The sequence below is a fragment of the Mariniflexile fucanivorans genome, assembly GCF_004341235.1.
In the GTDB taxonomy this organism is placed as follows: Bacteria; Bacteroidota; Bacteroidia; order Flavobacteriales; family Flavobacteriaceae; genus Mariniflexile; species Mariniflexile fucanivorans.
Genome location: NZ_SLUP01000007.1, coordinates 1 through 57044 on the forward strand (window position 1 = coordinate 1; position 57044 = coordinate 57044).

Annotated in this window: 64 protein-coding genes and 1 pseudogene; 52 read left to right on the plus strand and 13 right to left on the minus strand. The window is 34.5% G+C overall.

The window, feature by feature from the left end:
• A partial coding sequence (locus EV196_RS13890; RefSeq protein ID WP_132218384.1) for a hypothetical protein occupies window positions 1-1829 on the minus strand: 1829 nt, incomplete at its 3' end.
• A 409-nt stretch (window positions 1830-2238) separates the two neighbouring features.
• On the opposite strand from EV196_RS13890, the gene mce reads away from it, so the two are divergent.
• From mce to scpA, 8 genes are all read left to right on the plus strand, one after another.
• Complete coding sequence (gene mce / locus EV196_RS13895) at window positions 2239-2643, plus strand: methylmalonyl-CoA epimerase (RefSeq protein ID WP_132218385.1); 405 nt, start codon at window positions 2239-2241, stop codon at window positions 2641-2643.
• 33 nt (window positions 2644-2676) lie between these two features.
• Window positions 2677-4236 (plus strand): acyl-CoA carboxylase subunit beta, encoded by a 1560-nt coding sequence (locus EV196_RS13900; protein WP_132218386.1) that lies wholly within the window; start codon window positions 2677-2679, stop codon window positions 4234-4236.
• Entirely contained in the window at window positions 4236-4598 is a 363-nt protein-coding gene (locus EV196_RS13905) for an OadG family transporter subunit (RefSeq protein WP_132218387.1), read from the plus strand. Before EV196_RS13900 ends, EV196_RS13905 begins: the two co-directional genes overlap by 1 nt.
• Window positions 4599-4634: 36 nt before the next feature.
• Window positions 4635-5054, plus strand: a complete 420-nt coding sequence (locus tag EV196_RS13910) for a biotin/lipoyl-containing protein (protein WP_132218388.1) — start codon at window positions 4635-4637, stop codon at window positions 5052-5054.
• Between the two features lie 89 nt (window positions 5055-5143).
• Window positions 5144-6463, plus strand: a complete 1320-nt coding sequence (locus tag EV196_RS13915; protein ID WP_132218389.1) for a sodium ion-translocating decarboxylase subunit beta — start codon at window positions 5144-5146, stop codon at window positions 6461-6463.
• Window positions 6464-6510: 47 nt separating this feature from the next.
• Complete coding sequence (locus EV196_RS13920) at window positions 6511-7797, plus strand: acetyl-CoA hydrolase/transferase family protein (RefSeq protein WP_132218390.1); 1287 nt, start codon at window positions 6511-6513, stop codon at window positions 7795-7797.
• Between the two features lie 29 nt (window positions 7798-7826).
• Window positions 7827-9614, plus strand: coding sequence for a methylmalonyl-CoA mutase family protein (locus EV196_RS13925; RefSeq protein ID WP_132218391.1), 1788 nt, complete (start codon window positions 7827-7829; stop codon window positions 9612-9614).
• Between the two features lie 4 nt (window positions 9615-9618).
• The gene (scpA, locus tag EV196_RS13930; protein ID WP_132218392.1) at window positions 9619-11751 is read left to right on the plus strand and encodes a methylmalonyl-CoA mutase; all 2133 of its coding nucleotides are present in this window, start codon (window positions 9619-9621) and stop codon (window positions 11749-11751) included.
• A 443-nt stretch (window positions 11752-12194) separates the two neighbouring features.
• Here scpA and EV196_RS13935 read toward each other — a convergent pair whose 3' ends face one another.
• Complete coding sequence (locus EV196_RS13935) at window positions 12195-12947, minus strand: acyl-[acyl-carrier-protein] thioesterase (protein ID WP_132218393.1); 753 nt, start codon at window positions 12945-12947, stop codon at window positions 12195-12197.
• A 36-nt stretch (window positions 12948-12983) separates the two neighbouring features.
• Complete coding sequence (meaB, locus tag EV196_RS13940; protein ID WP_132218394.1) at window positions 12984-13988, minus strand: methylmalonyl Co-A mutase-associated GTPase MeaB; 1005 nt, start codon at window positions 13986-13988, stop codon at window positions 12984-12986.
• A 443-nt stretch (window positions 13989-14431) separates the two neighbouring features.
• Between meaB and EV196_RS13945 the strand changes: the two genes are divergently transcribed.
• Entirely contained in the window at window positions 14432-14731 is a 300-nt protein-coding gene (locus tag EV196_RS13945) for a GIY-YIG nuclease family protein (protein WP_132218395.1), read from the plus strand.
• Window positions 14732-14903: 172 nt separating this feature from the next.
• Window positions 14904-15775 (plus strand): annotated as a pseudogene (locus tag EV196_RS13950) (IS982 family transposase); the annotation flags it as partial.
• 425 nt (window positions 15776-16200) lie between these two features.
• Here EV196_RS13950 and EV196_RS13955 read toward each other — a convergent pair.
• Genes EV196_RS13955 through EV196_RS13965 form a run of 3 tightly spaced genes read right to left on the minus strand, consistent with a single transcriptional unit; the run spans window position 16201 to window position 18591 of the window.
• Complete coding sequence (locus EV196_RS13955; protein ID WP_132218396.1) at window positions 16201-17088, minus strand: dienelactone hydrolase family protein; 888 nt, start codon at window positions 17086-17088, stop codon at window positions 16201-16203.
• A 24-nt stretch (window positions 17089-17112) separates the two neighbouring features.
• A complete protein-coding gene (locus EV196_RS13960; protein ID WP_132218397.1) occupies window positions 17113-17976 on the minus strand; it encodes an alpha/beta hydrolase in 864 nt (287 codons plus the stop codon).
• A 21-nt stretch (window positions 17977-17997) separates the two neighbouring features.
• Window positions 17998-18591 carry an FMN-binding negative transcriptional regulator gene (locus tag EV196_RS13965; RefSeq protein ID WP_132218398.1) on the minus strand — a complete coding sequence of 198 codons (594 nt, stop codon included), beginning with the start codon at window positions 18589-18591 and terminating at the stop codon, window positions 17998-18000.
• 64 nt (window positions 18592-18655) lie between these two features.
• On the opposite strand from EV196_RS13965, the gene radC reads away from it, so the two are divergent.
• The 6 genes from radC (at window position 18656) to EV196_RS13995 (ending at window position 24388) form a co-directional block, all read left to right on the plus strand.
• Entirely contained in the window at window positions 18656-19354 is a 699-nt protein-coding gene (gene radC / locus EV196_RS13970) for a RadC family protein (protein WP_132218399.1), read from the plus strand.
• A gap of 101 nt (window positions 19355-19455) precedes the next feature.
• The gene (locus tag EV196_RS13975; RefSeq protein WP_132218400.1) at window positions 19456-20763 is read left to right on the plus strand and encodes a polysaccharide deacetylase family protein; all 1308 of its coding nucleotides are present in this window, start codon (window positions 19456-19458) and stop codon (window positions 20761-20763) included.
• A gap of 69 nt (window positions 20764-20832) precedes the next feature.
• The gene (locus EV196_RS13980; protein ID WP_132218401.1) at window positions 20833-21522 is read left to right on the plus strand and encodes a YjjG family noncanonical pyrimidine nucleotidase; all 690 of its coding nucleotides are present in this window, start codon (window positions 20833-20835) and stop codon (window positions 21520-21522) included.
• A gap of 37 nt (window positions 21523-21559) precedes the next feature.
• On the plus strand, window positions 21560-22123 hold the full coding sequence (locus EV196_RS13985) for a hypothetical protein (RefSeq protein ID WP_132218402.1): 564 nt from the start codon (window positions 21560-21562) through the stop codon (window positions 22121-22123).
• Complete coding sequence (locus tag EV196_RS13990; RefSeq protein ID WP_132218403.1) at window positions 22120-23523, plus strand: DUF5723 family protein; 1404 nt, start codon at window positions 22120-22122, stop codon at window positions 23521-23523. The genes EV196_RS13985 and EV196_RS13990 overlap by 4 nt, the downstream gene beginning before the upstream one ends.
• On the plus strand, window positions 23513-24388 hold the full coding sequence (locus EV196_RS13995) for a hypothetical protein (RefSeq protein WP_132218404.1): 876 nt from the start codon (window positions 23513-23515) through the stop codon (window positions 24386-24388). The genes EV196_RS13990 and EV196_RS13995 overlap by 11 nt, the downstream gene beginning before the upstream one ends.
• Before the next feature lie 58 nt (window positions 24389-24446).
• On the opposite strand, the gene EV196_RS14000 is transcribed toward EV196_RS13995, so the two are convergent.
• Window positions 24447-25724, minus strand: a complete 1278-nt coding sequence (locus tag EV196_RS14000; protein WP_132218405.1) for a replication-associated recombination protein A — start codon at window positions 25722-25724, stop codon at window positions 24447-24449.
• Window positions 25725-25943: 219 nt separating this feature from the next.
• Here EV196_RS14000 and EV196_RS14005 point away from each other — a divergent pair, with 219 nt between their 5' ends.
• Window positions 25944-26669 carry a rhomboid family intramembrane serine protease gene (locus tag EV196_RS14005; protein WP_132218406.1) on the plus strand — a complete coding sequence of 242 codons (726 nt, stop codon included), beginning with the start codon at window positions 25944-25946 and terminating at the stop codon, window positions 26667-26669.
• A 31-nt stretch (window positions 26670-26700) separates the two neighbouring features.
• Here EV196_RS14005 and rlmB read toward each other — a convergent pair whose 3' ends face one another.
• From rlmB to EV196_RS14035, 6 genes are all read right to left on the minus strand, one after another.
• A complete protein-coding gene (rlmB, locus tag EV196_RS14010) occupies window positions 26701-27441 on the minus strand; it encodes a 23S rRNA (guanosine(2251)-2'-O)-methyltransferase RlmB (RefSeq protein ID WP_132218407.1) in 741 nt (246 codons plus the stop codon).
• Window positions 27442-27510: 69 nt separating this feature from the next.
• Entirely contained in the window at window positions 27511-27924 is a 414-nt protein-coding gene (locus EV196_RS14015) for a lipid-binding protein (protein WP_165876173.1), read from the minus strand.
• Window positions 27925-28016: 92 nt separating this feature from the next.
• On the minus strand, window positions 28017-28670 hold the full coding sequence (locus EV196_RS14020) for a DUF5011 domain-containing protein (RefSeq protein ID WP_132218409.1): 654 nt from the start codon (window positions 28668-28670) through the stop codon (window positions 28017-28019).
• Between the two features lie 29 nt (window positions 28671-28699).
• Window positions 28700-30172 (minus strand): SusD/RagB family nutrient-binding outer membrane lipoprotein, encoded by a 1473-nt coding sequence (locus EV196_RS14025; RefSeq protein WP_132218410.1) that lies wholly within the window; start codon window positions 30170-30172, stop codon window positions 28700-28702.
• 20 nt (window positions 30173-30192) lie between these two features.
• The gene (locus EV196_RS14030) at window positions 30193-33339 is read right to left on the minus strand and encodes a SusC/RagA family TonB-linked outer membrane protein (RefSeq protein WP_243652246.1); all 3147 of its coding nucleotides are present in this window, start codon (window positions 33337-33339) and stop codon (window positions 30193-30195) included.
• 117 nt (window positions 33340-33456) lie between these two features.
• Window positions 33457-35082, minus strand: coding sequence for a POTRA domain-containing protein (locus EV196_RS14035; protein WP_243652247.1), 1626 nt, complete (start codon window positions 35080-35082; stop codon window positions 33457-33459).
• 247 nt (window positions 35083-35329) lie between these two features.
• Here EV196_RS14035 and rpsL point away from each other — a divergent pair, with 247 nt between their 5' ends.
• The 35 genes from rpsL (at window position 35330) to EV196_RS14210 (ending at window position 57039) form a co-directional block, all read left to right on the plus strand.
• Complete coding sequence (rpsL, locus tag EV196_RS14040) at window positions 35330-35743, plus strand: 30S ribosomal protein S12 (protein ID WP_106659416.1); 414 nt, start codon at window positions 35330-35332, stop codon at window positions 35741-35743.
• 22 nt (window positions 35744-35765) lie between these two features.
• A complete protein-coding gene (rpsG, locus tag EV196_RS14045; RefSeq protein ID WP_117172458.1) occupies window positions 35766-36242 on the plus strand; it encodes a 30S ribosomal protein S7 in 477 nt (158 codons plus the stop codon).
• A 6-nt stretch (window positions 36243-36248) separates the two neighbouring features.
• Window positions 36249-38375 (plus strand): elongation factor G, encoded by a 2127-nt coding sequence (fusA, locus tag EV196_RS14050; RefSeq protein WP_132218412.1) that lies wholly within the window; start codon window positions 36249-36251, stop codon window positions 38373-38375.
• A gap of 11 nt (window positions 38376-38386) precedes the next feature.
• Window positions 38387-38692 carry a 30S ribosomal protein S10 gene (gene rpsJ / locus EV196_RS14055; RefSeq protein WP_111309258.1) on the plus strand — a complete coding sequence of 102 codons (306 nt, stop codon included), beginning with the start codon at window positions 38387-38389 and terminating at the stop codon, window positions 38690-38692.
• A gap of 124 nt (window positions 38693-38816) precedes the next feature.
• Window positions 38817-39434: a 50S ribosomal protein L3 gene (gene rplC, locus EV196_RS14060; protein ID WP_132218413.1), complete on the plus strand. Its 618-nt coding sequence runs from the start codon at window positions 38817-38819 to the stop codon at window positions 39432-39434.
• The gene (rplD, locus tag EV196_RS14065) at window positions 39434-40063 is read left to right on the plus strand and encodes a 50S ribosomal protein L4 (protein WP_132218414.1); all 630 of its coding nucleotides are present in this window, start codon (window positions 39434-39436) and stop codon (window positions 40061-40063) included. The genes rplC and rplD overlap by 1 nt, the downstream gene beginning before the upstream one ends.
• A gap of 5 nt (window positions 40064-40068) precedes the next feature.
• Window positions 40069-40359: a 50S ribosomal protein L23 gene (rplW, locus tag EV196_RS14070; protein WP_132218415.1), complete on the plus strand. Its 291-nt coding sequence runs from the start codon at window positions 40069-40071 to the stop codon at window positions 40357-40359.
• 10 nt (window positions 40360-40369) lie between these two features.
• On the plus strand, window positions 40370-41197 hold the full coding sequence (gene rplB / locus EV196_RS14075; RefSeq protein ID WP_132218416.1) for a 50S ribosomal protein L2: 828 nt from the start codon (window positions 40370-40372) through the stop codon (window positions 41195-41197).
• A 3-nt stretch (window positions 41198-41200) separates the two neighbouring features.
• Window positions 41201-41479 (plus strand): 30S ribosomal protein S19, encoded by a 279-nt coding sequence (gene rpsS / locus EV196_RS14080; protein WP_117172452.1) that lies wholly within the window; start codon window positions 41201-41203, stop codon window positions 41477-41479.
• A 6-nt stretch (window positions 41480-41485) separates the two neighbouring features.
• Complete coding sequence (gene rplV / locus EV196_RS14085; RefSeq protein WP_132218417.1) at window positions 41486-41893, plus strand: 50S ribosomal protein L22; 408 nt, start codon at window positions 41486-41488, stop codon at window positions 41891-41893.
• Between the two features lie 8 nt (window positions 41894-41901).
• A complete protein-coding gene (gene rpsC / locus EV196_RS14090) occupies window positions 41902-42630 on the plus strand; it encodes a 30S ribosomal protein S3 (protein ID WP_132218418.1) in 729 nt (242 codons plus the stop codon).
• A 21-nt stretch (window positions 42631-42651) separates the two neighbouring features.
• Entirely contained in the window at window positions 42652-43071 is a 420-nt protein-coding gene (gene rplP / locus EV196_RS14095; protein WP_132218419.1) for a 50S ribosomal protein L16, read from the plus strand.
• A gap of 13 nt (window positions 43072-43084) precedes the next feature.
• On the plus strand, window positions 43085-43276 hold the full coding sequence (gene rpmC, locus EV196_RS14100; RefSeq protein ID WP_132218420.1) for a 50S ribosomal protein L29: 192 nt from the start codon (window positions 43085-43087) through the stop codon (window positions 43274-43276).
• 12 nt (window positions 43277-43288) lie between these two features.
• Window positions 43289-43546, plus strand: coding sequence for a 30S ribosomal protein S17 (rpsQ, locus tag EV196_RS14105; RefSeq protein ID WP_054729566.1), 258 nt, complete (start codon window positions 43289-43291; stop codon window positions 43544-43546).
• Between the two features lies 1 nt (window position 43547).
• A complete protein-coding gene (gene rplN, locus EV196_RS14110) occupies window positions 43548-43916 on the plus strand; it encodes a 50S ribosomal protein L14 (protein ID WP_132218421.1) in 369 nt (122 codons plus the stop codon).
• A 14-nt stretch (window positions 43917-43930) separates the two neighbouring features.
• Window positions 43931-44242 carry a 50S ribosomal protein L24 gene (gene rplX, locus EV196_RS14115; RefSeq protein WP_132218422.1) on the plus strand — a complete coding sequence of 104 codons (312 nt, stop codon included), beginning with the start codon at window positions 43931-43933 and terminating at the stop codon, window positions 44240-44242.
• A gap of 2 nt (window positions 44243-44244) precedes the next feature.
• A complete protein-coding gene (gene rplE, locus EV196_RS14120) occupies window positions 44245-44796 on the plus strand; it encodes a 50S ribosomal protein L5 (protein WP_132218423.1) in 552 nt (183 codons plus the stop codon).
• 3 nt (window positions 44797-44799) lie between these two features.
• Window positions 44800-45069, plus strand: coding sequence for a 30S ribosomal protein S14 (gene rpsN / locus EV196_RS14125; RefSeq protein ID WP_132218424.1), 270 nt, complete (start codon window positions 44800-44802; stop codon window positions 45067-45069).
• Window positions 45070-45136: 67 nt separating this feature from the next.
• Window positions 45137-45535, plus strand: a complete 399-nt coding sequence (gene rpsH / locus EV196_RS14130) for a 30S ribosomal protein S8 (protein WP_132218425.1) — start codon at window positions 45137-45139, stop codon at window positions 45533-45535.
• An 11-nt stretch (window positions 45536-45546) separates the two neighbouring features.
• On the plus strand, window positions 45547-46089 hold the full coding sequence (gene rplF, locus EV196_RS14135) for a 50S ribosomal protein L6 (protein WP_132218426.1): 543 nt from the start codon (window positions 45547-45549) through the stop codon (window positions 46087-46089).
• Between the two features lie 10 nt (window positions 46090-46099).
• Window positions 46100-46456: a 50S ribosomal protein L18 gene (gene rplR, locus EV196_RS14140; protein WP_132218427.1), complete on the plus strand. Its 357-nt coding sequence runs from the start codon at window positions 46100-46102 to the stop codon at window positions 46454-46456.
• 6 nt (window positions 46457-46462) lie between these two features.
• A complete protein-coding gene (rpsE, locus tag EV196_RS14145; protein ID WP_132218428.1) occupies window positions 46463-46987 on the plus strand; it encodes a 30S ribosomal protein S5 in 525 nt (174 codons plus the stop codon).
• Between the two features lie 11 nt (window positions 46988-46998).
• Window positions 46999-47181 (plus strand): 50S ribosomal protein L30, encoded by a 183-nt coding sequence (gene rpmD / locus EV196_RS14150; protein WP_132218429.1) that lies wholly within the window; start codon window positions 46999-47001, stop codon window positions 47179-47181.
• 14 nt (window positions 47182-47195) lie between these two features.
• Window positions 47196-47648 (plus strand): 50S ribosomal protein L15, encoded by a 453-nt coding sequence (gene rplO / locus EV196_RS14155; RefSeq protein ID WP_132218430.1) that lies wholly within the window; start codon window positions 47196-47198, stop codon window positions 47646-47648.
• Window positions 47649-47663: 15 nt separating this feature from the next.
• Window positions 47664-49010 carry a preprotein translocase subunit SecY gene (gene secY / locus EV196_RS14160; RefSeq protein ID WP_132218431.1) on the plus strand — a complete coding sequence of 449 codons (1347 nt, stop codon included), beginning with the start codon at window positions 47664-47666 and terminating at the stop codon, window positions 49008-49010.
• A gap of 9 nt (window positions 49011-49019) precedes the next feature.
• Window positions 49020-49235, plus strand: coding sequence for a translation initiation factor IF-1 (gene infA / locus EV196_RS14165; protein ID WP_132218432.1), 216 nt, complete (start codon window positions 49020-49022; stop codon window positions 49233-49235).
• Between the two features lie 5 nt (window positions 49236-49240).
• The gene (ykgO, locus tag EV196_RS14170) at window positions 49241-49357 is read left to right on the plus strand and encodes a type B 50S ribosomal protein L36 (RefSeq protein WP_074961360.1); all 117 of its coding nucleotides are present in this window, start codon (window positions 49241-49243) and stop codon (window positions 49355-49357) included.
• 2 nt (window positions 49358-49359) lie between these two features.
• Window positions 49360-49734 (plus strand): 30S ribosomal protein S13, encoded by a 375-nt coding sequence (rpsM, locus tag EV196_RS14175; protein ID WP_132218433.1) that lies wholly within the window; start codon window positions 49360-49362, stop codon window positions 49732-49734.
• A 100-nt stretch (window positions 49735-49834) separates the two neighbouring features.
• Window positions 49835-50227, plus strand: coding sequence for a 30S ribosomal protein S11 (gene rpsK / locus EV196_RS14180; RefSeq protein ID WP_117172435.1), 393 nt, complete (start codon window positions 49835-49837; stop codon window positions 50225-50227).
• Window positions 50228-50456: 229 nt separating this feature from the next.
• Complete coding sequence (gene rpsD, locus EV196_RS14185; RefSeq protein WP_132218434.1) at window positions 50457-51062, plus strand: 30S ribosomal protein S4; 606 nt, start codon at window positions 50457-50459, stop codon at window positions 51060-51062.
• A gap of 96 nt (window positions 51063-51158) precedes the next feature.
• On the plus strand, window positions 51159-52151 hold the full coding sequence (locus tag EV196_RS14190; protein WP_132218435.1) for a DNA-directed RNA polymerase subunit alpha: 993 nt from the start codon (window positions 51159-51161) through the stop codon (window positions 52149-52151).
• A gap of 140 nt (window positions 52152-52291) precedes the next feature.
• Window positions 52292-52765: a 50S ribosomal protein L17 gene (rplQ, locus tag EV196_RS14195; protein ID WP_132218436.1), complete on the plus strand. Its 474-nt coding sequence runs from the start codon at window positions 52292-52294 to the stop codon at window positions 52763-52765.
• Window positions 52766-52854: 89 nt separating this feature from the next.
• The gene (carA, locus tag EV196_RS14200; protein WP_132218437.1) at window positions 52855-53961 is read left to right on the plus strand and encodes a glutamine-hydrolyzing carbamoyl-phosphate synthase small subunit; all 1107 of its coding nucleotides are present in this window, start codon (window positions 52855-52857) and stop codon (window positions 53959-53961) included.
• A gap of 326 nt (window positions 53962-54287) precedes the next feature.
• Window positions 54288-55580, plus strand: coding sequence for a phosphopyruvate hydratase (gene eno, locus EV196_RS14205; protein WP_132218438.1), 1293 nt, complete (start codon window positions 54288-54290; stop codon window positions 55578-55580).
• Window positions 55581-55752: 172 nt separating this feature from the next.
• The gene (locus EV196_RS14210; RefSeq protein WP_132218439.1) at window positions 55753-57039 is read left to right on the plus strand and encodes a citrate synthase; all 1287 of its coding nucleotides are present in this window, start codon (window positions 55753-55755) and stop codon (window positions 57037-57039) included.
• Window positions 57040-57044 lie beyond the last annotated feature (5 nt).

Sequence of the window (57044 nt, forward strand, 5' to 3'; positions counted from 1 at the left end):
TGTATGGTGTAATTGCCAGCATCGGTCACATTGAATTCTGGAGTAGCCCCAATCTGTTCAATAATCAATGTTGGTCCAGATGTCAATACATATACTACTTCGTAGTTGGCAGGCACCGTAGGAGCTGTTGCTTGAGTAGCGCTAATGGTTACAACGCTTCCCGATAATTGAACAGGGGTTAAGTCTGCTGTTAACGTGCCGGCATCTGCAGTACAAGTCTCTACGGTAATGGGTGCACCGGTTACATCCAATGAAGCGCAGAGTCCGTTAGAGGTTACAAGTCCTAGCACATCCCCACCAGTGGTGGTTCCGGGCACTACGATGGTTGCATCTAAAAAGTTAGGGTCATCGGAATCAGATAGTTCAGCTACCAGAGTATGTATGGTATAATTGCCAGCAGCGGTCACATTGAATTCTGGAGTAGCCCCAATCTGTTCAATAATCAATGTTGGTCCAGAAGTTAGCACATATACTACTTCGTAGTTGGTAGGCACCGTAGGAGCTGTTGCTTGAGTAGCGCTGATGGTTACACCGCTTCCCGATAATTGAACAGGAGTCAAGTCTGCTGTTAACGTGCCGGCATCTGCAGTACAAGTCTCTACGGTAATGGGCGCACCGGTTACATCCAATGAAGCGCACAGTCCGTTAGAGGTTACAAGTCCTAGCACATCGCCACCAGTGGTGGTTCCGGGCACTACGATGGTTGCATCCAAAAAATTAGGGTCATCGGAATCGGATAGTTCAGCTACCAGAGTGTGTATAGTATAATTGCCAGCAGCGGTCACATTGAATTCTGGAGTAGCCCCAATCTGTTCAATAATCAATGTTGGTCCAGATGTCAATACATATACCACTTCGTAGTTGGCAGGCACCGTAGGAGCTGTTGCTTGAGTAGCGCTGATGGTTACACGGCTTCCCGATAATTGAACAGGGGTTAAATCTGCTGTTAACGTACCGGCATCTGCAGTACAAGTCTCTACGGTAATGGGCGCACCGGTTACATCCAATGAAGCGCAGAGTCCGTTAGAGGTTACAAGTCCTAGCACATCCCCACCAGTGGTGGTTCCGGGCACTACGATGGTTGCATCCAAAAAATTAGGGTCATCGGAATCGGATAGTTCAGCTACCAGAGTATGTATGGTGTAATTGCCAGCATCGGTCACATTGAATTCTGGAGTAGCTCCAATCTGTTCAATAATCAATGTTGGTCCAGATGTCAATACATATACTACTTCGTAGTTGGCAGGCACCGTAGGAGCTGTTGCTTGAGTAGCGCTGATGGTTACACCGCTTCCCGATAATTGAACAGGGGTTAAGTCTGCTGTTAACGTGCCGGCATCTGCAGTACAAGTCTCTACGGTAATGGGCGCACCGGTTACATCTAATGAAGCGCACAGTCCGTTAGAGGTTACAAATCCTAGCACGTCGCCACCAGTGGTGGTTCCGGGCACTACCATGTTTGCATCCAAAAAATTAGGGTCATGGGAATCGGATAATTCAGCTACCAGAGTGTGTATGGTATAATTGCCAGCAGCGGTCACATTGAATTCTGGAGTAGCTCCAATCTGTTCAATAATTAGTGTTGGTCCAGAAGTTAGAACATAAACCACTTCGTAATTAGTAGGCACCGTAGTAGCGGTTGCTTGAGTGGCGCTGATGGTTACGCCGCCTCCCGATATTTGAACAGGGGTTAGGTCTGCTGTTAAAGTACCGGCACCTGCAGTACATTGTGCATTCAATTCATTGCTGAATAATAAATTAATAAACATCAGCAAGATCAAAGAAGCCAATGTTCTTTGAATTTTCTTTACAATGGAAATTTGTTTCATGTCTTTTTGTTTAATTATTATTCAATAAAGTTAAACAAAATATTAATTAAAACATCAAATTTCTTAAAAAAAATGAAATTTTGTTTTTTGATATTGAAAAATTCATGTCAAAATTTGATAAATCAGTAATGAATTTATTTGTTTGATTATCATTAAGTTAATTTCGGTTTAAGAATTTAAAATATATTGGGAATTAAAAAAAAGATAACAATCAATTAATATGAGTTTATTAAAAATATAGTTTTTTTATTTCTTTATATTTGGAAGAGGATAAAAAAGAAAGTAACTAAAACGTTATAGTTTCCGTTATTTTCAAATATTCCGTAATACATGACTTCTGTCATAATTTAGAAAGGAGTCTTCCTTTAATTTTGATACTTATTAAACATTAAACTATAACATTTTAATTATGAATATTACACACATTGAGCACATAGGAATAGCTGTTGATAATCTTGAAGAATCTATTAAATATTATGAAGGGGTTTTAGGAATGAAATGCTATTCAATTGAAGAGGTTGTTGATCAGAAGGTGAAGACAGCCTTTTTTTTGGTAGGTAATACAAAAATTGAATTACTTGAAAGTACATCGCCCGATGGTCCTATTGGGAAATTCATTGAGAAAAAAGGTCAAGGGATACACCACATCGCTTTTGCGGTTAAAAATGCGACAGAAGCTTTACAACAAGCTGAGGAAAGAGGCGTAACGCTTATTGATAAAGTATCAAGAAAAGGTGCAGAAGGGTTGAATATTGGTTTTTTACATCCAAAGTCAACGTTAGGTGTGCTAACAGAACTTTGTTCAAAAGAATAAAAAAATAAAGGGAAAAGCAAATACATCAAAGTAATGGCAAATCAAGATAAAATCAACGAACTCATTGAAAAAAGAGTTAAAGCAAGATTAGGTGGTGGTGAAAAACGTATTGATTCCCAGCATGCTAAAGGAAAGTTGACTGCTCGCGAAAGAATTGACATTCTTTTGGACGATAATAGTTTTGAGGAGTTTGATATGTTCGTTACCCATAGAACAAAATCATTTGGACTGGATAAGGAAATTTATTTATCCGATGGTGTTGTAACGGGTCATGGTACTATTGATGGAAAAATTGTTTATGTATTTGCTCAAGATTTTACGGTTTTTGGTGGTTCGCTTTCAGAAACTTACGCCTTAAAAATCTGTAAAATCATGGATATGGCCATGAAAATTGGTGCGCCTGTAATTGGACTTAATGATAGTGGAGGAGCTCGTATTCAAGAAGGTGTTAGGTCGTTAGCTGGTTATGCCGAAATTTTCCAAAGAAACATTATGGCATCAGGTGTCATTCCTCAAATTTCGTCCATTTTAGGGCCTTGTGCTGGGGGAGCGGTATATTCACCTGCCTTAACAGATTTTACTATCATGACAGACAAAACCAGTTACATGTTTGTAACGGGGCCCAAGGTAGTGCAAACGGTAACAGGTGAAGTGGTAACGGCAGAACAATTGGGTGGTGCGAGCATACATTCCACCAAATCTGGGGTATCACACTTTTTGGCTGAAAACGATGAAGAAAATCTGCTTTTAATTAGAAAATTATTAAGCTATTTACCTTCAAATAACTTGGAAGATCCACCAAGTATTTCAACATCAGACCCTATTGATAGGTTGGATGATATTTTAAATACCATTATCCCTGAAAATGCGAATCAAGCTTATGATATTATTGATGTTATTTCAACAATTACAGATAATGGTGAGTTTTTAGAAGTTCACAGAAATTATGCGAAAAATATTGTTGTAGGGTTTGCTCGTTTTAATGGGCGTTCGGTTGGAATTGTAGCTAATCAACCTAAATATTATGCAGGTGTATTGGATAGTGAATCATCTAGAAAAGCGGCCAGATTTGTGCGTTTTTGTGATGCTTTCAATATTCCCATTGTAACTTTAGTAGATGTACCAGGGTTCTTGCCAGGTACTGGACAAGAATATGGTGGTATTATTTTACACGGCGCCAAATTATTATTTGCTTATGGAGAAGCTACTGTACCAAAGGTAACCATCACACTTCGTAAATCTTATGGAGGTGCACATGATGTGATGAGCTGTAAACAGTTGCGAGGCGATTTAAATTACGCATGGCCAACGGCAGAAATTGCCGTAATGGGTGCTAAAGGTGCTGTTGAGGTTTTAGAAGGTTCCAATATTAGCAAGATTGAAGATGCTGATGAAAAACAGCATTATATAGAAGAGAAAGAGCACGAATACAATACCAAATTTGCCAACCCATATGTGGCTGCTAAATATGGTTTTATTGACGATGTTATTGAACCTAGAAACACACGCTTTAGAATCATTAGAGCATTAGAGTTGCTAGCAAATAAAAAGGATGTGAATCCGCCTAAAAAACACTCAAATATTCCATTGTAATGACACATATTTTTTTAATGACCGATACGATTACTGAAGGTTACATCATTTTAATAACGGGATTGTCCATAGTTTTTAGTGGTTTGTTACTGTTAACCTTGTTTTTTAAATTTGCCATGCCTGTAATGCTGTATGTTTATAAAATAATTACTAAAGGTCCAGATAAAAAAATAAAGGAAATTTCACCTAAAGTGAACGATCAATTTACTGGTGAAATTGCTGCGGCCATTTCGGCGGCAATTCATATGTATTTAAACAGCCAGCACGATCATGAGAATGCTATTTTAACCATAAAACAGGCTAGAAAAATGTATTCTCCTTGGAGTTCTAAAATTTATAGTGCTTATAGAAACAGACTATAATTCAGAATGATTTAAATCTGATAAAGAAAGGTAACAATGAAAAATTTCTCATTCAAAATAAACGAAAACAGTTACGGAGTTAAAATTGTTTCGCACGAAGATAATACTATAGAATTGGAAGTAAACGGGACCTCCTATTCTGTTAAAATGAAAGAAGAGGTTAAAAAAATCAAAACACCAACGCTTGTTCGTAAGCCATCAAGTGCAACTGTTGAGCCAATTAAAATAAACCCAAGTTCTTCAATAGCCAAAATTATTGCTCCAATCCCAGGTATTATTTTGTCCATTAACGTGAAAATTGGAGATACCATTAAGGTGGGAGATGTATTATTGGTTTTAGAGGCTATGAAAATGGAAAACAGTATAGCTTCAGAAAAATCAGGTACCGTTACAGCCATTAATGTTAAGGTTGGACAACAAGTATTACAAAGTGAAGTCATGATAGAATTAGAATAATAAAATGATAGGTCATTTTAAACGATGCCGAGGAATTTAACCAAAATTACCGCATCGTTTAATATTTGCCAATCATTAAAATGAAAAAAATGAAGAAAGTAATATTAATATTTGGAGTTCTATCACTACTAGTTTTCATCCGACCTGTTTTTGGGATGAATGCAAGTTCCGCCAACGTCCAAACAACTACAACAGTTGCACAAATGGAAGACGAAACTAGTGAAAGCTTTTTTGCTGAAGCTGTTAATGGTATTAAGCAATTCTATAGTTTTACAGGCTTTGCCAATGCGCAATCGGGCAACATTCTCATGATTTTTATAGGTATTGTATTTATTTATCTGGGAATAAAATTTGATTACGAACCACTTTTGTTAATACCTATAGGAACCGGTGTCATACTTGGTAATATTCCTTTTGTGGCAGGCTACCAAACAGGAATATATGAAACAGGTTCCGTATTAAATTATTTGTATTTTGGGGTAGTGAAAGGGGTGTATCCACCGCTTATATTTTTGGGTATTGGAGCGATGACGGACTTTTCATCTTTAATAGCGAACCCTAAACTGATGCTTTTAGGTGCTGCAGCTCAAATTGGGGTATTTGGTACATTTTTAGGTGCTTTATATTTAGGATTTAGTTTGCCCGAAGCTGGTGCAATAGGTATTATTGGAGGTGCCGATGGACCAACTGCTATTTTCTTGTCATCAAAATTAGCCAATGGGATTAATATTTTGCCCGATGGCACTACGGTTAAAAACCTAATAGGACCTATTGCTATTGCAGCCTATTCTTATATGGCATTAGTACCGGTTATTCAACCACCAATCATGAAATTATTAACCACTAAAAAAGAGCGTTTAATAAGAATGAAACCTCCAAGAGCAGTAACTCAAAAGGAGAAAATGATTTTTCCAGTAGTTGCATTATTGCTAACAACCTTTATTTCGCCTAGTGCCTTACCATTATTAGGGATGTTGTTCTTCGGGAATTTATTAAAAGAATCTGGTAGAACAGAACGTTTAGCAGATACGGCGCGTACTAAATTAATTGATATTGTAACCATCTTGTTAGGTGTTACTGTAGGAGCATCTACCCAAGCAGATATTTTTATTACTAAAGATTCGTTGATGATTTTTGGATTAGGAGCCATTTCATTTGTTATAGCAACAATGGGCGGATTGCTATTTGCAAAATTCATGAATCTTTTCCTTAAAGGAGAAGATAAGTTAAACCCACTTATTGGTGCTGCAGGCGTTTCAGCAGTTCCAGATAGTGCTAGGGTAGTGCACGCCGAAGGTATAAAAGCCGACCCGCATAATTACTTGTTAATGCACGCCATGGCGCCAAACGTTGCCGGAGTTATAGGATCTGCTATTGCTGCCGGTATTATATTGAGTTTTTTAGGATAAATTAAAATAATAATAATAATACAATCAAATTTTTAAAATTTAAAGAAATGAATTTACCAAATAAAATGACAGCAGACGAAGCTGTAAAATTGATTAAATCGGGAGATCGCGTATTAATTCAAGGAGGGTCAGCTACACCTCAAGCTTTGATAAGAGCTATGGTTGCTCGCGGTCCTGAATTAAAAGGTGTAGAAATCTGTCATTTACATACAGAGGGAGAATGTGGATATGTTGCTCCTGAACTAAGAGATAGTTTTCATACTAGTGCCTTTTTTATTGGCGGAAACGTTAGAAAAATGGTTGGTGATACTGTAGATTATATTCCAATTTTTTTAAGTGATATTCCAAGTTTATTCCGTCAAGGATATATGAATTTAGATGTTGTTTTAGTTAATGTGTCGCCTCCAGACCAACATGGATTTTGTTCTTTAGGAGTTTCAGTAGATATTGTTTTATCTGGAATTGAGCACGGTAAAACTATTATAGCTCAAATTAACCCAAGAATGCCAAGAACTTTTGGAGATGCTCAGGTTCATTTAAGAAACTTTTCTGCTTGTGTAGAAGTTGTTGAGGAAATTTATGAAATGAAATTTGTACAACCATCTGAAGAAGAAAAAGCTATTGGTAAAAATATTGCTGGCATTATTGATGATGGTGCTACACTTCAAATGGGTATTGGTGGAATTCCAAATGCGGTTTTAACTTATTTAACAAACCACAAAAATTTAGGAGTTCATACTGAAATGTTTTCTGAAGGTTTAGTAGATTTGGTTGAAAGAGGCGTTGTTAACGGTTCTCAAAAGAAAACAAATCCATATAAAATTGTATCAGGATTTGCTATGGGTACTAGAAGATTATACGATTTTATGGATAACAATCCAGAAATTGAAATGAGAGACATCGCTTATGTAAACGACACGTCTATTATCCGTCAAAATCCAAAAGCTACAGCCATTAACTCTGCTATAGAAATAGATATTACTGGTCAGGTTTGTGCGGATTCAATTGGTACAAGAATGTTCTCTGGTGTTGGTGGACAAATGGACTTTATGCGTGGTGCAGCCTTATCTCAAGGAGGAAAACCAATTATTGCAATTTCCTCACAAACATTAAAAGGCGTCTCTAAAATTACACCAATGTTAAAACAAGGTGCAGGCGTAGTAACTACCAGAGCACATGCACGTTTTGTAGCAACCGAATTTGGTATTGCAGAGCTTTTTGGAAGAAACTTAAAACAACGTGCAACAGCCTTAAGAGACATTGCACATCCTAATCATAGAGAAGAATTAGATAAAGCTATTTTTGAGAGATTTGGAAATAGTATAACCGTTTAAATATAAAAGTTGAACATAATATAAATAGTATGGATACTAATAAAAAGCTTTTTTCAGAATTTGCTCCTGTAACCAAGCAGCAATGGATTGAAAAAGTAAATGCCGATTTAAAAGGCGAAGATTTTAATAAAAAACTAGTTTGGAATAATTTAAGTGGTCTCGATTTTCAGCCTTTTTATACAAATGAAGATGCTATTACCCAACTTAAAAACACAGGAGAAAATTCACAAGCATTAGTGAATTACAGAACTGTTGCAGTTTGTTGTGCTGAATCTGGAAACGAATCAGCAAAAAAAGCAGTTGAAGAAGGTCTTAACGGAATCATTTTTCAGTTAATAGATAAAGTAGCTGTTTCAGAACTTCTAAACGGAATAGATTTAAACACTGTTACAGTTTCTTTTGAAGTGTATAATAATGCCATTGATTTCACTAAAGATTTAGTGGCTTTTGCAAAAGGGAAAAACCTGAAAGGTTATATTGATACAAAAATTATTTCTAGCTATGTAACAACAGCCTCTTTTGATGAAAGTAAAGTGGATGTTGCTGCAGAATTAGTAAAATTAACGGCCGATTTCCCAAACTTTAAAGCCATTACCGTTTCTGGAACAGAATATTTAGATTCTGGTGCAAACCAAGTTCAAGAGATTGCTTATACTTTAAATTCCTTAGTTTTTTTAGTTGAAAAATTAAAAGAAAAGGGTGTTGAGGCACAATCCATTTTCAACAACTTAAATGTGCAATTAGCTATAGGCTTAGAGTACTTTGTTGAAATTGGTAAATTCAGAGCGTTTAATAATTTATTAGCTGAAGTGGCTGCAAAATATGGTGTTACAGATTTTTCTAATACCATAACTGCTAAAACGTCTATTTGGAGTAAATCGGTTACCGATGCAGAAACAAACTTATTACGTTGTACGACTGAAGCTATGTCTGCCATCTTAGGTAATGTAGATGGTGTTTTAATTGATGCTTACGATAAAGAGTTTAAGAGTTCTTCAGATTTTTCTAGTAGAATCGCTGGAAACATCACCACTATTTTAAGAGAAGAATCTTATTTTGGGAAAGTTTCAAATCCAGTTGATGGTTCGTATTATATTGAAGAAGTAAGTTCTAAAATTGCTGAAAAAGCATTGGAATTATTTAAAGCAATTCAATCTGAAGGAGGTTTTTATACTGCTTTTGAAAACGAAACCATTCAACAACAAATTGCTGAAATTCGTTTAACAAAATTAAAATTCCTAAGTCAACGTCGTTCTGCCATGGTAGGTATTAACAAATATCCTAACTTAATGGAAACGGTAGAACCTAGTATTCTTTCTAAAGCTGATGCTGCAAATCCAAAAGTGTTAACGCCACGAAGAGCGTCTTTAGAAATTGAAGCAATGCGAAGAGTGACTGAAGAATTAGTTGCAGCTACTAACGTACGTCCCATAGTGCAATTAGCGAGTTACGGAAATTTAACCATGCGTAAGGCCAGAGCTGCTTTTGCTTATGATTTTATTGGAGTAAGTGGTTTTGACGTTCACCAAGAAGAAAGCTTTGAAAGCGCTGTAGTTGCTGCTACACAAAGTGCCAAATCTAATTCTCACGTTGTTGTTATCTGTAGTTCAGATCAAGATTACGATGAAACAGCAATGGACTTCATAAAAGCATTTAGAGCTATTAATACTGATAAAGTATTATTATTAGCTGGTGCTCCTAAAAATATGGACGAATTAACTGAAGCAGGTTTAGATGGTGTTGTAAATATGAGATCAGATGTTCTTGTAACACTTTCAGCTATTCAGAAAAAAGTTCAAAAAACATTAAATTCTTAAGACTATGCAACCAGATTTTTCAGATATAAAATTAAATTCAGCTGTTAAACCAACCGTTGAAAATAAAAATAATCAAGACGTTTGGAATACGCCTGAAGGCATCCCTGTAAAAAAACATTTTACAAAGGACGATATTTCAGAAGCAGAACATCTAAACTATGTTGCTGGAGTACCTCCTTTTTTAAGAGGACCTTATACCGCAATGTATGCCATGCGTCCTTGGACAATTAGACAATATGCAGGTTTTTCTACTGCCGAAGAGTCAAATGCTTTTTACAGAAGAAACTTAGCAGCAGGTCAAAAAGGACTTTCAGTAGCATTCGATTTAGCAACACATAGAGGGTACGATTCCGATCACCCTCGTGTAACAGGTGATGTTGGTAAAGCAGGTGTGGCAATCGATTCTATTTTAGATATGGAAATTTTATTCGACCAAATTCCGTTGGATAAAATGTCTGTTTCTATGACCATGAACGGTGCTGTATTACCCATTATGGCGTTTTACATTGCAGCAGCTAAAAAACAAGGTGTTTCTTTAGACCAATTAAGTGGAACCATCCAAAACGATATTTTAAAAGAGTTTATGGTGCGTAATACATACATCTACCCACCATTACCTTCTATGAAAATTATTGGTGATATTTTTGATTACACCACTAAAAACATGCCTAAGTTTAACTCTATTTCTATTAGTGGTTACCACATGCAAGAAGCTGGTGCAACGGCCGATATTGAGTTAGCTTATACCTTAGCTGATGGTATGGAATACATTAGAACAGGTTTAGCATCTGGTTTAAAAATTGATGAATTTGCACCTCGTTTATCGTTCTTCTGGGCGGTAGGAATGAATCACTTTATGGAAATTGCAAAAATGCGTGCTGCACGTATGCTTTGGGCAAAAATTATAAAATCATTCAATCCACAAAATCCAAAATCAATGGCATTGCGTACGCATAGTCAAACATCTGGATGGAGTTTAAGTGAGCAAGATCCTTTTAACAATGTGGCACGTACGTGTATTGAAGCAATGGCTGCTACGTTAGGAGGAACACAATCTTTGCATACCAATGCATTGGATGAAGCGATAGCGTTACCAACCGATTTCTCTGCAAGAATTGCACGTAATACACAAATATTCATTCAAGATGAAACCCAAATGACTAAATCAGTCGATCCTTGGGCAGGTTCTTATTATGTAGAATATTTAACTCAGGAAATAGCTAAAAAAGCTTGGAAACTTATTGAAGAAGTTGAAGAGTTAGGTGGTATGGCAAAAGCTATTGAAACCGGTGTTCCTAAAATGCGTATTGAAGAAGCTTCGGCAAGAAAACAAGCGCGTTTAGATTCTGCTCAAGATATTTTAGTTGGGGTTAATAAATTTAGAACCGAAGAAAAATCGAATATTCAAATTTTAGAAGTTGATAATTCAGTTGTTAGATTATCTCAAATTGAACGTTTGAAAAAATTAAGAGCAAACAGAGATCAGAATGTTGTTGATGCGAAATTAAAAGCATTATCAGAATGTGCTGCAACTGGAAAAGGAAACTTATTACAGTTAGCTGTTGAAGCTGCTGAAAATTTTGCCACTTTAGGTGAGATTTCAGATGCTTTAGAAGCTCATTTTGGTCGTCATAAAGCCGATAACAAATTAATTAGCGGTGTATATGGTAAAGAAGTAAGCGACGATAGTACATTTGCACAAGCACAAAAAATTGCTGATAATTTTGCTGAAATTGAAGGACGTCGTCCGCGTGTGATGGTTGCTAAAATGGGACAAGATGGGCATGATAGAGGTGCTAAAGTGGTAGCTTCTAGTTTTGCCGATTTAGGTTTTGATGTGGATATGGGGCCTTTATTCCAAACTCCTGAAGAAGTTGCAAAACAAGCTATTGAAAATGATGTGCATTTTGTTGGAGCTTCTAGTTTAGCGGCTGGTCATAAAACCTTAATTCCTCAATTAATTGGTGAATTAGAAAAATTAGGAAGACCAGATATTATGGTGTTTGCAGGTGGTGTGATACCAGAGCAAGATTATCAATATTTGTTAGATCGTAAAGTTGCTGCCATTTTTGGACCAGGAACTGTAATTTCTAAAGCAGCGATTTCCATTATGGAAAAATATTTAGAACAGGATTAATAGCATAATACGTTCGACTTAAAAAACCCACTTATGTTTCAAAACATAGAGTGGGTTTTTTGTTTTAAATAATAATCCGTTGAGGGAAATTCGAAATTTATTCTATGAAATCATTATCGTCCTATTAAATTTTATTGTATTAAAGAATTATAATTTACTCGCTTGCAAAGTTACAAAGTCGTAAAGTTGGTTATGTTCTTTGCGACTTTGAGTCTTTGCGAGAAAAAAAACAAGTCAAGTAAATTTTGAGGCTTTTATAAAAACAATAAAATCAATAATTTATCAAAATATTGGAAGCTTTTTTCGGGTAAAAACCCTATGAAATCGTTTTACGATGCAATTTTTTCAGCCAATTAAAAGCTAAAATGTCAGTCTGAGCTTGTCGAAGACTTTATTGAATACCGATCAAATAAACTATTCAATCTTACAGAAACGTTTTGCTTTCAATATTTCTTCCATAAAGTCGTGGCAGTAGCACAAACTCTATGGCTACCTTCAATTTTTATGGTATGCACAAAAGAGTTATCTGTAGCTAGTTGTTTTGTTAGAGATAAAACCGTGTCGCCATACTGCGCTTCGGCTATAAAACGGCCATCAATTTTATGTAAAAAGTAATTATCTACAATGTCTTCGGGGATAGATTCAATAACCCATTGTAGGTACCTGATGTTGTTCACATGTTTATTCATGTCGGTATCAAACCTATTAACAATAAATTGTTTTGTATAGTCTGGAACGTCTACAGAATCTATTTTTTTCTTGATGTTTCTATCAATGGATGCTTCACTAAAATAAGACCATTTTTCTTTAATTTCATCAAAAATAGGTATGGGCCTTCTTTTTTCAATATCGAAAAATACCCATAAACCTTTGGCTCTGCCTATTATGTTTTGCTTTTCATCAAAAATAATGTTCTCTCTATAGCCTTTAATAGACGAGTAACTTGATAACCAAGTTCTAATCGTGATTTTTTCTTTATAACTGGGGTAACGGTCCATTTGTAAAACGCCAGAAACCAATACCCAACCTACATTTTTTTCTGCTAAAGTAAATAAACAATGATTTATGGAATAACAATGGTCTGCGGCAGTTTCTTCCAGCAAACCTAACATGATTGTAGGCGTTGCCAGCCCCATTGGATTCATTTCAAAATATCGTAATTCAAATTCTTTATCAAAATAATGTTCAAATATCATTTTTAATTTTTTTCAAAGGTTTGAATCATTCATAGTTTAAAACGATGCCTTAAACTTTTCAATTATTTGTTGAGCCGCTTTTACGGGCGATATTTCATCTGAAATAATATCTTTTTCAAGAACAGAAAGTTGGCTAGAAATGTCTTTAGAACCATAAAACATGTGTTTAAGTTCTTCATTAATATTATCGTACATCCAACGTATTTTCTGGTAATTTCTGTTTTTATCGAAATAACCGTTGTCTGTAACTAATTGTTTGTATTTTGAAATTTCCTCCCAAACGGTATCGATACCTATATTTTTTGTTGAAGAGGCTTTGGTAACAACAGGTTCCCAACCAGATTCCGATTGCGGAAAAATATGCAGTGCATTTTGGTATTGTAAACGTGCCATTTCGCTCATGCGTACATTGTCGCCATCCGCTTTATTAATAACCACCATATCTGCCATTTCCATGATGCCTTTTTTAATGCCTTGCAATTCATCGCCGGCACCTGCCAACATAAGCAGTAAGAAAAAATCGGTCATACCATGAACCGCAGTTTCAGATTGCCCTACACCAACAGTTTCAATTAAAATAACATCGTAACCGCCAGCTTCACAAAGCAACATGCTTTCTGCCGTTTTGTTGGCAACACCACCAAGGGTGTCACCAGAAGCTGATGGACGTATATACGCATTTTCTAAATTGCTAAGTTCTTCCATGCGGGTTTTATCTCCCAAAATACTTCCTTTGGAACGTTGACTACTGGGGTCTATGGATAGTATGGCAACTTTATGCCCTTTTGTAATGAGGTGCTTGCCAAAGGCTTCAATAAAAGTACTTTTTCCAACCCCAGGTACGCCTGTAATTCCAATACGTATGGAGTTTCCAGAAGCTGGTAAAATGGCTTGAATAATATCTTTGGCTAAAAGTTTGTCGCTTTCTAAATTGCTTTCTATTATGGTGATGGCTCGGGATAGAATAACGCGGTCGCCACGTAAAACACCATCAATATAGGCTTGGGCGGTGAGTCTGTTTTTTCGTTTGTAATTAGTCATTTAATAGTGGAAAATTAAAGCTATAAAGATACTGATAATGTGAAAATTTGCCACGTGTATTGGGGTGTTTTTTGTTAAAATTCATGGGATTTCAATTAAAATGAACCTAATTTAAGTATGATCCTGATTTCTATAAAAATACATGGTTGTAAAGGTGAACTCACGTTATAATTCCAGCGAGGCACGAAGCAATCTCATTCTCGCTTACGTCATTGCGAGGCACGAGGCAATCTCATCAAACGTACTAAAGTGTGTTAAGGTAAACAACCAACAGATTACTTCGGTCGTGCCTCCCTCGTAATGACGAAATGTATGATGTTCCCGTCATTGCGAGGCACGAAGCAATCTCATGAAACGTACTAAAAAGTGTTTTCAAGGTAAACAACCAACAGATTACTTCGGTCGTGCATCCCTCGTAATGACGAAAAATATTATATTAGAGCATGAAAAAATCATATGTGTACTTTTTAACAAACAAAAATAAGACGGTTATTTATATAGGAGTTACAAGTAATTTGTTAAAACGGGTTTACCAACACAAAACAAAATCATATAAAGGATTTACTCAAAAATACAATTGTGATATTCTTGTTTATTTTGAAGAATTTGAAGATATTAATCAAGCTATTTCTAGGGAAAAACAATTGAAATCTGGGAACAGAAAACGTAAGGAAGCACTAATAAATTTAGAGAATCCTAATTGGAGTGATTTATCGGACGGTTGGTTGTTCTATTTTGATTAATAAGTCCGTTATTGTTTTTCCCGTCATTGCGAGGCACGAAGCAATCTCATGAAACGTACTAAAATGTTTCAAACCTGAGTTCGACCTAAGAAATCGATTTTTTAACATAGAAAAAGTAGAATATTTAGTGTATTAAAGTACTGAATTCCAATATATTGTAAAATATTCTGCTATGATTTCTAAAGATAAAGTTACTGAAATATTCTGTTCTATCGGTGATTTTTGCCTTGTTTTTGAACCTGCAGTTCAAAAACGACAGCTTTCCACAGGGAAAAAGACCGGAAAACGTAAATTTACCATGTCCACCAGTGAGATTGTTACCATTACCGTTCTGTTCCATTTAAGTGGAGTAAGAACCTTTAAACACTTTTATATTGGCTATGTCCAAAAGCACCTCGCGCAAGAATTCCCCAACACGGTTTCATACAATCGTTTGTTGAGCTCATGCAATCCAACATACTACCGTTGACCCTGTACATGAAGACCTGTTGTTTGGGGCAATGTACTGGAATATCTTTTATAGACACGACCCCGATACGTGCCTGTAAAAACAAACGTATAGCACAAAACAAAGTGTTTAAAGATATAGCTACTGTAGGTACTACCATGGGGTGGTTCTATGGTTTTAAGCTCCACATCATTGTGAACGACAAAGGCGAACTGCTTGATTTTATTATAACCCAAGCCAATGTAGATGACAGGGCACCTTTGAAAGAAGATAACTTTTTGAAGAAAATATTCGGAAGCTTATATGCTGATAAAGGGTACATATCCAAAGAGCTTTCCAGTTTGTTATTTGACCAAGGACTTCATCTGGCAACCTGTATCAAAAACAACATGAAAAATGTAATGATGACCATGAGAGATAAAATATTGCTCAGAAAACGCTCGCTTATAGAAACCATAAATGACCAATTAAAAAACATTGCTCAAGCTGAACATTCTCGACATAGAAGTTTTGGTAATTTCATTACCAATTTAGTCGCCAGTCTTATTGCCTATTCTTTTCAAGAAAGGAAGCCAAGCATAAATTTGAAACAGAAAACACAGCGCAATTGGCTCTTTTTTATTAAATCTTTAAATCGAACTCAGGTTCTTACAAAAACCCAAATGTTTTCAACCCTACGATTACCATTAATCGATAATTTAAAATAGTTTTTAGAGGTCTCCTTCGAGTCACCTTCGACATTCCTTCGAGGATTCTTCGTAAAAAGCCTTATTTTACGAAGGATTCCCGAAGAACCCTCGAAGAAGTGTGGGAGAATGCATTTTGAATTATATAAAAAACACCGATGAAATACATGAATGTTGTGCATGTCGTCGGTGTTTTACTAAAAATAGGTATGTGTTTCGATAAAACGAGCTATTCATAATGCCGTTTATCGATTATTTTAAATGATTAGCTACATGTTGTGGTAACTGTAAAGATGTAATAAAGTGGGTTGTATTAAGTCAATTCTTTTTTAGGGTTACTTCAACTTCTCCTTGAAAAAAGCAATCGTTCTTTCCCAAGCCAAAGTCGCTGCTTTTTCATCATACCGTGGTGTGGTATTGTTGTGAAAGCCATGGTTTGCATCGGGGTAAAAATGTGCAGTGTATTCTATGTTGTTTTCTTTTAAAGCATCTTGGTAAGCTGGCCAACCTTCATTTACACGGGTATCTAAACTGGCATAATGTAACTGCAAAGGTGTTTTTATTTGAGCCGCTTCTTCGGCTGTGGGTTGTCCACCATAAAAAGGAACAGCTGCTTTTAAGGTTGGAACTTTTACAGCCATCATATTGGAAATCCACCCACCAAAACAAAAACCAACAACACCTATATTGCCATCGCAATTGGGGTGGGCGCTTAGGTAGTGGAAAGCGGCAATAAAATCTTCAAGCATGTCATTTTTATCACGTTTTTTCTGAAGCTCTCGTCCATCGTCATCATTTCCGGGGTAGCCCCCTAAAGGTGATAAAGCATCAGGTGCTAAGGATATAAAATTTTCAATAGCGGTGCGTCTGCCTACATCTTCAATATAAGGGTTTAAGCCTCGGTTTTCGTGTACAACAATAACACCTGGTAATTTTTTCGTGGTATTATCGGGCATAGATAATAACCCTTTTATGGTGCCACCACCTTTAGGCGATTCGTAGGTGATATATTTGGAATCTAAGCGCGCATCATCTGGTTTTACTAAAAGGGTATTGATGTAATCTGGGGTTATAAAACTTAATAAAGAGCCTACCGTAATACCTCCAACGGCATATATAGATAGTTTTTCAACAAATTGGCGTCTATCTATTTTGTTATGAACGTAATAATCATACAAATCAAAAACTTCTTGGTTGATATCCTCTTTGGTGAGCTTTTTCATCTTTATATGTTTTAATTTTCAGTATTATAGCCCTAAGTTATTCAAAAATTTCCAAATACTTTTACTTAAAAGTATGTTTTGTTTTTTTGTGAAGTTTCCATGTTTGCCCTTTTTAAGAGTTAAAAGCCTCGTTTTAACCTTATGGGCTTTCAGCCTTTTATATAGTATAACCGATTGTTTGTAAGGTACAATAGGGTCTGCATCGCCATGCGCTATAAAAATGGGCGGACTGTTTTTAGACACATAATTTATAGGCGACACTTTTTTTACAAATTCGGCATCGGTATTATTAAGTCCGAGCCAATCTCTTGGAGAATTTCTATAGGCAAGTGGTGTTAAATCGGTTACGCCATATTTGTCAATAATCGCCGCTACTTTAATGTGCTCGGAGTTTGGGCAATTACTGTCAAAACTATTATTATCACCCAATAAACCTGCCATAAGCGCTAAATGCCCTCCAGCAGAACCACCCAAAAGAATGATTTTTGAAGGATCTATATTTAAAGACTTGGCGTTTTTATAAATATATAACAAGGCGCACCTTACGTCTTGAATAGCTGCGGGGGCAGGGGCAACATCTACTAAGCGGTAGCTTACATTAGCAACTGCATATCCACGACTAAAAAAAGTTTCAAGTCCAGTTTGCGATTCTTTCTGTCCATTTTTCCAACCACCTCCATGTATATTAATCACTACTGGTGTTGGGTTGGTGGCGTTGGGATTGATAAATATATCCATGTAGCCTTTCCAATTATCTTCTTGGGTGTAAAGCACATTAATTTTTGAAATATAGTCTTCAGGGTACTCAACAGAAGTATAATCTTTTTCTTGAGGGAATAATAATTGTATATAGCTAAAAAAAGCCATGATAAACATGCAATACTTCATAAAAATGGGTAGCTATAAAAGTTAAAATACGTTATTTAAAAAACGGGCAATATTTTCTTGGTTGGCACGTATTAATTCGGCTCGGGCATTTTCAACATCTTGAGGTTTTTTGTCTTTTGAAAGTTTGAATTTACCTTCCCAAGTATCAATGGTTATTTCAAACATGTCAATATAATCTAAAGCACATAGCATGCGTTGGTTGTCGGGTTCTAAAACGTATTTATGGCCTGGCGCTTCTAAAAATTCGGTCATAGTAATAATAGATTCTTTTAAAGCATCTTTACTTTCTATAGCATTAACCGTGCCTTTTAGGTGTACTTTAATGTAATTCCAAGTTGGTAGCTGCGTAGTGGTATAAATACTAGGCGATATATAACACTGTGGACCTGAAAATAAAACAGTTATAGGTTTTTTGTTTTTTAATAAAGCAGCCTGAGGATTTTGCTTATCAATATGTCCTATTAATTTGCCGTATTCATTATAAATTAAAGGTAAATGCGTAATAAAAGGCTCATTATCTTTAATCGAAATTATGGTGGCTAACGGGTAGGTTTTAATAACCTCAATCATATGATTAATGTCGTTGTCTTGATGTATTTTTGGTGGATAATTCAATTGAATTTACAATTTTAGATTTACGAATTACGGTTTTTAAAATTACAATATTTATATTTACTTTATGCAAGAAAAAAAAGCCTCATTTTCAATAAAAAATTGGAGTCAAGATGACCAACCCAGGGAGAAATTACTCTATAAAGGCAAAGCGACATTAAGCGATGCAGAGTTGGTGGCTATTTTAATTGGTTCGGGCAACAGGGATGAAAGTGCGGTAGATTTATGCAAGCGTATTTTAGCAAGCGTCAATAATAATTTAAGTGAACTCGGGAAGCTTTCCATTAAACAACTCATGGAATTTAAAGGGATTGGTGAAGCAAAAGCCATTACCATTGCAGCAGCTTTGGAGTTGGGACGACGACGACGTGGCGAGGAGGCTTTAGATAGGAAGAAAATAACCTCTAGCAAATCGGTTTTCGAGTTGATGCAACCTATAATTGGCGAATTGCAACATGAAGAATTTTGGATTGTTTATTTAAATAATTCCAATAAGGTCATACAAAAAAATCAATTAAGCAAAGGAGGTATTACGGGTACTTTGGTAGATGTGCGTTTGGTTCTTAAAAATGCCTTAGAAGTTGGAGCTACCGGACTTATTTTAGCGCATAACCACCCATCTGGCACCTTAATACCGAGTGAAGCAGATAAGCAAATAACCAACAAATTAAAAATTGCAGCAGAAAGTTTAGATATAAAAGTGTTAGATCACCTAATTATAACCGAAAATGCATACTTTAGTTTTGCCGATGAAAACCTCTTATAAGGCAAATCACAAAAAAACAAAACAAAATTCCAATAGTTATGGATTTTAATTAATAGTTTTTTTTGGATTTTGGAATTTTAATATTGGAATTTATATTTTAGATGCTTTTAGTTTACACACATAATATCACACCCCGATTAAAGTACGTATTTAAGCATGTTTGTACACGCGTTTTAGGTTTTGAGGTTTCTTTTACCACGAAGGTTGAAGAATTTATTGCGCACGATAGCTTAAAAATATCTTATACAAAACAGCAACTTAGCAACGAATTTTTTATTAAGAGTCATGAAATTTTATATGACCAAGGTTTAAATGATATCGAAATAAATGTACAACCTTGGAAACAGACCAAATGCTTCTTTTTTAATGGTGAAAAAAGTGCCATTCCTTTCGATATTTTTGCAGCATCATTTTATTTGCTTTCAAGATATGAAGAGTATTTACCCCATGTAAAAGATGATTTTGGACGCTTTCTAGCAACCGAAAGCATTGCGTTTAAACATAATTTTTTACATCAGCCTGTTGTAGATATTTGGGCCTATAAATTTAGGGATGCCTTAAAAACACAATTCCCAGACTTTGAGTTTCCCGAAAGAACTTATAGCGTAAAACCAATAATCGATGTACCAAGTCCCTATCATTTTAAATTGAAAGGCGTCATGCGAAGTTTTGGAGGTAGCTTAAAAGACTTATTTAAATTTGAATTTAAAAGTTTTTACAATAGATTTATCGTTATTTTCGGGTTGAAACACGACCCGTACGATACCTTTAAATATATAATTAATAAACAAAAGCAAAGTAAATTTAAGTTTTTGTTTTTCTTTTTAATAGGCGATTTTTCTACGTATGATAAAAGTATCAACCCTAATAAACGTAAATTTGTGTCACTTATAAAACATGTGGCCGATTATTGTGAAGTAGGTTTAAAAACTTCCTTTTTCGCACTTGATAATTTTTCTATTTTGAAAAAAGAAAAGCTTAAAATGGAAGATATTATCAATACCACATTAAAAGCATCACGCCAATCGTTTTCAAAATTAAACCTGCCAGAATCGTACAGAAACTTAATAGAATTAGAGGTTTTAGAAGATTACACCATGGGTTATGTAAACCAAATAGGCTTTCGTGCAGGGTCTTGCACCCCTTTTTTCTTTTACGATTTAGATTATGAAATTCAAACACCACTAAAAATCCATTCGTATCATATCATGGATTATGTGTTGTTAAAACATCATTCGTTGCTAGATAAAATAAAAACTTTAAACGAAGTTATTAGCGAAGTAAAGCAAGTAAATGGCGAATTTATTCCCGTGTTTCATAACTATACATTTAGTGATATCGAGCGCTGGAAAGGCTTTAAGGAATTATTTAATATTATTTTAGAATCAGGACATGAAAAGAGCATGTAAAAAGCTGATTATTTAACGTGATTATTAACAGCAAACGGCATGTGACCTTAAGATAAATAAAAAAAACACATGAAAATTAATGGTATAACCGATGTATTTTTCGATTTAGATCATACACTTTGGGATTTTGATAAAAATTCAGAATTAACATTAGATAAAATTTTTAAAATGAACGCGATTGAAGTGGAGTTAAATGACTTTTTATCACATTATCGCGATATCAATTTTCAATATTGGAAACTTTATAGAGACGCGAAAATTGATAAGGAAGTGTTACGCTTTGGTCGATTGAAAGACACCTTTGTGGCAACCAATATTCATGTACCCGATGCTATGGTTCACAAATTATCAAACGATTATATTATTTATCTTACTGATACTAATTATTTGTTTGAAAACACCATTGAGATTTTAGATTACCTAAGTTTAAATTACAATCTACATATACTCTCTAACGGGTTTGAGGAAGTGCAATCTAGAAAGCTATTAAAATCCAACATTCGCCATTATTTTAAAACCATTACTAATGGTGAGGACATTGGTGTTAAAAAGCCACATCCAGAGATTTTTCATTATGCCGTTAAAAAAGCCGAAACTGAAATAAGCAGAAGTATTATGATTGGTGATGGCTATGAAGCTGATATTGAAGGGGCTTTAAATGTTGGGATGGATGTAATTTATTTTGACACTAATAATATGAATATTGAAACGGATGTTAAGCAAATTAAGGGATTAATAGAGATTAAAAATTATTTATAAATATAATATATACTTATTATAACGTTTTAAAATATAGATGATAAAACAGCTATTTACATACACATACATTGTTATTCTAATAAATAGTATGTGTTTATCGTGCTCAAAGCCTGTTGATTTTGATCAAGTAAACGATTTGGAGATTACTCCAGTAATGGAATCTAGCCTTGTTTATTTAAATCAGCCAGCAACGAGTTTTTTAAATGACGGCAACCAAATAAGTACCGTTCAAGACTATGTGCAAGTGCAATTTTTTAATAGTGATTTTATAGTTGATAATTTAGTAAAAGCTGAATTTGTATTTGAAACCACAAATTCCATTAACAGTGGTTTTCAAGTAAAAGTGGATTTTTTAGATGTCAATTCTCAATTACAGCATTCGTTTTCATTCTTGGTAGAAGCATCAACAAATAACTTAAATACAACATCCAATTTTACCGAAGTTTTTCAAGACAATACCTTGCTAGCTTTAAAAAACACATCCATGTTAGTGTTTACTTTAAAAATGCTTTCAGGTACGCCCGTAACTCAAAACACGGTTGGGTATGTAAGTTTAAAATCTAAAGGTGTTTTTTATTTTAATATAGATGCAGATTTATGAGATATCTAGCAATTATATTTTTAGTTACGGGTATGTCGTTCGCACAAAACAAACAAATACTTTATGGTTTTTCAGAAATTCCTCAAACACTAATGCTTAATCCCGGTGGGCAAATTAATAATTCAGGATATTTTGGTTTGCCATTCGTATCCCACATACACGCAAGCGCAGGAATTTCTGGGTTTACAGTTTATGATTTGTTCGCAAATAATGGGGTAGATTTTAATATCAAACTCCGAGATGCTATTTACAATTCCAAACCAAGGGATTTTGGAAGTATAAACCAACAAGTTGAAATTCTATCTGGTGGCTTTGCAATTGGTAATATTTTTAAGAAAAATGAATATATAAGTTTTGGACTCTACCAAGAACTAGACGGTATTTGGTATTTTCCTAAAGATTACGCTATTTTAGCTTTGGAAGGAAATCAGAATAACATAAACAAAGTTTTTAATGCGAGCCATTTAAAACTAAGTGGCGAAGTCATTTCGGTGCTTCATGTTGGGTACAATAAAAAAGTAAATAATCAATTCTCTTATGGTGTGCGAGGTAAAATTTATTCAAACATTTTAAATGTTAACTCCATTAAGAATAGAGGGACTTTTGTTACTGAAATAGGTGATAATAATATCTATAATCACATTTTTAATTTAGATTTAGAATTAAGAACCTCTGGTATTGCAGGTTTTGAAGACAGTGAAGCAGACGATGTTTACAGAGAACTAAAAAAGCGCACCTTAATGGGTGGCGATAAAGGATTGGGTTTTGATATAGGGTTTAGCCATCAAATAAGCAAACAATGGTATGTTGATGGTAGTTTGTTAGATATAGGTTTTATAAACCATTCTAAAGATGTTGAAAATTATTCTATAAAAGGAACCTATCAGTTTGAAGGGATTAATCCGTTTTTTTCAGAATTGGAAACAGGACAAACAGCAAATGATTATTGGAATAAAATTCAAGATGAATTTAGTGAAGTTTTTGAACCCGATACAACATACACTAAATTTACAACATGGCGTCCCATTAAATTAAATGCCTCTTTAAATTATGCTTTTGGTGAAAAAAAAGAAAAAGAATGTAATTGTATAAAAAAGGAAAAAGAGTACCAAAACAGGATAGGGGCACAGTTATATGCTATTAATCGACCAAGACAACCACAGGCGGCCTTAACATTATATTATTACAGAAAACTATTTAAAGGGCTATCAATGAAAACAACTTATACAGCAGATTCTTATAGCTTAAATAATATTGGTTTTGGACTATCTGCAAATTTGGCGAACGTAAATTTTTATGTTATGGCAGATAATTTATTGCAATATAAAAATATTTATGATGCACAAAGTGTATCTTTACAATTAGGTTTTAACTATATATTTAAAAAAAATGAAGACTAAAATTTCAGCACTATTTGTAATATGTTTTTTAACAATTGGGGCATTTGCTCAAACTAATTTAAACAATTATAAGTACATTATCGTACCAAATAAATTTGATTTTTTAAAGGAAGCCGATCAATATCAATTAAATTCTTTAACTGAATTTTTATTCAATAAGTATGGGTTTTTAGCATTAATGGAAGGTTCCACTTATCCTGACGATGTTCTTAAAAATAGATGTTTGGCATTAAAATCGAATTTGATAAAAGACAGCAGTATGTTTAAAACTAGGGTGGCTATAGAACTTAAAAACTGTAACGACCAAGTGGTGTATACTTCAGAAATGGGAGAAAGTAGAGAAAAAGAATATCAACGCGCTTACACTGAAGCATTGAGGAATACTTTCAAATCTATTGAAGCACTTAATTATAAATATGTTCCAAGCACTACTCCTAGCGTAGAAGTTTCACAAGAAGCAGAAATCAAGAATGAAGTTTCAAAAGAAATTCAACAATTAAAAGAGGAAATTCAAAATCTTAAAAAGGAAAAAGAAATTGCGGTGGTTGAAAAGGTAGTGCCAAAGGTTGAAGCTGTGCCACAAGTTCCTGTAAAAGAAGCCATCATTGAAAAAGTTGAAACTGTAAATACACCAGCTATAAAAGAAATGTCAACAGGTGTTTTATATGCTCAAGCCATTGAAAACGGATTTCAGCTAGTAGATAGTACACCTAAAGTGGTTTATAAAATCAAAAAAACGGGTATTGCCGATGTGTATTTAGTAGAAAACAAAAACGCAACATTATACAAAAAAGGCAGTAACTGGATTTTAGAATATTATGAAAATAATGTTTTAAAACAAGAACCGCTTGACATCAAATTTTAATAATAGTTAAGTCGTTTTTTGTTTATTAGTTAAGTTTATTAAACAACTCAACAACAAACTAATACCCATATTTATCCTTCCAACGCTGTTTTAAAAACTCTCGATGAGCATTTTCTCTGGCATTATTTCCAGGGTCGTAAAGTTTGGTGTTTTTTACGATATCGGGCATGAATTCTTGATTAGCAAAATTATTTTCGTAGTTGTGAGCGTATTGGTAGTTTTCACCATAACCCAGTTCCTTCATAAGTTTTGTGGGTGCATTTCTAATATCAATAGGCACAGATAAATCTCCAGTTTCCCTAACCAATTGTTGCGCCTTGCCAATAGCCGTATAAGCGGCATTACTTTTTGGTGAACAGGCTAAATAGGTAGCACATTGGCTTAATAAAATTCTAGATTCCGGATTTCCAATAACAGAAACCGCTTGAAACGTGTTGTTGGCAATAACCAAAGCTGTAGGGTTGGCATTACCAATATCTTCACTGGCAGCAATAAGCAATCTGCGAGCAATAAATTTAACATCTTCACCACCTTCAATCATACGTGCCAACCAATACACAGCAGCGTTGGGATCGCTTCCACGAATGGATTTAATAAACGCTGAAATAATATCATAATGTTGTTCGCCCGTTTTATCGTATCGAACTGTGTTATTCTGAATTTTTTTCAGAACACTTTCATCTGTAATTTCAATTGATTCTCCACTTTCAGAATTTACAATCAATTCAAAAATATTCAGCAGTTTTCTTGCATCACCACCCGATAGCCTTAAAAGCGCATTCGTTTCCTTTAGGTTTATACTTTTTTTAGCTAGATACTCATCATTTTCAATAGCGCGTTTTAAAAGTGTCTCTAAATCGCTCTTATCAAAAGCATTCAAAATGTAAACTTGGCAACGCGATAAAAGTGCAGGGATCACCTCAAAACTAGGGTTTTCGGTAGTTGCACCAAAAAGTGTAATCCAACCTTTTTCAACGGCTTGCAATAACGAATCTTGTTGCGATTTACTAAACCTATGTATCTCATCAATAAACAAAATCGGGTTTTTGGTAGTAAACAAGCCACCACTTTGTTTGGCTTTATCGATAATATCCCGAACATCTTTAACCCCAGAATTTATAGCACTCAAACTGTAAAAAGGTCTGCCAGATTGGGTAGCAATAATGTTCGCCAAGGTTGTTTTTCCCGTTCCGGGAGGTCCCCATAAAATCATAGATGGAATTAACCCTTGCTTTATATGTTGTGTTAACGCACCATTTTCACCAATCAAATGCGTTTGGCTCACATAGTCCTCTAAGGTTTGTGGACGTAATCGTTCTGCTAAGGGTTCGTTCATACTGTAAAATTAAAACAATTCCTTTGTAAAAAGGAATCTCTTTGCTATTAAGTTTTCTTTTTTGGGCGTGTCCCCGAAAAAAAATCGGGGTCGGGCTTTTCGTTACAATCTTTTTGTTCGTGCCTCACAAAAAGGATTTCCACTTCAATCCCTCACGCGTGTGTCTGCCATTTTAGCACACACTTAAAAGTTGGTTAACTATTTGCTATATTTAGTTCTATGAACAACCAAGACCATTTTAAATTTTCAACAGGTGTCGTTGCATACCCCATTAGTTTTGTGCTCATTATTTGGTTGGTATTTTGGTTTGAAGTACGTTTTGGATTCGATTTTAATAAATTCGGTGTTTATCCACAAACTCTAAAAGGTTTACGGGGTGTTGTGTTCAGCCCATTTATTCACGGTAGTATTCAACACCTGTATCATAACACGGTACCATTGTTTGTGTTGTCTATGGCGCTATTCTATTTTTACAGACCCATTGCTTGGAAAGTATTAGTCTTCGGGATTATCGTATCTGGTTTTTTAACATGGTGTATTGGTAGACCTTCCTATCATATTGGAGCCAGCGGAATCATTTACCTTTTAGTAAGTTTTATATTTTTCAAAGGTGTTTTCGCAAAACATTACAGACTCATTGCTTTGTCTTTATTAGTGGTTTTTCTTTACGGAAGTTTAATTTGGTATGCCTTACCCTTAGAAGAAGGCGTCTCGTGGGAAGGTCATTTATCAGGCTTAATCACAGGACTTCTATTTGCATTAACGTTTAGAAAAGCCATAGCAAAACCAAAAAAATATATTTGGGAACAACCCGATTACAATCACGATGACGATCCCTTTTTAAAACATTTCGATGAAAACGGAAATTTCATTGAAAACCTAAATCCAGAAATAGAGCAGGAGCAACCTACAATAAAATATACCTTCAAAGAAAATAAAGAATAGTTCTTAAATAGTAATTCGTAAATCAAAAATCTTAATTCAAGAGTCTTTGTCTCACCGCTTCATATAAAAAAGCACCACAAGCTACCGATACATTTAAAGATTCAATATCACCCAATAAAGGCAATTTTGCTTTAGCATCCACCACTTTTAAAATAGAAGGATTAATACCCCTATCTTCAGATCCCATGATGATGGCACAAGGTTCAGTAAAAGACACATCATAAACGGTGTCATCTGTTTTTTCAGTGGCTGCTATAACTTTAATACCCGAAGCTTGCATATGGAAAACAGCATCTTTAATATGGTCTACTTTACAAATAGGTATTTTAAAAACAGCACCAGCACTTGTTTTGATGGTGTCTCCATTAACAGGTGCACCGCCTTTTTTCTGAATGATTATACCATGAACACCGGCACATTCAGCAGTACGTATAATAGCACCAAAATTTCGAACATCGCTTAATTGATCTAACAGCAAAAACAAAGGTGTTTTTCCAGACTCTATAACGTTCATAACAAGTGTTTCTAAGTCATGAAAAGCGATAGGTGAAATTTGCGCAACGGCACCTTGATGATTGCCTTTAGTTAACCTATTTAGTTTTTCAATAGGGACGTAAGATGAGTTTATTGAATTTTTGCGTATAATCGCTTCTAATTCGCTATATAATTCGCCATGTAAACCTTTTTGAAGAAATACTTTATCTATGGTCTCTTCTGAATTTATGGCCTCTATAATAGCTCGTATTCCGAATATTTGTGTTTGCTTTTCCATTGGGTTAAAGGTATAAAAAAACCGAAGAAATTTATTTCTTCGGTTTAATTTATTGAATTTGTTTTATTATTAATGTTCGTCTTCTAAGAAACCTGTTCTTTTATAACCTTCTATATGGTATATAGTACCTGGATCATCAGAGAATTCTATATCAAATGATATTTTATCTACAGTTCTACCGGATGTGCTTGTAGTGCCATTTTTTGTAATAGATCCATTTGTTACGCTAACTGTTATCTCATAATCATCAACTATACTTTCTAAATTAGAACCCGCAAAAGTTAAGGATGAAATGTCAGCAGGAACAGCTGCATTAAATTCCCAAATATTTCCATGATCATTAATTTGAATAGCAGTACCATCGTCTTCAGGAGTGTTTGAAACTGTAATAACTTGATAACCTATGGCTAAATCGCCATCAACAAATGTTTCTACATGCCAATCTCCTGACATCTCAGAAACTGCAGACTTATCAACTGTCAAATCTGCATATCCTTCTTCATTAGTACATGATACCCCTAATGTTAAGAGAAGAATTAAACTATATCTATATATATTTTTCATAATTACTTTTTTTAATTTTTAAGAAATACTCGGTTAAATATTCCAAAAGAACCAATACTTGTTCGTAGTGAAATACTTACTCCATTAACGAAATCGCCACCACTTGCCGCATTTATAGCTGGATCAGCAAAAACTGGACCGAAGCCAGAAGATTGATTTGGGATTATAACTTGATTTGCAGAAACTTGCACCATAACCACATTAACGCCATTGGGAGGTAAAACATCATCAGCGTTATAAAAGCCATCTGCAATTTTTGTGACGTTCATTTTATGTGCGGCGTTAGTATTTCTTGTATAACTACCAGACAAATCATTAGCACGTACAGCAGCTAAGTCATCAACAACTGCGACAAATCTAAAAGTAGTACCATCAAAACCATCAGCATTGGTTGCTGCATAGGTTAATTTGTATACGCCAATTTTGCTGGTATCCACAAAACCAGTTGTTGTTAAAGGTAGTACTGCTCCCCCTGAAGAAGCAGTAACTCCTGGATCTGTAAAAGTAGTTCCCAGTTCTATTGCCATATATTGGTCTCCTGAAATTTCAAAGTCTGGGTAAAACGTAATTTCAGACCGAATAGGGTTTTCTTCTGTACAAGATACCATCAAAAACACTATTAGCATTAATGACAGACGACTTATATATTTAAATGTTTTTTTCATCTTTTATTTTTTTTAAATTGATTTTACGCTTATTTCTGATCCCACCAAATTTTTTCGGTAAGTGACCCTTTTTGAGTCAAATTAATATTTCTATCAACTTCATCATCTGGGTATAACAAGGTTTTTGGTGTTTGCCCTCCAGCTAAAACAGAACTTTTAGATATTATTAAATTACCTATAGAATAATTTTGAGTTCCAAACGCTACAATCTCTGGGTATTTAGTTCTGGTCAATTCAAAAAACGCTTCCATATTATTAATGTATGCTAAAGAAGCCCATTTTTGTACCATTACTTGTCTTATTGCTGTTTCTACAGTTGCAGAAGGTACATATTCATAAGCACCGCCTGTATTAGTAAGTGCATTTGCTTCCGCAGCTGTTAACCCGTATGTAAGAAATGAATTTAGTACACCTGCATTGTATTTAGCACCTGCACCTGCACCACCAGCATATCTAATTAATGCTTCAGCTTGAAGAAAGTTGCTTTCACTCACTGTCATTAAATAAACAGGGGTATTAGTTTTTATGTTGGGTCTAGAGAATGCCGTGGCTAAAATAGAACCGGTATAAGCCCCTCTATCACCTTGGTCAATAGCTCTGTGCACACTAGGAGTGGCAGTGTTCTTACGGTAAACTGCATCAATTCTAGGGTCACTGTTATCGGTATAAAACTGTAAAAGTGAGGAACTAGCTATGTTATTTACGTCTCCAAGATGTGCAATTTGAACATCATAGAATGGGTTGTTTTTATCTTCTTCAATGTTTTCAGAATATACAGAAAATGTAGCATCAGATTCTAGAAAATTATTTTCAGCTAAAAGAGCGTTTACAGCCGTTGGATTAGCCAAAGTTGTATAAGCCATTCTTAAATACATTTTAAGTTTTAAAGTATTGGCAAATTTTATCCAATCGCTCATATTGGCATTGTATATAACGTCTTGACTTCCTACACTTGAGTCTACAGGTGAATTATCATAATTAGTTAGAGCATTATCGATACTTGATATTAAAGCTGGATAGATCTCCTCTCCAGCATCGGGAGCAGGACTAATATTTTCTTGACTCAAAAGTGCTTCAGAATAAGGAACACTACCAAATAAGTCGGTCAATACTTGAAATGTATAGGCTTCTAGTAACGTCGCGATTAAATAAGAACCAGTATCACCCTCATCTTCTGAAACTTGTTTTACGTATTTTAAATCATTTAAAGCGCCTGCATATAATTCTGTCCACATTCTATTTGCAAAGTCAGCATTCATATTATAAGTGTCGATATCCAAATATTGAGAAGCTGAAGGAGCTTGCGTATGGTATTGGGCCAAAAATCCACCTAAGTTCGTTAAATTCCCGCCCATTGTTGTTGCTATTGATGCTTGGGCAGCGGTCAATACAAAGCTTTTGTCAACTCCAATTGGGGTATTAGGATCTGTATTTATGTTCAAATCTTCTTCACATGATGTTAATATGATTGTAAGAAAAAGAAACTTTATTATATTTTTCATTTGTATTTTTTTAAAATTAATTAAAATCTCGCTTTTAATGTAACACCAAGGCTTTTTGTACTTGGATTAGCACTAAATTCACCAAACTGACTTGATAAATCTGTACCAAACGTAGAAACCTCTGGATCGATAAATTGGTTGGATTCAGGAGTGAATAACAACAGATTTCTTCCTATTAAACTAATTGATAAATCCTCAAAAGGGGTTTTACCTATAATTTTCTTAGAGAATCTATAAGAAAGAATGACTTCTCTTAGTTTAACAAACGATTTATCAATAACATTTTCTCTAGCAATTGCGTCAGCTCTGTAATAATCATCCCAGTGCTCTGTGTCAATTGCAGTAGTATTGGTTTGATAAACACCTGGACTTACTTCCTGTACTGAACCAGGTATGATGTATGGTTGTCTATCGTTTAATGTAGTGGTAATAGAGTTACCAGTAAATCTTGTAATATCTGCAGTTCTAGAAAACATTAATCCGCCTTGTCTTATATCAAAAGTAAAAGCAAAAGAAAGGTTTTTATACGAAAATTCGTTTGAAATACCTAAAGTGTAATCGTATTGTGTATCACCATATACCTCTTTTTCTGAGGAGGCTACTGGTATTCCATTCGCATCAACTACTATGTTACCATTATCATCTCTTTTAGGTACGCTACCTTCTATCAAAGCCAACGGTTCCCCTTCTCTGGCCACTAATGAAGTTGTACTTAAACCACCTAGTGATACTTGATCCAATCTATCATCAAGTTCTTCTAAAATAGCATCATTTGTGGAAAAATTCAAAGTAGTATCCCAGTTAAATCCATCTGGATTATTAAATATACCTAATTTAAGCAAGGCTTCAATCCCTTTGTTTGATATTACTCCAATGTTTGCCGTTTGACTAGTATAACCAGAAGATGCTGCTAGTGGAAGACTCAATATTTGATTTTCAACTTTGGCATCATAATAGGTGAAATCAATAGATATACGATTTTTAAGAAATGACAACTCAGTACCTATCTCAAACTCTTTTCTTCTTTCGGGTTTTAAATCAGGATTTGCAGCTCTATTTCCAATTTCATAAGCATTTGTGCCATTTGCAGGAAATGCCAAACTTCTAAACCCTTGGTTATCTACATTACCAAGAATAATAACTGGATTTACTTGGTATGGATCGGTATCAACACCGGTTTCACCATAACCTACTCTTAATTTTGCATAACTTATGACATCTTTAATTTCAGGGAATGTATTGGTAGCAACCCAAGAACCATTAACGCCACCATATAATACCGATCTATTTTCAACAGGAAGCGTTGAATACCAGTCATTTCTTATATTAGCTGTTATATATAACATGTCGTTATAAGATAATGTGGTTGAATTGAAAACACCATATAATCTTCTTTTGTTAATTACAGAAGATGTAATTGGAGTATTTGTTGAATTTGTTAGTGCAAAATAATCTGGGATATCTTGAGAACTAACTGATGATGAAATACTTGTGTCAAAACGATCATTATAATTAAAACCGAAGGTAGACTCTATCATGAATTTTTCATTTGCTTCTATACTTAAGTTATAAAATAAATCATGATTGAATTGTTTAAAAATAGAAGTTCTTTCAAAATATGAGCCTTCATCTAGAGTACTACTACCAAAGTTTGGAGTACCAGGTAATGGTTTTACTATAGCTTGCCATACCTTTGTATTATCAGTATAAGAATCAATACCAAAACGGTAGCCAATACTTGACCATGAATTTATTTCTGCAGTTACATCGAACGCTCCATAAACGCGTTCTTTTAAATAACCACTTCCATCTTCATTTAAAGTGAAATATGGGTTGGTAACACCATAAGGAGTATAATAGTTGGATATACTATTAAATGGATCGTTTTTATAATCTTTAAATTCTGTAATATCTATATCTGTAGGGATTTGCATTAAATTATTGATTACAGAAAGACCTTGGCCTGAAGCAACTGCACTACCAGATGTGTTAACATAATTTAAACTCCCTCCAAAAGTTAAAAAATCTAATTTGGAATTGAAAGATAGTGTAAGCGTATTTCTTTCGTAACTATCTGATTTGGTTGGGTATATTCCGTCAGATGTTGAATTGTTAACAGAAATCCTACCAGTGGTGTTGTCTGATCCACCAGAAATAGCAACGTTTGTAACATAAGATTCCCCAACATCAAAAAAGTTTCTTAATTGATCTTTTTGAAAAGAATAAGGTTTTAATTTTTGAGAATTGTTTACAACATTGCCCCAAACTTGAACAGTGTTATCAAATCGAGGACCCCAAGATCCATTTTCGCCTAAATAATGTTGTCCATCCCAACCTTGACCGAACTCAGTTTGATAATTAGGAGCTCTTAATAGATCTGAAAAAATCATAGTGGTAGAAACATCTATATCTAATTTAGAAGATTTTCCTTTTTTTGTTGTTATTAAAATAACACCATTTGCTGCTCTAGAACCATAAAGTGCGGTACTTGAAGCGCCTTTTAAAACAGATATAGACTCAATGTTTTCAGGGTTTATATCTCCAGATCCGCGTCCGAAGTCATAAGCACCGTCTAAGCTTGAAGAAAACCTTGAACCATCATTAATAGGAATACCATCCACGATGTATAAAGGTTGGTTGTTCCCGCCTAAGGAGCTAAATCCTCTAATAATAACCCCAGAAGAAGCACCCGGATCAGTAGACGAATTTGAAATCACTACACCTGCTACTTTTCCTTTTATGGCATCAGCCATAGTTGTTTGGGAACCTTCGTTAAGTTGATCTGAATTTACTGTTGTAATTGCAGAACCAATGGAAGCTTTCTCTCTTTTTATTCCTAATGCTGTTACTACAACTTCTTCTAAAGCTTCGGCATCCTCACTCAATTGAACATTAATTGAGCTTGAAGAACCAATTCTAGCTTCTTTAGTTGTATAACCAACAAAACTAAATACAAGAGTAGCCCCCTGATTAGCTTTAATTGAATATTTACCATCGAAATCTGTTGATGTACCCGATTTAGTACCTTTAACTAAGACAGTAGCTCCAGGAAGTGGTAAGCCAGAAGGATCTGATACTGTACCTGAAATAGTCTTTTCTTGTGCGAACGTTAGCTGCACGACAAACGCTAGCAATAGCGTTAGAATTCCACTAAACTTTGTTTTCATTTTATAATTATTTGAATTAGTCAATGCCAAAAATCATAATAAAAAGTTAATAAACCAATAAATTATGGTTAAAATTTGCGATTTAATGCATAAAATTAAGAAAATGACAAATAAGTGCTAAAAATTTGCGGTTAAACTAAGATGTATTTTAGAATTGGAAAGTTTAAATGGGTTATTCTCAATTTTACCGTTTGCGTAATTAAATTTCAGCAGTCCTGTTTTGGTAAAAATGCCAAAACCAAAGCCAATTCCAAAAAGTTTTTCGTCTGTATTAGAAATTTTGTTTTCAAAATAAGCCAAATCGGTAATGCTGTGAACGTAAATTGAATTGTTAAGCTGAAAACGGTACTCTGTATTTAACAATCCCAATAATGTGGCATAAATACTGTTTTCTTCAAACCCTCTGATGGAATTGATGCCGCCAAATCGAATCAATTCATTTTCTAAATAAGTGTTAGAATTAAGTGTTGCGCCATTAGCTCTTATATAAATGCTGTTTTTAAGATCTAAATTGAAGATTTTAAAAGCATCAAAACTCAATAAGGATTGTTTTTCTTGTTGGTTTGATTGGTTCTTTTTTCCAAAATTTGTTTCAAGATAAAATTGAGAATTAATTGGAAATAACAAATTAGAACTTTGATTTTTTAAAAACTGATAAGCTATTGTGTAATAAGTTGTTTTATAATCCAGTATTGTTGCTGATGTAACTTCGTTTAATAAATTATTAGACTGTGTAGATGAAATGCCCGAATAAATTTTATGCTTCGCGTTTATTTGATAATGGATTTTTGCATTTTGATTAACAGTACTAAACGAAGAATCCCTTTTAAAAATGCGTAATGCCAAATCCAAACCAATAGGCGATTTAAATAGGTATGGTAACGACATGTTCGTTTCAAATGTTTTTTGGTCGTTTTCGTCACTTTTATATAATAACCTAAAGGACTCTCCGTAATTTAAATTATTAGTAAGGTTTAAGTTCAAATAGCCATCAAATTGCAGTTTGTTGGTGTCTTCATTTGTGCCAAAGCCTAAAAAGCCATCAAATGAATTGCTTTTGGTTTTTTGAAGATATAAATATAAGGTTGTTGAATCTTTTGAAAACAATACTTCTGGCGATTTCATTTCACTTGCAAACCTTAAATTATTTAATTGTTGGGTTTTTGATTTTATAAGATTCAAATTAAATGTTTGATTGGGTTTGATTTTCAGGTAGTGTTTTAAGTAGGAGCGCGGAAATTTGTCATAACCCTTTATTATAATGTCACTAATTATACGTTTTTCCTTTGGGGTTTCTACAACTAAGTTTGCTTTTAAATCACTTTCAGTATCAATTTCAATATTGGATAAATGCAATTTCGTGAATGGAAACCCTTTTTCAGAAATTTTGGAGTTGATAAAAACTAGAGCATTTTCGAGTTCAGAAAAAGGTATGGTAAAATAATTGTCAAATACTTTTTTTGATAAGGTGTTTAATAGTTTTGGGTCAATATCAGAAGTGTTGTAATATATAGATACATTATTATATTTTTTTTTCAGATGAATTTTTGCTGAAAACATAGAATCATTAATTCTGTTGATGCTATTTAATTCATTTTCAATATATCCAATTTTATACAAGGTTTTTTGAATTGAATCTGCTTCGCTTTTTATAGACAAATAGTTTGCGTGGTTTTTAATGTAACCTATAGAATCAATAGCCGTAGTTTCTGCATCGGCATTTCCATTTATTTTAAGCTGCAAATTTTGGCAAAACAGTGCAGGGGAAAATGTAGTATATATAATAAGGTATAAAAAGAGAGTTTTCCGCACGGTTTAAAAGACTGTTTTGTTCTGTAAATCTAACGGAAAATTGGCGCTAATAATATATCTAATAAAAAAATATTATAAATGATGTGAAAATTAATGAATTAGGGTTTGAAATTCACATTTTAATTTCTACCTTTGCAGCCCTCTTAAAAGAGGATTTTAAAATTTATATATAATATATATGCCAACAATTTCACAATTAGTACGAATAGGAAGAGCCAAAATAACCAAGAAGAGTAAATCGGCTGCTTTAGATTCGTGTCCACAACGTCGTGGGGTTTGTACGCGTGTTTACACTACTACACCTAAAAAACCTAACTCAGCAATGCGTAAAGTTGCTCGTGTTAGATTAACAAATGGTAATGAAGTAAATGCATACATCCCAGGTGAGGGTCACAATCTACAAGAGCACTCGATAGTATTGGTTAGAGGTGGAAGAGTAAAAGATTTACCAGGAGTTAGATATCACATCGTTCGTGGTGCCTTAGACACAGCAGGTGTTGCAGGTAGAACACAACGTAGATCTAAGTATGGTGCTAAACGTCCAAAACCAGGACAGGCAGCAGCTGCACCAGCAAAAGGTAAGAAAAAGTAATTAAAACTTTTAAGAAGAAGACATGAGAAAAAGAGCAGCAAAAAAGAGACCGCTTTTACCAGATCCACGTTTTAACGATCAGTTAGTAACTCGTTTCGTTAACATGATGATGTGGGATGGAAAGAAGTCTGTGGCTTTTAAAGTATTTTACGATGCGATTGACATTGTAGAGTCGAAAAAAACAAACGAAGAAAAAACAGCTTTAGAAACTTGGAAAGATGCTTTATCAAATGTGATGCCTCACGTAGAAGTACGTAGTCGTCGTGTTGGTGGTGCAACATTCCAAATTCCAATGCAAATTCGTCCAGACCGTAAAGTTTCTACAGCTATGAAATGGCTAATTAGCTATTCTCGTAAAAGAAACGAAAAATCTATGGCGCAACGTTTAGCTTCAGAAATTTTAGCAGCAGCTAAAGAAGAAGGAGCAGCGGTTAAGAAAAGAGTAGATACTCACAAAATGGCAGAAGCTAACAAGGCATTCTCTCACTTTAGATTTTAATACAATATGGCAAGAGATTTAAAATATACAAGAAATATAGGTATTGCTGCTCACATTGATGCTGGTAAAACAACAACAACAGAGCGTATACTTTATTATACAGGAGTTTCTCATAAAATTGGTGAGGTACATGATGGTGCTGCCACTATGGACTGGATGGAGCAAGAGCAAGAGCGTGGTATTACCATTACTTCTGCAGCTACAACCTGCGAATGGGTGTTTCCAAGAGAAAATGGCGAGCCAACTGATGATTCTATGAGTTATCATTTCAACATTATTGATACTCCTGGTCACGTTGATTTTACTGTTGAAGTAAATCGTTCATTACGTGTGTTAGATGGTTTAGTATTCTTATTTAGTGCAGTTGATGGTGTTGAGCCACAATCTGAAACTAATTGGAGACTTGCTGATAACTATAAAGTGCCACGTATTGGTTTCGTAAATAAAATGGACCGTCAAGGTGCTAATTTTATGGAAGTATGTCAACAAGTAAAAGACATGTTAAGATCTAACGCTGTGCCAATCGTTTTGAACATTGGTGACGAAATTGATTTTAAAGGTATTGTTGATTTAGTAAAAAACAGAGCAATTGTTTGGCATGATGAAACTCAAGGGGCAACTTTTGATGTTATCGAAATTCCAGAAGAATTGAAAGCTGAAGCAAAAATGCTTCGTGGTAAACTTATTGAAGAAGTTGCTGCTTACGATGAAAACTTGCTTGAAAAATATATGGAAGATGAAGATTCGATTACAGAAGACGAAGTGCATGCTGCACTTAGAGCTGCTGTAATGGATATGTCAATCATCCCCATGATTTGTGGTTCTTCATTTAAAAATAAAGGAGTACAGTTCTTATTAGATGCTGTATGTCGTTATTTGCCTTCTCCAATGGATAGAGAAAGTGTTATTGGAGTGAATCCAGATACTGAAAAAGAAGAAAGACGTAAGCCAGATGTTAAAGAGCCGTTTGCGGCATTAGCATTTAAAATTGCTACAGATCCTTATGTGGGTCGTTTAGCATTCTTCCGTGCTTACTCTGGTCGTTTAGATGCAGGTTCTTATGTGTTAAACAACCGTTCAGGAAATAAAGAACGTATTTCACGTATCTACCAAATGCATGCTAACAAGCAAAATGCTATCGATTTTATCGAAGCAGGTGATATTGGAGCAGCAGTAGGTTTTAAAGATATTAAAACTGGAGATACACTTTCAGCTGAAAAACACCCAATTGTTTTAGAAAGTATGAACTTCCCTGATCCTGTAATTGGTATCGCGGTGGAGCCTAAAACGAAAGCAGACGTAGATAAACTAGGTATGTCTTTAGCTAAATTGGCTGAAGAAGATCCAACATTTACAGTTAGAACTGATGAAGCTTCAGGACAAACTATTATATCTGGTATGGGTGAGCTTCACTTAGATATTATTGTAGATCGTTTACGTCGTGAGTTTAAAGTTGAAGTGAACCAAGGTGCACCTCAAGTAGAATATAAAGAGGCGATTACTCGTAAAGCGGAACATAGAGAAGTTTACAAAAAACAATCTGGTGGTCGTGGTAAATTTGCTGATATCGTATTTACATTAGAGCCAGCAGAAGAAGGTAAAACAGGTTTAGAGTTTGTATCTGCAATTAAAGGTGGTAACGTTCCTAAAGAATTTATCCCTTCTATTGAAAAAGGATTTAAAATGGCTATGCAAAATGGTCCATTGGCAGGATACGAAGTTGATGCTATGAAAGTAACATTAACAGATGGTTCTTACCATGATGTGGATTCTGATCAATTGTCATTCGAATTAGCTGCTAAATTAGGTTTTAAAGCATCTGCAAAAGCTGCAAAAGCTGTAATTATGGAGCCTATTATGAAACTGGAAGTTATTACTCCAGAAGAAAATATGGGTGATATTGTTGGTGATTTAAATAGACGTCGTGGACAAGTAAATGACATGGGTGATAGAGCAGGAGCAAAAACTGTAAAAGCACACGTGCCATTATCTGAAATGTTTGGTTATGTAACTACATTAAGAACATTATCGTCAGGTCGTGCAACATCAACAATGGAATTTTCACATTATGCTGAAACACCTTCAAATATATCTGAAGCAGTTATTAAGGCAGCAAAAGGCGTTGAAGCTTAAAATCTAAGAAAATGAGTCAAAAAATCAGAATAAAATTAAAATCATACGATCACAATTTAGTAGATAAATCTGCTGATAAGATTGTTAAAACTGTAAAAAGTACAGGTGCGGTGGTAACAGGTCCAATTCCATTACCAACAAACAAGAAAATTTTCACTGTATTACGTTCTCCTCACGTAAATAAAAAGGCTAGAGAACAATTTCAATTAAGCTCTTACAAGCGTTTATTGGATATTTACTCTTCGTCTTCAAAAACAATTGATGCTTTAATGAAACTTGAATTGCCAAGTGGTGTTGAAGTTGAGATTAAAGTGTAGTTAGAACAAAAACATGTCCTTAACGATGGTTAAGGAAAAACGGTAAAATACAATTCAAGGCTGAAACGTATTTTTGGCCTTGAATTTTTTAATAACAAATAGTAATAATTAATAAATAATAAATATGTCTGGGTTAATTGGAAAAAAAATCGGTATGACCAGCATTTTCGATGAAAATGGAAAAAACATTCCATGTACAGTAATCGAAGCTGGACCATGTATCGTTACCCAAGTCAGAACTGAAGAAGTTGATGGTTATAAAGCCCTTCAACTTGGTTTCGATGACGCGACAGAAAAAAGTGCTACTAAAGCGGACTTAGGTCACGCTAAAAAAGCAGGGACTTCTGTAAAACGCAAAATCGTTGAATTCAAAGGTTTTGATGAGGAGTACAAATTAGGTGATGCAATCACCGTAGAGCACTTTATCGAAGGTGAATTCGTTGATATTGCTGGAATATCAAAAGGAAAAGGTTTCCAAGGTGTTGTAAAACGTCACGGTTTTGGTGGTGTAGGTCAAGCAACACACGGTCAACACAACCGTTTAAGAGCACCAGGTTCTATTGGAGCTGCTTCATATCCTGCAAGAGTATTTAAAGGAATGAAAATGGCCGGAAGAATGGGTGGCGATAGAGTGAATGTTGAAAATTTAAGAGTTTTGAAAATAGTAGCCGATAAAAATCTACTAGTTGTTAAAGGTTGTGTACCTGGACATAAAAATTCTTATGTAATTATTCAGAAATAATGAAAGTAGCAGTTTTAGATATAAACGGAAAAGATACAGGAAGAAAGGCAGACCTTTCTCAAGATGTATTTGCTATTGAACCTAATAATCACGCAGTATATTTGGATGTTAAACAATATTTAGCAAACCAACGTCAAGGAACTCACAAAGCTAAAGAGCGTGCTGAGATCTCTGGAAGTACTCGTAAAATTAAAAAACAAAAAGGAACAGGTACCGCAAGAGCAGGTTCTATTAAGTCTGGAGTTTTTAAAGGTGGTGGTCGTATGTTCGGTCCAAGACCAAGAAGCTATAGCTTCAAACTTAATAAAAACGTGAAGCGTTTGGCTCGTAAATCAGCCTTAAGTATCAAAGCAGGTGAGCAGTCAATTGTTGTGTTGGAAGATTTTAATTTCGACACTGCAAAAACTAAAAATTTCACTGCTATTTTAAAAGCATTAAACTTAGAAAACAAAAAATCTCTGTTTGTGTTGGGTGCATCGAATAATAATGTATATTTGTCGTCACGCAATTTGAAAGGTTCTGAAGTTATAACTAGCTCAGAATTAAACACTTACAAAATTTTGAATGCAGGTCAAGTTGTGCTTTTAGAGGGAGCTTTAGAAGGAATTGAAACAAATTTAAGTAAATAGAAACCATGAGTATCTTAATTAAACCTATAATCACAGAAAAAGCGACAGCAAATAGCGAGTTAAGTAACTGCTATACTTTTGCGGTGAAAACTAAGGCGAACAAGGTAGAAATAAAAAAGGCTGTGGAAGCAACCTATGGCGTTTCTGTTGAAAAAGTTCGTACTATAAATGTCCGTCCAGATAGGAGTACCAAATACACAAAAACTGGTATCCAACATGGTAAAACAAATGCTGTTAAAAAAGCAATTGTACAACTGGCGGAAGGTGAAATGATTGATTTATACAGTAACATGTAATTAAAGACTAATGTCAGTAAGAAAATTAAAACCAATCACACCAGGACAGCGATTTAGAGTAGTAAATGGATTTGACGCCATTACTACTGATAAGCCGGAAAAGAGTTTACTCGTTCCGAACAAAAGGTCTGGTGGTAGAAACAGTCAAGGAAAAATGACCATGCGCTATATAGGTGGAGGTCATAAAAGAAAGTATCGTATTATCGATTTTAAACGTAACAAAGCAGGGATTCCAGCGGAAGTTAAGTCTATCGAATACGATCCAAACAGAACCGCCTTTATCGCATTATTGAATTATCAAGATGGCGAGAAAAGATATATCATTGCACAAAATGGCTTGCAAGTAGGTCAAACTGTAGTGTCTGGTCAAGAAGGAGTGGCTCCAGAAATTGGAAACGCCATGCCGCTTAGCCAAATTCCTTTAGGAACCATTATTTCTTGTGTAGAGTTGCGTCCAGGTCAAGGAGCTATTATGGCTCGTAGTGCTGGTGCTTTTGCTCAATTAATGGCAAGAGATGGTAAGTTTGCAACAATTAAACTGCCTTCTGGTGAAACAAGATTAGTGCTTGTTAACTGTTTAGCAACTGTAGGTGTGGTTTCTAATTCAGATCATCAATTGTTAGTATCTGGTAAAGCAGGTAGAACAAGATGGTTAGGAAGACGTCCACGTACAAGACCAGTAGTGATGAATCCTGTTGATCACCCTATGGGAGGTGGTGAAGGTAAATCTTCTGGAGGACACCCACGTTCTAGAAACGGTATTCCAGCTAAAGGTTATAGAACACGTTCTAAAAAGAATGCAAGTAATAAATATATTGTAGAACGTAGAAAGAAATAAGACATGGCAAGATCATTAAAAAAAGGACCGTTCGTTCATTATAAATTAGAGAAAAAAGTGGCTGATAATGTTGAAGCTAACAAAAAAACAGTAATCAAAACGTGGTCTAGAGCCTCTATGATTACGCCGGATTTTGTTGGACAAACTATTGCAGTTCACAATGGCCGCCAATTTGTACCAGTATATGTTACTGAAAACATGGTAGGTCATAAATTAGGAGAATTTTCACCAACACGTTCATTCCGTGGACATGCAGGTGCTAAAAATAAAGGTAAAAAGTAGTAAGCTATGGGAAGTCGTAAAAAACAAATGGCAGACGCTATTAAGGAAGGTAATAAGCTTGTTGCTTTTGCAAAACTTAATAATTGTCCTACGTCACCGAGAAAAATGCGTTTAGTAGCCGATTTAGTAAGAGGCGAAAAAGTAGAGAAAGCACTTAATATCTTAAAGTTCAACCAAAAAGAAGCTTCAGCTAAATTGGAAAAATTGCTTTTATCAGCAATTGCTAACTGGCAATCTAAAAATGAAGAAGTTAGCATTGAAGATGCAGAGTTGGTTGTAACAGAGATACGAGTAGATGGAGGGGCAATGCTAAAAAGATTGCGTCCAGCACCACAAGGTCGTGCACACAGAATTAGAAAACGTTCAAACCACGTAACAATCGTAGTTGGAGCTAAAAATAACACACAAAGCTAAGATAGACAATGGGACAAAAAACAAATCCAATCGGAAATCGCTTAGGTATTATCAGAGGATGGGAATCTAACTGGTACGGAGGTAATGATTATGGAGATAAGCTTGCCGAAGACGATAAGATTAGAAAATACGTACATGTACGTTTATCTAAAGCTAGTGTAAGTAGAGTAATTATTGAAAGAACTTTAAAACTTGTAACCGTTACTATCACTACTGCAAGACCTGGTATTATTATTGGGAAAGGTGGTCAAGAGGTAGACAAGTTAAAAGAAGAACTTAAAAAGATTACTGGAAAAGAAGTTCAGATTAATATTTTTGAAATTAAAAGACCTGAACTTGATGCATTTTTAGTAGGATCAAGCATCGCTCGTCAAATTGAAAACAGAATTTCTTACAGACGTGCAATTAAGATGGCTATTGCTGCAACAATGCGTATGAACGCTGAAGGAATTAAAGTTCAAATTAGTGGTCGTTTAAATGGTGCTGAAATGGCACGTAGTGAACACTACAAAGAAGGACGTATTCCTTTATCAACCTTTAGAGCCGATATTGACTATGCTTTAGTTGAGGCACACACTACTTATGGTAGATTGGGTGTTAAAGTATGGATTATGAAAGGTGAAGTATATGGTAAAAGAGAACTTTCTCCGCTAGTTGGTTTATCCAAAAAGCAAGGGAAGGCAGGTGCAGGAGCACCTCGTGGAGGAAATAATTCTAAGCCACGTCGTAGAAAGTAATTTTTTATAAAGTAAAGAAAAATGTTACAGCCTAAAAGAACAAAATTTCGTAAGCAACAAAAAGGACGTATGAAGGGTCTTTCTCAAAGAGGACATCAACTTTCTTATGGTACTTTTGGTATAAAATCACTCGAGTCTGAGTTTTTAACATCACGTCAAATAGAAGCTGCACGTATTGCTGCTACACGTTACATGAAAAGAGAAGGTTCATTATGGATTAAAATATTTCCAGATAAGCCAATTACAAAGAAACCTCTTGAAGTACGTATGGGTAAAGGTAAAGGTGCCGTTGAATATTGGGTAGCTGTTGTTAAGCCAGGAAGAATGCTTTTTGAAATAGGAGGAGTATCGCTAGAAATCGCTAAAGAAGCGTTACGTTTAGCAGCTCAAAAACTACCAGTTAAAACTAAGTTTATAATTGCTCGCGATTACGAAGCATAATTTATTTGATATCATGAAACAATCAGAAATTAAAGAATTATCAGTAGCCGAGTTACAAGAGAAACTTGGTGAAACAAAAAAGAGTTATTCAGACCTAAAATTAGCTCATGCAATATCTCCTTTAGAAAATCCAATTCAATTACGTTCTGTAAGAAGAAGCGTAGCTAGAATTGCGACCGAATTAACTAAAAGAGAATTACAATAATTCTGCTAAAAGATGGAAACAAGAAATTTAAGAAAAGAACGTATAGGAGTTGTTACAAGTAACAAGATGCAGAAATCTATTGTGGTTTCTGAGGTGAAAAAAGTAAAACACCCTATGTATGGTAAGTTCGTGTTGAAAACAAAAAAATATGTTGCACACGACGAAACAAACGATTGTAATATTGGAGATACAGTAAAGATCATGGAAACAAGACCTTTAAGTAAATCTAAATGTTGGAGATTAGTTGAAATCATAGAAAGAGCTAAATAATATGTTACAGCAAGAATCAAGATTAAAAGTAGCAGATAACACTGGAGCAAAGGAAGTTTTAACTATCCGTGTTCTAGGTGGTACTAAAAGAAGATACGCTTCTGTAGGAGACAAAATAGTTGTTTCAATTAAAGATGCAACACCTAATGGAAACATTAAAAAAGGTGCTGTTTCAACTGCAGTTGTTGTACGTACAACAAAGGAAGTAAGAAGACCAGACGGATCTTATATCAGATTCGATGATAACGCATGTGTGCTTTTAAACGCTCAAGGTGAGATGAGAGGAACACGTGTATTTGGTCCTGTTGCTAGAGAACTTCGTGATAAACAATTCATGAAAATTGTATCATTAGCACCTGAAGTGCTTTAATACATTAATGTAAGATGACAAAGCTTAAAATAAAAACTGGAGATACTGTTAAAGTAATTGCTGGAGACCATAAAGGTGCTGAAGGTAAAGTACAAAAAGTATTAATAGATAAGAACAAAGCGATCGTTGAGGGAATTAACATGGTGAAGAAACATACTAAGCCAAGTGCACAAAACCCACAAGGAGGAATCGTTGAAAAAGAAGCTGCTATTCATATTTCAAACTTATCGTTGTTAACCTCTAAAGGAGAAGCAACACGAGTTGGATATAGAGTAGAAGGCGATAAAAAAGTAAGATTTTCAACAAAATCTAATGAAGTAATATAGTTATGGCATATTCACCGAGACTTAAAGAAGAGTATAAAAGCAGAGTAATTGCAGCTCTTACCGAAGAATTTGGATATAAAAATGTAATGCAAGTTCCTAAACTAAAAAAGATAGTAATATCTAAAGGTGTTGGAGCAGCAGTTGCAGACAAAAAGTTAATTGACTACGCAGTAGAAGAATTATCTACAATATCTGGACAAAAAGCTATAGCAACCATATCTAAAAAAGACGTTGCATCTTTCAAATTACGTAAAGGTATGCCAATTGGGGCTAAAGTAACTTTACGTGGGGAAAGAATGTATGAGTTTTTAGATCGTTTAGTTACTTCTGCACTTCCACGTGTAAGAGATTTTAACGGAATTAAAGCTACAGGATTTGACGGACGTGGTAACTACAATTTAGGAGTTACTGAACAAATTATATTCCCAGAGATTAATATTGATAAAGTTAATAAAATCTCAGGTATGGATATTACATTTGTAACGTCTGCAGAAACTGATAAAGAAGCAAAATCATTATTAACCGAATTAGGATTACCTTTTCAAAAGAACTAAGATATGGCTAAAGAATCAATGAAAGCCCGTGAGGTAAAAAGAGCTAAAACAGTAGCTAAGTATGCAGAAAAACGTAAAGCTTTAAAAGAAGCTGGCGATTATGAAGCATTACAAAAGTTACCAAAAAACGCTTCTCCTGTTCGTATGCATAATAGATGTAAATTAACAGGAAGACCTAGAGGGTATATGAGAACATTTGGAATTTCTCGTGTAACTTTTAGAGAAATGGCCAATAATGGTCTTATTCCTGGAGTTAGAAAAGCAAGTTGGTAATATTATTTAAATAATCAGATTTAAGGTTCGGAATAGTCCGAAAACCAAAATCACAAATCAATTCATTATGTACACAGATCCAATAGCGGATTATTTGACAAGAATTAGAAATGCAGTGCGTGCTAACCACAGAGTGGTTGAGATCCCAGCATCTAATCTTAAAAAAGACATCACTAAAATATTATTCGAACAAGGATATATTTTAAGTTACAAGTTTGATGACTCTTCAGTACAAGGCACTATCAAAATAGCGCTTAAGTACAACAAAGAAACTAAAGAGCCTGTAATCAAAAAGATTCAAAGAATAAGTAAACCAGGTTTACGTAAATACGCAAGTTCAAAAGAATTACCTAGAATCCTTAACGGTCTTGGTATTGCCATTGTTTCTACATCTCATGGTGTAATGACAGGTAAACAAGCCAAAAGAGATAATGTAGGTGGTGAAGTATTGTGTTACGTATACTAAAAAGATAAGATATGTCTAGAATAGGTAATAACCCAGTAGTAATTCCACAAGGAGTTACAGTTGATATAAAAGACGGAATAGTTACAGTAAAAGGAAAAATGGGTGAGTTAACTCAAAATTTCGATTCTGTAGATATTAAAGTTGAAGATGGAAATGTATTAGTAACACGTTCTTCGGATTCTAAAGATCAAAAAGCAAAACATGGTTTATATAGATCATTAATGCTGAACATGATTGAAGGTGTTTCTAACGGATGGACCAAACAATTAGAATTAGTAGGTGTAGGATATAGAGCAAGTAACCAAGGTCAAAAATTGGAATTAGCTTTAGGTTTTTCTCACGCTATTGTAATGAGTTTAGCTCCTGAAGTTAAAGTTGAAACAATTTCAGAAAAAGGTAAGAACCCAATCATTAAACTTACTTCTCACGATAAACAACTTGTTGGACAAGTTGCTGCAAAAATTCGTGGATTTAGAAGACCAGAACCTTACAAAGGAAAAGGTATTAAGTTTGTTGGTGAGGTATTAAGAAGAAAAGCAGGTAAATCAGCTTAATAAGTAAGTTATGGCGTTGACAAAATACGAAAGAAGAATAAGAATTAAAAGCAGAATTCGCAAGATAGTTTCTGGTACGGAAACAAAACCTAGATTAGCTGTTTTTAGAAGTAATAAAGAAATCTATGCTCAAGTTGTAGATGACGTAACTGGTGTAACCATCAGTGCAGCATCTTCAAGAGATAAAGATATTAGTTCTGCAAAAGCAACTAAAATTGAAGTAGCTAAGTTAGTAGGTAAGTCGCTTGCTGAAAAAGCTTTAAAAGCAGGTGTAGAAACTATCGCTTTTGATAGAGGTGGTTATTTATATCATGGTAGAGTAAAATCATTAGCTGAAGGAGCTAGAGAAGCAGGACTTAAATTCTAAGAAATTATGTTTAAAAAATATAAAAGTGCAGAATTAGTAAAACCAGGTGGATTAGATCTTAAAGATCGTTTGGTTGGTGTACAAAGAGTTACAAAAGTAACTAAAGGTGGTAGAGCATTTGGTTTCTCGGCAATTGTTGTGGTTGGTGATGAAGCTGGTGTTGTAGGACAAGGTTTAGGAAAATCTAAAGACGTTGCTAGTGCAATTGCAAAAGCTGTTGAAGATGCTAAGAAAAACCTAGTACGTATTCCTTTAAAAGGAAAAACATTACCACATGAGCAAAAAGGTAAATTTGGTGGAGCAAGAGTAAACATTATTCCTGCGGCAAAAGGTACAGGTGTAATTGCTGGTGGTGCTGTAAGAACAGTGCTTGAGGCAGTTGGTGTACACGATGTATTATCAAAATCTCAAGGATCTTCAAATCCTCATAACGTAGTAAAAGCAACTTTTGATGCTTTATTACAATTAAGAGATGCCAATACCATTGCTAGAGACAGAGGTATTTCACTTGAACAAGTTTTTAAAGCTTAATACAGACAGAGATGGCAAAGATAAAAGTAACAAAAGTTAAAAGCGCAATCAATTGTCCACAAAGACAAAAAAGAGTTTTAGAATCTTTAGGTCTTAAAAAGATTGGTCAAGTAAAAGAGCACGAAGCTACATCAAGTATTCTTGGTATGGTAAGTAAAGTAAATCACTTAGTTTCTGTTGAAGAAATTAAATAATAATATACTGAAAAATGGATTTAAGTAATTTAAAACCTGCAGAAGGTTCAGTTAAAAATCAAGGAAAAAGAATAGGTCGAGGACAAGGTTCTGGTAAAGGTGGTACTGCTACTCGTGGTCACAAAGGAGCTAAATCGCGTTCTGGTTATTCTAAGAAAGTAGGTTTTGAAGGTGGACAAATGCCACTTCAAAGACGTGTGCCTAAGTTTGGTTTTACTAACATTAACCGTGTAGAGTATCAAGGTATCAATTTAGATACTTTGCAACAATTAGCTGACGACAAAAAAGTTGGTGATACTGTTGATTTTGAAACATTATTCACAAACCGTTTAATCGGTAAGAACGATCTAGTTAAAATATTAGGTAGAGGTGAATTAAAAGCAAAATTAAAAGTAACTGCACATAAGTTTACTGCTTCAGCAAAAGCTGCTATTGAAGCTGCTGGCGGAGAAGTTGTAACGTTATAAGACCTTATTATAAGTATGAAATTTATAGAATCGTTAAAGAATGTTTGGAAAATAGAAGAACTAAGAAATAGAATCATGGTAACTCTTGGTCTGTTATTAGTTTATCGTTTTGGTGCCCAAGTTGTATTACCAGGTATTGATGCTGCTCAATTAGAAGGGTTAGCAGATAGTACTGATGGTGGTTTATTAGGATTACTAAATGCTTTTACAGGTGGCGCTTTTGCAAATGCTTCGGTTTTTGCATTGGGTATTATGCCTTACATTTCTGCTTCTATTGTGGTTCAGTTAATGGGAATAGCAATTCCTTATTTACAAAAACTACAAAAAGAAGGTGCTAGTGGTCAAAAGAAAATCAACCAAATAACACGTTGGTTAACTATTGCAATCTGTTTGCTACAAGCACCAGGTTATTTAGCAAGTTTACCAGCATTAGGAATTCCAACAAGTGCTTTTTTATTAGGTACTGGACCCTTATTTTATTTCTCATCAGTTACAATTTTAGTAACGGGCTGTATCTTCGCAATGTGGTTAGGAGAAAAAATAACAGATAAAGGTATTGGAAATGGTATTTCATTATTAATTATGGTTGGTATTATCGCAAGACTACCTGCATCATTCATTCAAAATGCTGCTACAAGATTAGAAGGTAATAATGTAATGCTTATTCTTTTTGAATTGGTATTATGGTTCGCTATTATTCTTGGTTGTATCATGTTAGTTATGGCTGTTAGAAAAATTGCAGTACAATATGCAAGAAGAACAGCTACAGGCGATTATGAAAAAAGTGCTATGGCAGGTTCTAGACAGTACATTCCATTAAAGCTTAATGCTTCGGGAGTAATGCCTATTATATTTGCACAAGCGATCATGTTTGTCCCTAGTTTAATTGGAGGTTCTTCACTTTTAAAAGAAACTGCTTTTGGTGCATGGATGCAAACAAATTATGCTGATATTTTCGGATTAGCTTATAACATTACATTTGCTATACTTATTATAATATTCACATATTTCTATACGGCAATCACGGTTCCTACCAATAAAATGGCAGATGACTTAAAACGTAGTGGTGGTTTTATTCCTGGTATTCGTCCCGGATCTGAAACCTCTGAATATTTAGATAAGATTATGTCTCAAATAACCTTACCAGGTTCTATATTTTTAGCGTTCATAGCTGTGTTCCCAGCCTTAATAGTTAAAATTATGGGTGTTCAACAAGGATGGGCATTGTTTTTTGGAGGCACCTCATTAATCATTTTAGTGGGTGTAGCTATCGATACTATGCAACAAGTAAATTCTTATTTGTTAAATAGACATTATGACGGCTTGATGAAAACTGGTAAAAATAGAAAAGCAATAGCTTAATATTATACTATGGCAAAACAAGCAGCAATAGAGCAAGACGGCACCATTATAGAAGCATTATCAAATGCGATGTTCCGTGTTGAATTAGAGAATGGTCACATTGTGACGGCACATATTTCGGGTAAAATGCGAATGCATTACATAAAATTATTACCAGGAGATAAGGTGAAATTAGAAATGAGTCCTTATGATTTATCTAAGGCGAAAATAACTTATAGATACTAACACAGATGAAAGTAAGAGCATCAGTAAAAAAAAGAAGTGCAGATTGTATAATCGTGCGTAGAAAAGGTAGACTTTACGTGATAAACAAAAAGAATCCTAGATTTAAACAAAGACAAGGGTAATTATGGCAAGAATTGCAGGTGTAGACATACCAAAAAACAAAAGAGGAGTTATCGCTTTAACTTACATCTATGGTGTAGGTAGAAGTAGAGCAAAAGAAATTTTAGCTGAAGCTAAAGTTGATGAAAGTATTAAAGTTCAAGATTGGAACGATGACCAGATTGCTGGTATTCGTGAAGCTGTGGGTACTTTTACTATCGAAGGTGAATTACGTTCTGAAATTCAATTAAACATTAAACGTTTAATGGATATTGGATGTTATAGAGGAATTCGTCACAGATCGGGTCTTCCATTAAGAGGGCAACGTACTAAAAACAACTCTAGAACTAGAAAAGGTAGAAGAAAAACTGTTGCTAACAAGAAAAAAGCAACTAAATAACAATTAGTCTTTAGTATTTAGACGTTGGAAGGAATCTGTTTGAAATTATAAAAGGTTTAGGATTCTAGCGACTATCAACTATAACTGAAAACTATAAACAATGGCAAAATCAAACACAAAAACTACAAAAAAACGTAAAGTTATTGTAGACTCTGTAGGAGAAGCACATGTAAATGCTTCTTTTAATAACATCATAATTGCACTTACCAACAAAAAAGGAGACGTTATTTCTTGGTCTTCTGCTGGTAAAATGGGATTTAGAGGTTCTAAGAAAAACACGCCTTATGCTGCTCAATTAGCTGCTGAAGATGCTTCTGCGGTTGCATTAGAAGCTGGCTTAAAGAAAGTAAAAGTATATGTTAAAGGTCCAGGAAACGGTAGGGAATCTGCTATCCGTTCTATCCACAATGCAGGAATTGAAGTAACTGAAATTATTGATGTTACGCCACTTCCACATAATGGATGTCGTCCTCCAAAACGTAGAAGAGTATAAGAAATTACGATTTCAAGATTTACGATTTTATATTTAAATATCGTAATTCGAAAGCGTACTTCAAAATTAAATTAATATCAACTGTTTTTAATAGTTGATATTAATTTTTTATGTGTAAATTTGCACACTCAAAAAAATAATTATTAACAAGTATCAACAAGAGATCAACGATTATCGAAGGATAAGATTAAGACCTTAATTCATAATCACTCTTAAAAAACAATTAAAAATGGCAAGATATACTGGTCCTAAAACTAAAATAGCTCGTAAATTTGGTGAAGCTATATTCGGAGAAGATAAATCTTTTGAAAAAAGAAATTACCCTCCAGGTCAACACGGTAACGCAAGAAAACGTGGAAAAAAATCTGAATACGCAATTCAATTGCAAGAAAAGCAAAAAGCTAAATATACCTACGGTATTTTAGAGCGTCAATTCAGAAATATATTTAAAAGCGCTAGAGCTGCTCAAGGTATTACAGGCGAGGTTTTATTACAACTTTGCGAATCTAGATTAGATAACGTAGTATATAGAATGGGAATTTCCCCTTCTAGAAGCGGTGCTAGACAATTAGTATCTCACAGACACATTACAGTAAATGGGGAGTTGGTAAACATACCTTCTTACCAATTAAAAGCTGGTGATGTTGTTGCTGTTAGAGAAAAATCTAAATCTCTTGATGCTATCGCAAGTTCTTTGTCTAATTCAAATCATGTTTATGAATGGATTACTTGGAATGATGATACAAAACAAGGTACTTACGTTTCTGTTCCTGCAAGAATTCAAATTCCAGAAAACATAAATGAACAATTCATAGTCGAATTATATTCTAAATAATAAATTAATCACATTGGTATTTAGCCAAAGGGTTTATTGGTACTTCTTCAAACTTTTAAACCGCGCAACTAAATAACAATTAAAACGAAGAAAAACATGGCAGTATTTAATTTCCAAAAACCAGATAAAGTAATCATGATTGATTCTACTGATTTCGAAGGTAAATTCGAATTCAGACCTTTAGAACCTGGTTATGGTTTAACAGTAGGTAACGCATTAAGAAGAGTTTTACTTTCTTCTTTGGAAGGTTTCGCTATTACATCCGTTAGAATTGAAGGTGTAGATCACGAATTTTCTGCAATCCCAGGTGTTGTGGAAGATGTTACCGAAATTATCTTAAATTTAAAACAAGCACGTTTTAAAAGACAAATAGAAGATATCGATAACGAGTCTATCTCTATTTCAATATCTGGTCAAGAACAAATTACAGCTGGAGATTTTCAAAAATTTATTTCTGGTTTCCAAGTATTAAATACAGAATTAGTAATCTGTAACTTAGATCCTAAAGTGAATTTCAATATGGAAATCACAATAGAAAAAGGTAGAGGATATGTTCCTGCAGAAGAAAACAAAAAAGCTGCTGCACCAGTTGGAACTATTTTTACAGATTCTATTTATACACCAATAAAAAACGTTAAGTACAGCATTGAAAACTATCGTGTTGAGCAAAAAACTGATTATGAAAAATTAGTTTTTGAAATCATTACAGATGGTTCAATCACTCCACAAGATGCTTTAACAGAAGCTGCAAAAACATTAATTCACCACTTCATGTTATTCTCTGATGAGCGTATTACATTAGAAGCCGATGAAATTGCACAAACTGAAACTTATGATGAAGAATCTCTTCACATGCGTCAGTTGCTTAAAACGAAGTTAATCGATATGGATTTATCTGTACGTGCGCTTAACTGTTTAAAAGCTGCAGAAGTTGATACTTTAGGAGACTTAGTATCTTTCAATAAAAATGACTTAATGAAATTCAGAAACTTTGGTAAAAAGTCTTTAACTGAGCTAGAAGAACTAGTAAACGTTAAAGGTTTAAACTTCGGAATGGATTTAAGTAAATATAAATTAGATAAAGACTAAACGAATTACGATTTGTGAATTACGATTTTGGATTTATTTCAATCGTAATTCATAAATCAAAAATCAATTAATTATTAACGACACATAATTTGCTCTCCAAAAAGGATATGGTAGCAAGATGTAGTCAAATTTAAAATGTCATGAGACACGGAAAAAAAATTAACCATTTAGGTAGAAAAACTGCTCATAGAAAATCTATGTTGGCAAATATGGCTTGTTCTTTAATAGAGCACAAACGTATTAACACAACTGTTGCTAAAGCAAAAGCTATAAAACAATTTGTTGAGCCAATGATTACTAAGTCTAAAGAAGATACAACACATAACAGACGTATTGTGATGGCAAACTTAAGACAAAAAGATGCTGTAGCAGAGTTATTTAGAGATGTTGCTGCAAAAGTAGCGAATCGTCCAGGTGGTTACACACGTATTATTAAGCTTGGTAATCGTTTAGGTGATAACGCTGATATGGCAATGATTGAGTTAGTTGATTACAACGAACTTTACAACGCCGGTAAGCCAGAGAAGAAAACAACGCGTAGAAGTAGAAGAGGTGGTTCAAAACCTGAAGCTGCTCCTGCTGTTGAACCAAAAGCAACCAACGAAGAAGAATAAATGTTAATAAGCATTTAATAGATAAAGGATAAACTATTTTAGTTTATCCTTTTTTTTTAGCATTTTTGCAAAACTTTTTTATTTAATACATGAAATATCAAAAAAGACAAAAAGCCATCATTCTTTTAGCAGATGGCACCATTTTTTACGGAAAAGCTGTAGGAAACAAACAAGGAACTGCATTTGGTGAAGTTTGTTTTAATACGGGAATGACTGGTTACCAAGAAATTTTTACAGATCCATCTTATTATGGTCAGTTAATGGTTACCACGAATGCACACATTGGAAATTACGGTGTTAATAATGATGAAATTGAATCGGATTCCATTAAAATAGCTGGGTTGATTTGTAAAAACTTTAGCTACGATTATTCTCGTGATGCCGCTGATGGTTCTTTAGAGAACTTTTTAGAAGAAAATAATTTATTAGCAATTTCAGATGTTGATACCAGAGCTTTAGTAAGTTATATTAGAGATAATGGCGCTATGAATGCTGTTATTTCTACCGATGTAGATAATATTGAAGGACTTAAAAAAGAGTTAGCAAACGTACCTGATATGAATGGTTTAGAGTTGGCTTCTCAAGTTTCTACCAAAGAACCTTATTATTTCGGTGATGAGAATGCCACTTATAAAGTAGCTGCTTTGGATATTGGTATTAAAAAGAACATCCTTAGAAATATAGCAAAAAGAGATGCTTACATAAAAGTGTTTCCATACAATGCTAAATTTGAAGATTTAGAAGCTTTTAAACCAGACGGCTATTTCTTATCCAACGGACCTGGAGATCCAGAACCATTGGCAGATGCTCAAGCATTGGCTAAAGAAATTATTAAAAGAGATTTACCATTATTTGGTATTTGTTTGGGACACCAAATTATTGCTTTAGCAAATGGAGTTTCAACTTATAAAATGCATCATGGGCATAGAGGAATTAACCATCCAGTAAAAAACATAACAACAGGTAAAGGTGAAATTACTTCTCAAAATCATGGCTTTGCTGTGAATAGAGAAGAGGCCGAAGCACACCCAGACCTGCTTGTAACACATGTGCATTTAAATGACCATACGGTTGCAGGATTAGCGATGAAGAGCAAGAATTGTTTTTCGGTACAATACCATCCAGAAGCTAGCCCAGGACCACATGATTCATCCTATTTGTTTGATCAATTTATTGAAAATATAAAGAAAAATTAGTAATTTAAGCCTCACAGGTATGTAACCTGTGAGGTTTCTGTTTTATTGACATTTTTAAAAGGTAATTAATTAGTGAAGGTTCTAAACCTAACTATTTACCTGCGTTAGGGATTGAAGCGAAAAGCCCACAGCGATCCCGATATTTATCGGGAGCGCGAGGACTTGTAGAGGAAAGCCCGACCCGATAGGGTAACGCCCAAATTTATTTGATAAAATGTAACTAAAACGTTGTAGAAGATTTTTTGAATATTAATTTAAAAAGATCCTAAAAAAAACAAGATTTAAGCGTAAATTTGAAGTAAAATAAAGTTTAAAAATAACCAATTATGAGTGTAATAATTAATATCCACGCTAGACAGATTTTAGATTCTAGAGGAAATCCTACTGTTGAAGTAGATGTTGTAACTGAAAATGATATTTTAGGAAGAGCTGCTGTACCATCTGGTGCATCAACAGGAGAGCATGAAGCGGTTGAGCTGCGTGATGGCGGTAAAGCGTATATGGGTAAAGGGGTTTTAAAAGCTGTAGAAAACGTAAATGATATTATCGCTCCAGAATTATTGGGCGTTTCAGTTTTTGAACAAAATTTAATCGATCAAATTATGATTGATTTAGATGGTACAAAAAATAAATCGAAATTAGGTGCTAATGCTATCTTAGGTGTTTCTTTAGCCGTTGCAAAAGCAGCAGCAAACGAACTTAATATGCCATTATATCGTTATGTTGGTGGTGTTTCTGCAAATACACTTCCGGTACCTATGATGAACATTATTAATGGTGGTTCTCATAGTGATGCGCCTATTGCATTCCAAGAGTTTATGATTATGCCTGTGAAAGCTAAAAACTTTACACACGCTATGCAAATGGGAACTGAGATTTTCCACAATCTTAAAAAAGTATTACACGATAGAGGTTTAAGTACAGCTGTAGGCGATGAAGGTGGTTTCGCACCAACATTAGAAGGAGGAACTGAAGATGCTCTTGATTCTATTAAATTGGCTGTTGAAAAAGCAGGATATACTTTTGGTGGTGATGTTATGGTCGCTTTAGATTGTGCTTCGGCAGAATTTTATGTAGACGGAAAATACGATTACTCTAAATTTGAAGGAGAAACAGGAAAAGTAAGAACCTCTGCTGAACAAGCTGAGTATTTAGCTGAATTAGCTGCTAAATATCCAATCATTTCTATTGAAGATGGTATGGATGAAAACGATTGGGAAGGTTGGAAATTATTAACCGATAAAATTGGTGATAAAGTACAATTAGTAGGAGATGATTTATTTGTAACTAACGTTGAGCGTTTATCTCGTGGTATTGAGCAAGGTATTGCTAACTCAATTCTTGTTAAGGTAAACCAAATAGGATCATTAACCGAAACTATTGCTGCTGTAAATATGGCTAAAAATGCTGGTTATACTTCTGTTATGTCTCACCGTTCTGGTGAAACTGAGGATAACACGATTGCTGATTTAGCGGTAGCTTTAAACTGTGGACAAATAAAAACTGGTTCTGCATCTCGTAGCGACCGTATGGCTAAATACAACCAATTACTTCGTATTGAAGAACAATTGGGGGAAACAGCTTACTTTCCACAAGAGAAAGCTTTTAAAATTAAGTAAAAATTTAAATTTTTATAAAAAAGCGGTTATTATTTTTAATAATCGCTTTTTTTTTGCATTAATTTTATATAATTTGTTAATTGATTGAATCTTTTGTTTTTAAGCATTATCTTAGTAAAGAGATATTTTGTAAATTAGCAATCCAATTATAGAATCTAAATCATTAAAACATATGGCAAACACTGCTACCATTGAGGTAAACGGAAAAAAAATTGTGCTTCCTGTTATAGAAGGAACAGAAAATGAACTAGCTATTGACATTTCGAATTTGAGAAGTGAATCTGGTGGTGTCATTACTTTAGATCCTGGATATAAAAACACGGGTTCTTGTGAAAGTGCTATTACGTTTCTAGATGGTGAAAAGGGTATTTTAAGGTATCGTGGTTATGCCATAGAAGAGCTAGCAAAAAAAGTAGACTTCTTAGAAGTTACTTATCTTTTAATTTTTGGTGAGTTACCAACAAAATCTCAAAACGATAAGTTTCATGAGGATATTAAAGCTCAGTCAGCTGTTGATGAGGATATAAAGAAAATTTTAGATGCTTTCCCTAGAACGGCACATCCAATGGGGATTATTTCTTCATTAACAAGTGCGTTAACAGCCTTTAATCCTTCTTCTGTGAATGTAAATTCAGAAGAAGATATGTATAAAGCCATCGTTAAAATTTTGGGTAAAATGCCAGTTTTAGTAGCATGGACCATGCGTAAAAGACAAGGTTTGCCTTTCGATTATGGTGACGAAAGTCTAGGTTATGTTGAGAACCTTCTTAAAATGATGTTTTCAAAACCTAATTCTTGCTATGTACAAAGTAAAATTTTAGTGGATGCTCTAGATAAATTATTAATATTACATGCAGATCACGAACAAAATTGTTCTACATCTACCGTACGTATTGTAGGTTCTGCACATGCAGGATTATTTGCTTCTATTTCAGCAGGAATTTCAGCTTTATGGGGACCTCTGCATGGTGGAGCAAATCAAGCGGTGTTAGAAATGCTTCAAGCTATTGAGGCCGATGGTGGAGATACTAAAAAGTATATGGCTAAAGCTAAAGATAAAAATGATCCTTTTAGATTAATGGGCTTCGGACACCGTGTATATAAAAATTTCGACCCACGAGCAAAAATTATTAAAAAAGCAGCAGATGATGTTTTAGATGCTTTAGGCATTGATGATCCAATTCTTGCCATCGCTAAAGGTTTAGAAAAAGAAGCTCTAGAAGATCCATACTTTGTAGAAAGAAAATTATATCCAAACGTAGATTTCTATTCAGGGATTATTTATAGAGCCATGAATATTCCTCAAGAAATGTTTACTGTTATGTTTGCTATTGGTCGTTTACCAGGATGGATTGCGCAATGGAGAGAAATGCGTTTACGTAAAGAACCAATTGGTCGTCCTCGTCAATTATATATTGGTGCAACCGAAAGACCTTTTGTGCCAGTAGAAGAAAGATAATATTC

What these genes read in the sequence shown, in the direction of transcription:
- mce (WP_132218385.1), top strand. Translation starts at nt 2,239, where the DNA reads ATGAATATTACACACATTGAGCACATAGGAATAGCTGTTGATAATCTT.
- EV196_RS13900 (WP_132218386.1), top strand. Translation starts at nt 2,677, where the DNA reads ATGGCAAATCAAGATAAAATCAACGAACTCATTGAAAAAAGAGTTAAA.
- EV196_RS13905 (WP_132218387.1), top strand. Translation starts at nt 4,236, where the DNA reads ATGACACATATTTTTTTAATGACCGATACGATTACTGAAGGTTACATC.
- EV196_RS13910 (WP_132218388.1), top strand. Translation starts at nt 4,635, where the DNA reads ATGAAAAATTTCTCATTCAAAATAAACGAAAACAGTTACGGAGTTAAA.
- EV196_RS13915 (WP_132218389.1), top strand. Translation starts at nt 5,144, where the DNA reads ATGAAGAAAGTAATATTAATATTTGGAGTTCTATCACTACTAGTTTTC.
- EV196_RS13920 (WP_132218390.1), top strand. Translation starts at nt 6,511, where the DNA reads ATGAATTTACCAAATAAAATGACAGCAGACGAAGCTGTAAAATTGATT.
- EV196_RS13925 (WP_132218391.1), top strand. Translation starts at nt 7,827, where the DNA reads ATGGATACTAATAAAAAGCTTTTTTCAGAATTTGCTCCTGTAACCAAG.
- scpA (WP_132218392.1), top strand. Translation starts at nt 9,619, where the DNA reads ATGCAACCAGATTTTTCAGATATAAAATTAAATTCAGCTGTTAAACCA.
- EV196_RS13935 (WP_132218393.1), bottom strand. Translation starts at nt 12,947, where the DNA reads ATGATATTTGAACATTATTTTGATAAAGAATTTGAATTACGATATTTT.
- meaB (WP_132218394.1), bottom strand. Translation starts at nt 13,988, where the DNA reads ATGACTAATTACAAACGAAAAAACAGACTCACCGCCCAAGCCTATATT.
- EV196_RS13945 (WP_132218395.1), top strand. Translation starts at nt 14,432, where the DNA reads ATGAAAAAATCATATGTGTACTTTTTAACAAACAAAAATAAGACGGTT.
- EV196_RS13955 (WP_132218396.1), bottom strand. Translation starts at nt 17,088, where the DNA reads ATGAAAAAGCTCACCAAAGAGGATATCAACCAAGAAGTTTTTGATTTG.
- EV196_RS13960 (WP_132218397.1), bottom strand. Translation starts at nt 17,976, where the DNA reads ATGAAGTATTGCATGTTTATCATGGCTTTTTTTAGCTATATACAATTA.
- radC (WP_132218399.1), top strand. Translation starts at nt 18,656, where the DNA reads ATGCAAGAAAAAAAAGCCTCATTTTCAATAAAAAATTGGAGTCAAGAT.
- EV196_RS13975 (WP_132218400.1), top strand. Translation starts at nt 19,456, where the DNA reads ATGCTTTTAGTTTACACACATAATATCACACCCCGATTAAAGTACGTA.
- EV196_RS13980 (WP_132218401.1), top strand. Translation starts at nt 20,833, where the DNA reads ATGAAAATTAATGGTATAACCGATGTATTTTTCGATTTAGATCATACA.
- EV196_RS13985 (WP_132218402.1), top strand. Translation starts at nt 21,560, where the DNA reads ATGATAAAACAGCTATTTACATACACATACATTGTTATTCTAATAAAT.
- EV196_RS13990 (WP_132218403.1), top strand. Translation starts at nt 22,120, where the DNA reads ATGAGATATCTAGCAATTATATTTTTAGTTACGGGTATGTCGTTCGCA.
- EV196_RS13995 (WP_132218404.1), top strand. Translation starts at nt 23,513, where the DNA reads ATGAAGACTAAAATTTCAGCACTATTTGTAATATGTTTTTTAACAATT.
- EV196_RS14000 (WP_132218405.1), bottom strand. Translation starts at nt 25,724, where the DNA reads ATGAACGAACCCTTAGCAGAACGATTACGTCCACAAACCTTAGAGGAC.
- EV196_RS14005 (WP_132218406.1), top strand. Translation starts at nt 25,944, where the DNA reads ATGAACAACCAAGACCATTTTAAATTTTCAACAGGTGTCGTTGCATAC.
- rlmB (WP_132218407.1), bottom strand. Translation starts at nt 27,441, where the DNA reads ATGGAAAAGCAAACACAAATATTCGGAATACGAGCTATTATAGAGGCC.
- EV196_RS14020 (WP_132218409.1), bottom strand. Translation starts at nt 28,670, where the DNA reads ATGAAAAAAACATTTAAATATATAAGTCGTCTGTCATTAATGCTAATA.
- EV196_RS14025 (WP_132218410.1), bottom strand. Translation starts at nt 30,172, where the DNA reads ATGAAAAATATAATAAAGTTTCTTTTTCTTACAATCATATTAACATCA.
- EV196_RS14030 (WP_243652246.1), bottom strand. Translation starts at nt 33,339, where the DNA reads ATGAAAACAAAGTTTAGTGGAATTCTAACGCTATTGCTAGCGTTTGTC.
- rpsL (WP_106659416.1), top strand. Translation starts at nt 35,330, where the DNA reads ATGCCAACAATTTCACAATTAGTACGAATAGGAAGAGCCAAAATAACC.
- rpsG (WP_117172458.1), top strand. Translation starts at nt 35,766, where the DNA reads ATGAGAAAAAGAGCAGCAAAAAAGAGACCGCTTTTACCAGATCCACGT.
- fusA (WP_132218412.1), top strand. Translation starts at nt 36,249, where the DNA reads ATGGCAAGAGATTTAAAATATACAAGAAATATAGGTATTGCTGCTCAC.
- rpsJ (WP_111309258.1), top strand. Translation starts at nt 38,387, where the DNA reads ATGAGTCAAAAAATCAGAATAAAATTAAAATCATACGATCACAATTTA.
- rplC (WP_132218413.1), top strand. Translation starts at nt 38,817, where the DNA reads ATGTCTGGGTTAATTGGAAAAAAAATCGGTATGACCAGCATTTTCGAT.
- rplD (WP_132218414.1), top strand. Translation starts at nt 39,434, where the DNA reads ATGAAAGTAGCAGTTTTAGATATAAACGGAAAAGATACAGGAAGAAAG.
- rplW (WP_132218415.1), top strand. Translation starts at nt 40,069, where the DNA reads ATGAGTATCTTAATTAAACCTATAATCACAGAAAAAGCGACAGCAAAT.
- rplB (WP_132218416.1), top strand. Translation starts at nt 40,370, where the DNA reads ATGTCAGTAAGAAAATTAAAACCAATCACACCAGGACAGCGATTTAGA.
- rpsS (WP_117172452.1), top strand. Translation starts at nt 41,201, where the DNA reads ATGGCAAGATCATTAAAAAAAGGACCGTTCGTTCATTATAAATTAGAG.
- rplV (WP_132218417.1), top strand. Translation starts at nt 41,486, where the DNA reads ATGGGAAGTCGTAAAAAACAAATGGCAGACGCTATTAAGGAAGGTAAT.
- rpsC (WP_132218418.1), top strand. Translation starts at nt 41,902, where the DNA reads ATGGGACAAAAAACAAATCCAATCGGAAATCGCTTAGGTATTATCAGA.
- rplP (WP_132218419.1), top strand. Translation starts at nt 42,652, where the DNA reads ATGTTACAGCCTAAAAGAACAAAATTTCGTAAGCAACAAAAAGGACGT.
- rpmC (WP_132218420.1), top strand. Translation starts at nt 43,085, where the DNA reads ATGAAACAATCAGAAATTAAAGAATTATCAGTAGCCGAGTTACAAGAG.
- rpsQ (WP_054729566.1), top strand. Translation starts at nt 43,289, where the DNA reads ATGGAAACAAGAAATTTAAGAAAAGAACGTATAGGAGTTGTTACAAGT.
- rplN (WP_132218421.1), top strand. Translation starts at nt 43,548, where the DNA reads ATGTTACAGCAAGAATCAAGATTAAAAGTAGCAGATAACACTGGAGCA.
- rplX (WP_132218422.1), top strand. Translation starts at nt 43,931, where the DNA reads ATGACAAAGCTTAAAATAAAAACTGGAGATACTGTTAAAGTAATTGCT.
- rplE (WP_132218423.1), top strand. Translation starts at nt 44,245, where the DNA reads ATGGCATATTCACCGAGACTTAAAGAAGAGTATAAAAGCAGAGTAATT.
- rpsN (WP_132218424.1), top strand. Translation starts at nt 44,800, where the DNA reads ATGGCTAAAGAATCAATGAAAGCCCGTGAGGTAAAAAGAGCTAAAACA.
- rpsH (WP_132218425.1), top strand. Translation starts at nt 45,137, where the DNA reads ATGTACACAGATCCAATAGCGGATTATTTGACAAGAATTAGAAATGCA.
- rplF (WP_132218426.1), top strand. Translation starts at nt 45,547, where the DNA reads ATGTCTAGAATAGGTAATAACCCAGTAGTAATTCCACAAGGAGTTACA.
- rplR (WP_132218427.1), top strand. Translation starts at nt 46,100, where the DNA reads ATGGCGTTGACAAAATACGAAAGAAGAATAAGAATTAAAAGCAGAATT.
- rpsE (WP_132218428.1), top strand. Translation starts at nt 46,463, where the DNA reads ATGTTTAAAAAATATAAAAGTGCAGAATTAGTAAAACCAGGTGGATTA.
- rpmD (WP_132218429.1), top strand. Translation starts at nt 46,999, where the DNA reads ATGGCAAAGATAAAAGTAACAAAAGTTAAAAGCGCAATCAATTGTCCA.
- rplO (WP_132218430.1), top strand. Translation starts at nt 47,196, where the DNA reads ATGGATTTAAGTAATTTAAAACCTGCAGAAGGTTCAGTTAAAAATCAA.
- secY (WP_132218431.1), top strand. Translation starts at nt 47,664, where the DNA reads ATGAAATTTATAGAATCGTTAAAGAATGTTTGGAAAATAGAAGAACTA.
- infA (WP_132218432.1), top strand. Translation starts at nt 49,020, where the DNA reads ATGGCAAAACAAGCAGCAATAGAGCAAGACGGCACCATTATAGAAGCA.
- ykgO (WP_074961360.1), top strand. Translation starts at nt 49,241, where the DNA reads ATGAAAGTAAGAGCATCAGTAAAAAAAAGAAGTGCAGATTGTATAATC.
- rpsM (WP_132218433.1), top strand. Translation starts at nt 49,360, where the DNA reads ATGGCAAGAATTGCAGGTGTAGACATACCAAAAAACAAAAGAGGAGTT.
- rpsK (WP_117172435.1), top strand. Translation starts at nt 49,835, where the DNA reads ATGGCAAAATCAAACACAAAAACTACAAAAAAACGTAAAGTTATTGTA.
- rpsD (WP_132218434.1), top strand. Translation starts at nt 50,457, where the DNA reads ATGGCAAGATATACTGGTCCTAAAACTAAAATAGCTCGTAAATTTGGT.
- EV196_RS14190 (WP_132218435.1), top strand. Translation starts at nt 51,159, where the DNA reads ATGGCAGTATTTAATTTCCAAAAACCAGATAAAGTAATCATGATTGAT.
- rplQ (WP_132218436.1), top strand. Translation starts at nt 52,292, where the DNA reads ATGAGACACGGAAAAAAAATTAACCATTTAGGTAGAAAAACTGCTCAT.
- carA (WP_132218437.1), top strand. Translation starts at nt 52,855, where the DNA reads ATGAAATATCAAAAAAGACAAAAAGCCATCATTCTTTTAGCAGATGGC.
- eno (WP_132218438.1), top strand. Translation starts at nt 54,288, where the DNA reads ATGAGTGTAATAATTAATATCCACGCTAGACAGATTTTAGATTCTAGA.
- EV196_RS14210 (WP_132218439.1), top strand. Translation starts at nt 55,753, where the DNA reads ATGGCAAACACTGCTACCATTGAGGTAAACGGAAAAAAAATTGTGCTT.